The following is a 55887-nucleotide window of genomic DNA, read 5'->3' as shown; positions in this document are numbered from 1 at the left end:
GCAATGCCGGCCAGGTCTGTGTCGCCCCCACCCGCTTCCTCGTGCAGGATGGCGTGGCCGACCGTTTCCTTGAAGGTTTCGTGGAAGCGACGAAGGCCATCAAGGTCGGCAACGGGCTGGAAGACGGCGTCGTCATGGGGCCGCTCGCCAATGAGCGCCGCATTCCGGCGCTGGAAGGCCTCATCAACGACGCCGTTTCCCATGGCGCAGAATTGAAGACCGGCGGCCGCCGCATCGGCAACAAGGGCAATTTCTTCGAGCCGACGGTTCTCGCCAATGTGCCGACCACCGCCAAAATCATGAATGACGAACCCTTCGGCCCGGTCGCCATCATCAATCGCTTCTCGAGCTTCGATGACGCCATCACCGAGGCGAACCGCCTGCCCTTCGGCCTTGCATCCTATGCCTTCACCGGCTCGGTCAAGACCGCGCATGCACTCGGCCAGCAGGTCGAGGCCGGCATGCTGACCATCAACCACAACGGCCTTGCGCTTCCGGAAGTCCCCTTCGGCGGCATCAAGGATTCCGGTTATGGCACGGAAGGCGGCTCGGAAGCGGTTCAGGCCTATCTGGAGACCAAATTCGTCAGCCAGATGAGCTGACGCTTTTTTTAGCGAACCCGGAGCATCCGCACCTTCGTCACCCCGGCCTCGAGCCGGGGTCCAGCCAGCCCAAGTCCTTGGGCTCAAAAGACTCTATTCGCCGCGCAGACGCGCGTCGGCTGGATGCCGGATCTAGTCCGGCATGACGGAAGAGAGGCCTTATTGATCTAAGAACAGGCAAAATCGGCCACAGCGTTTTTTCGCTGCTCCGGTCCTGCTTGCTTTCGTCTGCATCGTCCCCTAAAAGAACAAAAAGTGAACTTTGAGGGGCAATATGAGCGACGCGGCGGCACCGGCACTGAAGGAAATCTTCAACCGCGAGAAACTGCGGCATATCGCCGATGAGACCAAGGCCGTTCATCCGCCATTTGACGTTTCCGCCTTCATGGCGCTCGCCACCGAAAACCTTGAAGCGCTGGGCATCATGCAGCGCATGCGACAGGTGGCCACGAGCCTGCATGCGACGCTTCCCGGCGACTATGCCCGCAATATCGAAATCCTGACCGCCGCCGCGCCGGGCATCGGCAATGGTTTCGCCTCCATTTCGCTGCCGGAATATGTGGCGCTCTACGGCCTCGATGATTTCGATCTTTCCATGGAAGCGCTGCATTATTTCACCCGCTTCGGCTCCTCGGAATTCGCCATCCGGCATTTCCTGCAAAAGGATATGGCTCGCACCCTCGCCGTAATGGAAACATGGTCGCGGCACGAGAACGAACATGTGCGGCGGCTGGCGAGCGAAGGCTGCCGGCCCCGCCTGCCATGGTCGTTCCAGCTAAAACCCCTGATCGACGATCCCTCGCCGGTCACCGCAATCCTCGACGCCATGAAAGCCGACGAGGCGCTTTATGTGCGCAAATCCGTCGCCAATCATCTGAACGACATCACCAAGGACAATCCAGCTTTCGTGCTGGCGCTGATCGATACATGGCCAAAGGACAATCCGCATACACGCTGGATCACGCGGCAGGCCCTGCGCACATTGATCAAGAAGGGCGATGCCGCAGCGCTTGCCCATCTCGGCGCACATGAGGAAGCGGAAATTTCCCTTGCGGCATTTCAGGTTACGCCGGACAAAGTCGTTCTCGGCAATCCGGTGCGGATTGCAGCCTCTTTCACCTCGACGGCGAAACGGCCTCAGAAACTGGTGATCGACTACGCCGTACACTACGTGAAGAAGAGCGGCGACGCCTCCGCAAAAGTCTTCAAGTGGAAAGAGATCGAACTTCAGCCGGGCGAGACATGTGCGCTGTCGATCAGCCGCGCCATACGTGATTTCACGACCCGCAAACACTATCCCGGCATCCACAGGGTCGACCTGACGATCAACGGCAAGCTTGTGGCAGAAAGCGCCTTCGAGCTTCTGGGCTGATAGCGCCTCACGCCGCCGGGAAAATCTTCGCCCGGCGGATGATGACGGAACCGCGGTCTCCGGCAGCGACATCATTTTCCGGCGGCACGTCGAATTCCAGAAGGTCGCCGCCATCGGTGCTGGCAATCACCCGGCGGTCGCCCGCGCGGTCGAGAACCCGCGCCACAGAAGCCGGAATGCCCTCATGCAGATCTTCCCACTCCAGATCGCCGGGGCGGGCATAGATGTCCACCGCGCCATCGCCTTGAGCATAGGAGAAAGGCAGCTCGTTATCGCCGACATAGACCTTGCCGCCGCGCGCCACGCCGGACACCCGGTTGGCATCGCCCAGAAAGCGCATGACGAAGGCGCTGTTCGGCTGGCGGCAGACCTCCTTCGGCGTGCCCTCCTGTACGATCTCGCCCTGATTGAGAATGACCACACGGTCGGCAAGATCGAGCGCCTCTTCCTGGTCATGCGTCACGAAAATCGTGGTGATGCCGAGCGAATCGTGAATCTCGCGCAGCCAGCGGCGCAGGTCGCGGCGCACATTGGCGTCCAGCGCCCCGAAGGGCTCATCGAGCAGAAGCACCTTCGGATCGACCGAAAGCGCACGCGCCAGCGCCACGCGCTGCCGCTGGCCGCCGGAAATCTGCGCCGGGAAACGGTCGCCCAGGCCATCGAGCTTCACCAACCGCAGAAGCTCTTCGACGCGGGCATCGATTGCCGCCTTGTCCCGCTTCACCTTCGAAACCTTCATGCCGAAAGCGATGTTTTGATGCAGGGTCATATGCGGAAAGAGCGCGTAGTGCTGGAATACGAAACCGACGCCACGGTCCCGCACCGGAATATTGGTGGCGTCCTCGTCGCCGAAAAAAATACGGCCGCCATCGCTATATTCGAGGCCGGCGACCATGCGCAAAATCGTGGTCTTGCCGGAACCTGAGGGACCGAGCAGCGCCAGAAGTTCGCCGCTTTCGATATCCAGCGAAACATCGCGCACGGCGCGGAAGGTATCGAAGGTCTTCACCACATTTTCGAGGCGGATTTTCATGGGAATCAGGTCTCCGTGGCGATGGCGGCATCGCCGTTGGTCTTCTTGGCCCCGCGCCCGGCGCCGCGTCGTTCCAGCGCCACCTTGGCGATGATGGTGACGACGGCGAGGGTGGCGAGGATCGATGCCGAGGCAAAAGCGCCGGCCGTCTGGTAGTCGTGGTAAAGCAGCTCGATATGCAGCGGCAGCGTATTGGTCTGGCCGCGAATATTGCCCGACACGACCGATACCGCGCCGAATTCACCCATCACGCGGGCATTGCACAGCACGACGCCATAAAGCAGCGCCCATTTGATATTCGGCAACGTGACCGAAAAGAAGGTGCGCCAGCCGGAGGCGCCAAGCGAGGTCGCCGCCTCTTCCAGATCGCGGCCCTGCGCCTGCATCAGCGGGATAAGTTCCCGCGCCACGAAAGGTGCCGTGACGAACATCGAGGCGATGACGATGCCGGGCAGCGCAAAAAGTATCTTGATGTCATGCGCATCGAGGAACGGGCCGAAAAGCCCCTGGAGGCCGTAAACGAAAAGATAGGCGACACCCGCGACGATGGGCGAGATCGAAAAGGGTATCTCGATCAGCACCAGCAGGAAGCGCCGGCCGGGGAAATCGAACTTGGTGATCGCCCATGCGGCCGCAACACCGAAGGCGGTATTAACCGGCACGGCGATCAGCGCCGTCAGCACCGTCAGCATGATGGCGTGGCGGGTATCGGGATGGGTGATGGTGGCCGTATAGGCCTTCCAGCCCTGCGAAAACGCCTCGACGCCGATGATGATAAGCGGCGCCAGGACCAACAGGGCGCCGATGACCAGCACAAAAGAAATCAGGCTGCGGCGAACGAAAGGCGCGTCGCCGACGCGTGGCGGTTTGCGATGTGAAGACACGGCGCTCATCTCTCAGCCCCTCACCGTATAACGAAGCGCGCGCGCCTGCAGATAATTGGTCACCGCCAGCATCACGAAGGCGGTGATGAGCAGCACGGAGGCGATGGCGGCCGCCGCCTGATAATCATATTCCTCCAGCCGGATGAAGATCAGCAGCGCCGTGATTTCCGTCGAAAACGGCTGATTGCCGGCGATGAAGATGATCGCCCCGAATTCGCCGAGGCTGCGGGCGAAGGACAGCGACAGACCGGCGAGCAACGCCGGCGTCAACAGCGGCAGGATGATCTTGCGGAAAATTTCGAGATCGGAACCGCCGAGCGATTGCGCCGCTTCCTCCAGCGCCGGATCGAGGTCTTCCAGCACCGGCTGCACGGTGCGCACAATGAAGGGCAGGCTGGTAAAGGCCATCGCCACCATGATGCCGAGCGGCGTGTAGGCCACCTTGATGCCGAATTGTGAAAGCACCGAGCCGAACCAGCCATTACCTGCGAACAGTGTCGTCAGCGCAATGCCGGCAACGGCGGTCGGAAGCGCAAAAGGCAGATCGACGATGGCGTCGACGATGCGCCAGCCGGGAAAGCGGTAACGCGTCAGCACCCAGGCGAGCGCCAGCCCGAAGATGACGTTGAACAGCGTGGCGGCGAGCGCGCAGAGCACGGTAACACGATAACTGGCCACGGCGCGCGGCGACGAGATGATCGACCAATATTCGGCAGGGCCAAGGCTTGCCGCCTTGAACACCAGCGCCGAGAGCGGCAGGAGCACGATGATGGCAACGTAAGTCAGGGTAACGCCAAGGGACAATTTCAGCCCCGGCAGAACATTCCGCTTCAAACCCCGCCCCCCATTCATCAAAAAGCGACCCGGCGGTTTCCCGCCGGGTCTTTTACCTGTTGCGTATCGCTGTGATTAACGGCTGCCGTAAAGCGTATCAAGCGTCGCGCCGGATGCAAAATGCTCTTTCTGGATTTTATCCCAGCCGCCGAAGACCTCCTCGACGTTGACGAGGCGAATGGCCGGGAACTTGTCCTTGAATTCGCCGACGACCTTTTCATTGTGGACGCGGTGGCCGAATTCGGCGGCGATGCGCTGGCCTTCCTCGGTATAGAGGAAGTCGAGATAGCTCTTCGCCAGATCGCGCGAGCCACGCTTGTCGACGACCTTGTCCACCACGGCCACCGGGAATTCGGCCAGAAGGCTGACGGAGGGCACGACGCCTTCCACCTTGTCTGCGCCATATTGCTTGGCGATGCCGCGCGTCTCGGCTTCGAAGGTGATCAGCACGTCGCCGATTTCACGCTCAACGAAGGTGGTGGTGGCGGCGCGGCCTCCCGTGTCGAACACCGGCGTATTGTCGAAGATTTTCTTGACGAATGCCTGAACCTTCGCGTCGTCGCCGTTGAATTTCTCCTTGGCGTAAGCGGTGGCGGCGAGATAGGTGTAACGGGCGTTACCCGAGGTCTTCGGATTGGGGAAAACGATCTTCACATCGTCACGGGCAAGATCGTCCCAGTCCTTGATACCCTTGGGATTACCGGCGCGCACGAGGAACGACGGGAAGGAATAGAAGGGCGATGCGTCGTTCGCAAAATCCTTCTTCCAGTCGGCGGAAACGAAGCCCTGCTTCACCAGAAAATCGACATCGGTGACCTGATTGAAGGTGACGACATCGGCCTCCAGACCCTCGACGATGGCGCGCGCCTGCTTGGAGGTGCCGGCATGCGACTGGTCGACCGTGACGCCCGGATGCAGCTTGATGAACGCCTCGTTCTCGGCCGCGAAAACTTCGCGGGCGACATCGTAGGATGCGTTGAGAATGGTTGTCGGAGACTGCGCCTGCGCCGCACCTGCAAAAAGAGCGGCAATGGCAGTACCGATAATGAGAAGACGTTTCATGAATACCCCCGGCAATTCGAATGGTGCTCAACATAGCGGGCGGCGGCAACGCCCGCGAGAAACAGCCATGCTTTCCGGGTGCGCAGATTGGAAATTTCGCCCAAAGAATGTCCGCTCCGCAGGCGATGATTTCATATACGGCAAGAAGCCGGATTTCTTTTGCGCCGACCTAAAGACGATGATCGGGAAACAGATTGCCGGAATGCGCGGCAAAATAAGGCGCAATGTCCTCCTCCCTCACCTCCTCCAGCCGTGCCGGTTGCCAGCGGGGATTGCGATCCTTGTCGACCAGCGCCGCACGCACGCCTTCGTAAAAATCATGCTGGCGCAATATTTCCGTGCCGGCGGCAAATTCCCGCTCCAGGCATTCGATGAGGCTCGCGCTTTCCCGACCGAGACGCAGCAGCTTCAGGGTCAGTTTCAGACTGGTGGGGGAGCGTTTTTGCAGGACCTCAAGGGTCTCGCGCGAAAACGCATCCTGGCGCGCCGAAAGTGCCTCGAAAATCTCCTCGACAGTGTCGAAACGGAATGTCGCGTCGATGATCTCCCGATTTATGGATAAAACGCCTTCACCGGCCTCGACGGCGTGCGCCGCAATTGCCGTCTCGATGCTTTCTGTATCCGCCGCTTGCGACAGGTCTTGGATCAACCCGTCGAGACGGTCCGAAGGAACAAGATAATCGGCGAAACCGGCATAGATGGCATCGGCAGCGGTAACGGCATTGCCCGTCAACCCCAACCAGGTGCCGCATTCACCCGGCGCCCGTGGCAAAAGCCAGGAGCCGCCGACATCCGGGAAGTAACCGATGCCGGTTTCCGGCATGGCGAGTTTTGTGCGTTCCGTGACGATGCGGTGGCTGCCATGGGCTGAAATGCCGACACCGCCGCCCATGACGATGCCGTCCATCAGGGCGATGTAGGGTTTGCCGAAGCGGGCGATGCGATAATTGAGCGGAAATTCTTCCCGCCAGAAATCAAGCACCTGCGGATCGCCCGCCTTGCCGAGATCGTGAATGATGCGGACATCACCCCCGGCGCAAAGCCCCCTGTCGCCTTCTCCTGTAAGGACCACACAGGAAACACCGGCATCCTCTTCGAAACGCTGAAGCGCCTGAAAAAGGTCGCGCACCATGGGCAAGGTCAGGCTGTTGATGGCCTTCGGGCGGTTGAGGCGAATGATGCCTGCCCCTCCCCGTTTTTCGACGATGACCTGCGCATCCGCTTCCGTTCTCTGTTCCAAGACCGCCTCCTCCGCTGCCCATTCATCCGGCCATCTTGGCGGCCCGGGCGCGATCACGCAACGTTGATCTTGTTCTGCGGGAACGTCTTTCGCTCAAACTGCTTTAACTGGCAGAAAATGCCGGAAATCCGTTTTCGCAATGCAGCATGTTTGCTTGACGCCCGGAAAATCATGGCATGTAATGGGTTCTGGAAATGCCGGCATTGATTCCTGTCGAGCGTGTGCCGGACCAAAGCGGAATGTCGCCTTCTCATAGGCGCTGTAAACAGCAACGGGAGACGAGCATGCAGGTTTCGGAACACGAATGGATCAGTAAACGGGCATATACACTCTGGGAAAAGGAAGGCCACCCCCATGGGCGCGACGCGCACCATTGGGAACAGGCCAAGCATGAATTTTCGCTGCTGAAGACATCGGAAGCGACGAAACCCGCAACGCGCAAAAAGGCCGCTCCCAAGGCCGCTGCTGCAAAAGCCGCACCGGATGCGCAAGCCCCGGCAAAACCCAAGGCCCGTGCCCGCAAGGCTGCCACCGCGAAGTAGCGGCTCGTAAAGCCAAGCTGAAGCCATAAATGAAAAAAGCCCGACAATCATGCCGGGCTTTGTCTGTTTAGCGCGGGTCACAACCCGGATCGCCGATCCGGCAGCCATCGCGGAAATTTTCCGAAGCAGGCGCACGGCGCGTGTCATCCCACTGGCGACGCTCTGGGCGACGCTGGCCTTCATCCTGGTTCTGCTGGCCATCGCGGTTGCGGTCGCGGCTTTCATCTTCGAAGCGGCGGCGGTCGTCGTCGCGACGCGGCCTGTCCTGATTTCTGTCACCCTGGTTCCAGTCGCCGTAGCGACGTTCCCAGCGTCCGTCATTCGGGCCGCCCTGACGGGGATCACGCCAGTCGTCCCGGCGTCCGTCACGCCACTCGTCACGCGGACGCGGACGATCCCATCCGGCGCTCGGAGGCGGGGCGTTCCAGTAACCGCCGGACGGCGGCGGACGGCGCCAGCGGTCGCGCTCGCGGTAGAAGTCGCGGTCACGATAATAGCGGTCCCAATAACGGCCGACTTCGAAGGTGATCACCGGCACGCCGAGATCTCGGTAATAACGCGGTTCGACATAGACCCGGTTCTGCCGGTAGGTCGTGGCGATATAACGCCCGGCCACCCAGCCGCGACCGCCCACGAAGGAAACATCGCACCACGGCGTATCAGAAAGGCAGCCGTGCACGGTGAGCGGCGCACCATTCGGAATAACCACGACGGCCGGATAAGCCGTGCTCGGGCCGGAGCGCATATTCACATTCGCGGTGGCGAAACCCCGCGTCGCAGCTTCGGCAAGTGCCTGCGCAGCGAGCATGGCCACCAGCGCAAATGCGCCAAATAGTTTTTTCTTCACTTCTTTCTCCTCAAGCAAAGGCCCGCTTTGCCCTTGTCGGCATCCACCCTGTTCGATGGACGAGTATGTGTTCCGCATACTGCCACGACCGGAAAATACGCGGTTCTGCATGAACGCAGCATGAAACAAATGAGGCATCCAATCAGTTCCACCTGCGGCAATCAGCGCCCGATAAATCGCCGCCGGAATGGACCGCCGGTCTTGACTTCGGGGGGCAATCATCCGACTTCAATGCAACAGCAATATGGAGCAGAACCATGAGCGAAATCGCACAGACGACCGTCGACCAGAGCGAAGTGGATCGCTTCTCCGCGATGGCTGCGGAGTGGTGGAGCCCGACCGGCAAGTTCCGCCCGCTGCACAAGTTCAATCCGGTGCGGCTCGAATATATCCGCAACCGCATCTGCGAGAATTTCGGCCGCGACCCGAAGGCGCACCGCCCGCTGGAAGGGCTGCGCATATTGGATATCGGCTGCGGCGGCGGCCTTCTCTCCGAACCCGTTGCACGCATGGGCGCGGATGTGGTCGGCGCCGATCCATCGGAAAAGAATATCGGCATCGCCTCCACCCATGCCCGCGAAAGCGGGGTCAGCGTCGATTACCGCGCCGTCACTGCCGAACAGTTGCAGGAAGCCGGCGAAACCTTCGACGTCATCCTCAACATGGAGGTGGTTGAGCATGTGGCCAATGTCGATCTCTTCGTCACCACCTGCGCGAAAATGGTACGCCCCGGCGGCCTGATGTTCGCCGCCACCATCAACCGCACGCTCAAAGCCCGAGCACTGGCGATCTTTGCCGCCGAAAACGTGCTGCGCTGGCTGCCGCGGGGCACGCACCAGTATGAAAAGCTCGTTCGCCCGGAGGAGCTCGAGCGGCCGCTGGTGGCGAGCGGCATGGATATCATCCACCGCACCGGCGTCTTCTACAACGTGCTCCAGGATCGCTGGAATCTTTCGCCCGACATGGATGTCAACTACATGATGCTGGCGAAGCGGCCGGCGCAGGGGTAATGCCGGGCGCTATTTGCGTGAGGTCGTCCTAAAGAAGTTCAGTTGACGTCGTCGGGCAGCACCGGCAACGGCGCGATCTCGATACCTTCGTCCAGCAGGGCCTTGGCGTCCTTCGCCGAGGCATTGCCGATGATGCCGCGCTCATCCGCTTCGCCATAGTGGATCTTGCGGGCTTCTTCCGGAAATTTATCGCCGACATCTTCCGCATTGGCGCGGATATTGGCAACGGCCTCGCGGATTTTCGCAAGCGCCTCTTTTCGGGCGGTATCCATGGCCAGCGTCTGGCGTTCGTCTTTCTTGCGGGCGGTGGAAACCGAAGGCGCCATCAAAAGCTTGGAGACCTGCACGGAATTGCAGACCGGACAGGACAGGAAACCGCGCTGCAACTGATCGTCGAAATCGTCGCTGCCGGCAAACCAGCCTTCGAACTCATGACCCTTTTCACAGGCCAGCGCATAACGGATCACGCCGCTTCACCTCCGGCAGGCTTCAGGGGAATAACCGTATCCAGACCGAACTCGCGGGCATTGCGGAGATTGGGAATTTTTCCGCGCGCGGCAGCCACCAGCGAGGTATCGATCTCGGCGAAGATGACCTCTTCGCCAGCGCCGCCGGCAACGGCCAGAACCTTGCCCCATGGGTCGATGATGATGGAATGGCCGAAGGTCTCCCGCCCGTCCTCATGCACGCCGGCCTGCGCGGCGGCGATGACGAAAGCGCCGTTTTCGATGGCGCGGGCACGCAGCAGGATTTCCCAATGCGCCTCCCCCGTCTGCCGGGTGAAAGCCGCCGGAACGGTCAGAACCTCCGCGCCTGCCAGCGCTTCCGCGCGGAAAAGCTGCGGGAAACGGACGTCATAGCAGATTGCGAAGCCGAATTTCCCCAGCGGAAGTTCGGCGATACGCGCCACTTCGCCGGGTTGATAAGCAGCGCTTTCACGCCAGCTTTCACCATTGTCGAGATCGACATCGAACATATGGATCTTGTCATAGCTGCAGATGCGCGAACCATCCGGCGCGAAGAGAAAACCGCGATTGGCGATCTTGCCATCCGGGCGGGCAATGGCCGTGGAGCCGACATGGACATGAATGCCGAGTTCGCGGGCAAGACGGGCGGCCGTCGCAACGATGATATCGCCATCGTCATCACGCAGTTGCGCACGCAGCGCCTGCCGGTCCTTCTGAATCGCACCCGTCATTTCCGGGGTCTGCACATAAACGGCGCCCTCGGCCGCAGCCGCACGCACCAGCCGTTCCATATCGGTGGCGTTTCTTGCCGGATCGACGCCGGAGCGCATCTGAATGGCGGCAGCCTTGAAACCCATCACATCCTCCATACCCGCAAGGTCGCGGCCGATCAGGCGGCCAGCAGCGCGTCCAGTTTACCGGCGCGCTCCAGCGCGTGCAGATCGTCGCAGCCGCCGACATGCTGGCCGTTGATGAAGATTTGCGGGAACGTCGTTCCGCCGGATTTCTCGATCATTTCCTGCCGGTATTCCGGTGTCGTCGTGGCGTTATATTCGGCATAATCCACGCCCTTGCTGTCCAGCAGCGCCTTGGCGCGCGCGCAATAACCACAAAAATCCCGCGTATAGATCGTCACCGGTGCCATGTTTTCAAAGCCCTCGCAAACGTGCGGTAAAACGCACGATAAAGTCATGTCATTCAGGTTTCATATAGGCCCGGAAATGGCCATTGCAAAGGTCAAAACCGTCACATCCGCGGCACCGGCCCTGCGCAGGGCGCGGCTTGCCGCACCCACCGTCGCGCCAGTGGTATAGACGTCATCCACCAGTACCACGCGCCTGCCATGGACATCTGTTTCCCGGCCGGGCGCGAGCGCGAAAGCGCCGCGCACATTATCCCGCCGGGCGAGCGCGGAAAGCCCCACCTGCCGCTCTGTCGGCTTCACGCGCAGCAGCGTGCCGGCAAGCAAGGGCTTGCCGGAGGCCCTGGCCAGATGCCGCGCCAGCTCGGCGGATTGATTGAAGCGGCGGCGCAGGAAGCGGTTGCGATGCAATGGAACGGGCACGATGCAATCGCAGGCATCCACCGTTCCGTCGCTTGCCCTCAGCATCCACAGCGCCATCAGGCGGGCGAGATCGGTCCGGTCCTGATATTTCAGCCGGTGCACCAGCTTGCGGGCGGTTCCCTCATGGCTTGCGACGGCGCGCAGCCGGTCAAAAGGCGGCGGTTCGGCAATCGCCTGCGCGCTCACGAAACCATCTCCGTGATCCCGCGCGAAGGGAATACCCAGAACCTCGCAAAAAGGGCGATCGATAAAGGCCACATCCCGCCAGCAATCCGCACATAAGGCGCCCTCGCCGCCGGTCATGCGGGTGCAGCCCGCGCAGGTTGGCGGGTAGACCATACGGAAGACCGCACGCCACATGTCTCCCGCCGCCGCCGGCACGGCCGCAGACTTCGACAGCAAACCCGAAAACAGACTTTCACCAGCACCCATGAGGTTGACTTTACCGCCGAACGGGTGCCTTTGCGAGAGCGATAGTTCCCTCCCGACACCGGGAAAACGATGCCGCAGGCGGCATGAGACCAACGATACGGCCCGCCGATCCCGAAGGCGTTTGAGGCCGAGCAGGCAAGACGATGGATATTCTCTTTGACCAAGCCCTGATCGAACAAAACCGTCGCCGGGCGTGGAACCGGCGCGACGACAAGGCCCTGTTTCTTCTCGATATGGCGGCCGAAGAGCTGGCCGACAGGCTTGCCATCGTCGAGCGCCAGTTCGAGACCGCAATCGAACTTCACGGCGGCACCGGCGTCACCGCCCGGCGGCTGGCGGAAACCGGCAAGGTGGATACCATTCGCCGTATCGAAACCGAGAGCTGTTTTGCGACGGATGCGAATATTCCCGACGTCGCTTCCATGGAGCATCTGCCGCTCGAGGAGGCCTCCGCCAACCTCATCGTTTCACCGCTTGCCCTGCATCTGACCAACGATACGCCCGGCACGCTGATCCAGATCCGGCGGGCATTGAAACCGGACGGCCTGTTTCTCGGCGCCATTCCCGGCAGCGGCACCCTGCAGGAACTGCGCGACGTGCTGCTGACCGCCGAGGCGGAACTGACCGGAGGCGCCAGCCCGCGCGTCATTCCCTTCGCCGATGTGCGCGATGTCGGCGCGCTTTTGCAGCGCGCCGGCTTTGCGCTCCCCGTGACCGATGCGGAAAGCTACACCGTGCGTTACGATTCAATCTTCCCGCTGATGCGCGACCTGCGCGCCATGGGCATGGCCAATCCGCTGGCAAGCCGCAGCAGAAAGCCGCTCAACCGGGCCTTTTTCCTGCGCGCCGCGGAGCTTTACGCCGAGCGATATTCCGATCCTGACGGGCGGATAAGGGCGACATTTTCCATCATCTATGTATCGGGCTGGGCGCCGCACGAAAGCCAGCAGAAACCGCTGAAACCCGGCTCCGCCAAGGTGCGGCTCGCCGATGCCTTAAAGACAACCGAGGTGAAGCTGTCCTGAGCGATCAGCCGAAAGGCTTCAACTCGCCAAAGTGTCTACGATGAACTGAAACACGGCATTGATATTGCTGCTTATGCTGCCTGCGCCAGCGATGAGGGCGGCGGAAATCAGCCCGGCGATCAAGCCGTATTCAACCGCTGTCGCACCGTCTTCGCTTTTGCAAAAATTGATAAAAAAATGCAGCACAGGATATTCCCCATCCGCCATCCGGTGCGTTGCGACAACCGGCATTGCCCTGTTGAAATCAACTCTATCCTAGGTCGGCGATGTGAGGAATCCGTTACCTTTGATGGTAAACGATCAGCAACCGCTCTCGTTGCTATAACCCGTGACCACGCAGGGCATTTCCGGCATTGGCTGGGTGATGCTGCGACGGATGGAATAGGTCTTGCCCACATCGGTCTTCTTGATGGAGCCCGTGCTGATCATGTCGTAACTGTCGGGAAACTGCGCCACCCGCGTGGAGGATTTTCCGGCAAGCATGGGAGTGACGATGAGTGAGAGCGCGATAACTGCCGTGCCGAAAAGCAGCGTCACATTGAGTACGCCGGTACGACGGGATTTGTCGGAATACAAGTGACGACCTTCCACCGTCTTCCAGAAATCCTCGTTCATGACCAACCTCGTCTCGCGCAGTTTACCGCTTCTTTAGCTTAACAATCTGCCAGAGGGTGCTGAACGATCTCTTAACACAGCCCCGTTTTGGCACGGCAAAGCGCTGCAAACGGGGCATTTTCACGAAGCTGTGACGGGATAATACGCGAGGACGTCGGGGGGCTTCCCGATTTTATAGCAGATCCTGCAGGAAGGGGATGAGCGGCTCATCGGCCGGCGGCATGGGGTAATCGCGCAGTGCCTGCGGCTTCACCCATTTAATCGCCTGCCTTTCCCGGCCGTGTGCAATGCCCTCATAACGGCGGCACACGTAAAGCGGCATCAGGAGGTGAAAGGTCTCATAGGTGTGGCTGGCAAATGTCAGCGGTGCGAGGCAAGCGACCTTGGTTTTGATGCCCAACTCCTCGTCCAGTTCACGAACAAGGGTTTCCTCCGGCGTCTCGCCATGCTCCACCTTGCCGCCGGGAAATTCCCACAGGCCTGCAAGTGACTTGCCTTCCGGACGCTGCGCCAGAAGAATGCGGCCATCCTGGTCGAGAAGGGCGCAGGCCGCGACCAGCAGGATTTTTTTGCCTGCCTCGCTCATGCGCCGGCCCCCTTGCGCCAGTAACGATAACGATAAGCCTCGGAGAAGCCGAATTTCTCATAAAGGGCGATGGCAGGCGCATTGGTGGAAACCACCTGCAGCCAGGCGGTTTTTGCGCCGCTGATTCTTGCCCAACGCAGTGCCGACGACAAAACCTGCGTGCCGAGGCCCTTTTTACGCTGCGACTTTTCGACATCGAGGGAGATGATGCCGGCAAGATCATTGTCCTGCACGCAGATCACGGTCGCGAGCGGATTGCCTTCCACTTCCTCATTGATGAAGAGGCCGAGCGCCGGCTTGATGGAGCTGACGATTTCCGCAATCGCCGGACGGAGCGCCGGATCGCTATCGCTGACCTTGATGCTCGCCTCGACAAAACGGCCGATATCGTGGCTCGGCAGGCTGACAAGCGTTTCGGGCAGCTCCATGCCGGAGAGATCGGCCGTCATGACCATCACCTCTTCGAACACGGACCAGCCGTCATTCGAGAGAAATTCTCTCAGCTGCGGCGGCATCAGCGTCGTTTCGCGCACCACCAGCGGTCGGCCGAAATCTTCAAAACGCTTGCGCGCCTTTTCCAGCCGCACCGCGCTGTTTCCGTAATCGGACGGGTCGAGCGGTACCACGCAGTTGATGCGCTTGGAGGGGTGCGAACCCGTCAGACGGATTTGCCAGCTACCGTCATAAATCACCGACGAGGCAGGCCATGCCCGGAAGCTGACGGCTTCCAGACGGCGAACCAGCGGCAGATTGACGGCTTTATTGTCCTGCATTCTCTTCGGCTCCAACGGTCAGCTCCGATAGTCGCCGTTGATCGCAACATATTCTTTCGTCAGGTCACAGGTCCAGACGGTGGCAGTGCCCTGACCGAGGCCGATATCCACCTTTACCTGAATGTCTTCGAGACGCATCACCGCGCTGGTTTCCGCCTCCGAATAATCCGGGTCGCGCTCGCCGTTGACAGCTACGCGCACGCCGCCGAACCAGATGGCGAGGCGGTCACGGTCCGCCATTTCGCCGGATTTGCCGACGGCCATGACGACGCGGCCCCAATTGGCGTCTTCGCCGGCAACCGCGGTCTTCACCAGCGGTGAATTGGCGATGGAAAGGGCAATCTTCTTGGCGGCGGCATCGTTTTCCGCGCCCGTTACGGTGACTTCCACCATCTTGCGCGCGCCTTCGCCATCACGAACCACCTGCAAGGCAAGGTCCTTCAGAAGATCGTTCAGCGCGGCGCGGAAGCCGGCAAGGCGCTCGTCATCGGCGCTCGTTACCTTCACTTGGCCGTCTTCAGCGGCAGCACCTGTCGCAAACAGCATCAACGTATCGGAGGTGGAAGTGTCGCTATCGACCGTCACGGAATTGAAGGTTGGGCCGACACCGGCGGAAAGCAGGGATTGCAGGGCGGCAGGCTCAATATCGGCATCCGTCACCACGAAAGAGAGCATCGTCGCCATGTCGGGCGCAATCATGCCAGCACCTTTGGAAATGCCGTTGATCGTCACGATCACGCCGCCGATTTCGGCGGTGCGGGTCGAAACCTTGGGATAGGTGTCGGTCGTCATGATCGCCTTGGCGGCTTCCTGCCAGAAATCGGCTTCCGCCCTGACATTCATGTCGCCGAGAACGCCGGCAAATTTCGAAGCATCCAGCGGCTCACCGATCACGCCCGTCGATGCCAGAAAGACCTCGCCCTCGGAGCAGCCAACGGCAGCGGCGGCGGATTTCGCCGTCAATTCGGTCGCGGCCTTGCCCTTGACGCCGGTAAAGGCATTGGCATTGCCGGAATTGACCACCACGGCACGCGCCACGCCGCCGCCGAGATTGGCGCGGCAGAAATCGACCGGGGCGGAAGGGCATTTCGATTTGGTGAAGACGCCGGCAACACTTGCCGGCTTGTCGAACACCATCAGCAGAACGTCGGTGCGGTTCTTGTACTTGATGCCGGCGGCGGCCGTCGCCATGCGAACGCCGCGCAGCGCAGGCATGTCAGGATAGGATTTCGGAGCGAGCGGAGAAACGGCAACGGACATGGGAAGCGCCTGAAATTCTGGAAAAGGGGTCTGGAATGCCTGAGATGAAACGGGGCGGCCCATAGCCGCCCCGTAACATTTGTTTTTACTGCTGCGGCTGAGCCTGCTGTTCCTTCGTGGCTTCGTCGTAGCCCTTCTTCAGCGTCTCATCCATGATTTCGATCTTCTGGTCGGCCTTTGCCTTCTCGATGAGGGCAACGTACTTGTCGCGCATGACAAGCTGACGAACCTGCGGCTCGACCTGCTCGAAAGCCGGCGGCGGTGCGATGCGCTTGTCTTCCAGCTTGATGACGTGGAAGCCGAACTGGGTCTTCACCGGAGCCTTGGTGTAGGCGCCCTTTTCGAGACCGAAAGCGGCTTCTTCGAATTCCGGCACCATGCGGCCCTTGCCGAACCAGCCGAGATCGCCGCCGTCATCCTTGTTGGAATCGGTCGACTTTTCCTTGGCGAGTGCGGCGAAATCCTTGCCCGAATCAAGCTGCTTGATGATGTCCTTGGCTTCGTCCTCGCTGGCGACGAGAATGTGCGCGGCCTTGATTTCCTCTTCCTGCGGCAGGGCTGCGACTTCCTTGTCGTAGCGAGCCTTTACTTCGTCAGCGGTAACGGCATCGACGACATGCTTGCGGAAATAGGCGTTGTGCAGCTCACGGTCCTGGATGAATTCCATGCGCTTCTTGAAATCTTCAGTCTTTTCCAGACCTTCGGCGCTGGCGTTTTTCACCAGAAGCTTGACGTCGATCGCGCCGGAAAGGGCTGCAACCTTCTTCTGCTCATCGGGAAGCTGCGCGAGCTGCGGGTCGAGGTTGCTCATGGCGAGGTCGAGTTCGGACTGGTGGATTTCCAGATCGCCGACCTTGGCGACAACCTTGTCTTCCTGTGCGAAAGCCGGAAGCTGGAGGCCGAGCGTGGCCACAATCACCGCAGCCGCAATTTTATTATAGCGCAACATTTTGAACCTTTCGGGGACAATGCCGGCTCCAGACATGGTTTCCGGCTCTGAAAAAACTTCCAAACACCGGATTGTGGCCATTCTGTAACGGGCAGAACCGTTGACATCATTTGCCCCCCCTCTTATCTGTCACGCAACCTCGCGTCCAGATACGTTGAAGGGCGAAGTCCGTCATTTATGCTGAAATCGGCGTGACGGAGAAAAGCGCCCGGCAAAACGGAATTTCAGAAAGGGCCAGTAAGATGGTCAGTCTCGGCGGAATAGCCCGCAAGTTGTTCGGTTCGGCAAATGACCGCCGCGTCCGCTCCTATAAAAGCAAGATCGCAGCCATCAATGCGCTGGAAGAAGCCACCAAGGCGCTCTCCGACGAAGCGCTGGCGGCCAAGACCGCTGAGTTCCGCCAGCAGCTTGCCGACGGCAAGACGCTGGACGACCTGCTGATCCCGGCTTTCGCCGTCGCCCGTGAAGCGTCGCGCCGCGTTCTGCACATGCGCCCCTTCGACGTGCAGCTGACCGGCGGCATGATTCTGCATGGCGGCGCCATCGCCGAAATGAAGACCGGTGAAGGCAAGACGCTGGTGGCAACCCTTGCGGTCTACCTTAACGCCCTTGCCGGCAAGGGCGTGCATGTCGTCACCGTCAACGACTATCTCGCCAAGCGCGACGCGGCCACGATGAGCAGGCTCTACGGCTTCCTCGGCCTGACGACTGGCGTGATCGTCCACGGGCTGGACGACGACCAGCGCCGCGAGGCCTATGCCTGCGACATCACCTACGCGACGAACAACGAACTCGGCTTCGATTATCTGCGCGACAACATGAAATATGACCGCGCCCAGATGGTTCAGCGCGGCCACAACTACGCGATCGTCGACGAAGTCGACTCGATCCTCGTCGACGAGGCGCGCACGCCGCTCATCATTTCCGGCCCGCTGGACGACCGTTCCGACCTTTACAACACCATCGACGCCTTCATTCCGCTGCTGACGCCGGAAGATTACGAAATCGATGAAAAGCAGCGCTCGGCCAACTTTTCCGAAGACGGCACCGAGAAGCTCGAGAACCTGCTGCGGCAGGCGGGCCTCCTGAAGGGCGAATCGCTTTACGACGTCGAAAACGTCGCCATCGTTCACCACATCAACAATGCGCTGAAGGCCCACAAGCTCTTCACCCGCGACAAGGACTATATCGTCCGCAACGACGAAATCGTCATCATCGACGAGTTCACCGGCCGCATGATGCCGGGCCGCCGTTATTCCGAAGGTCAGCATCAGGCTCTCGAAGCCAAGGAAAAGGTGCAGATCCAGCCGGAAAACCAGACGCTTTCCTCCGTTACCTTCCAGAATTATTTCCGCATGTACGAAAAGCTGGCCGGCATGACCGGTACGGCGGCAACGGAAGCGGAAGAATTCGGCAACATTTACGGCCTCGACGTCATCGAAGTGCCGACCAACCTGCCGATCCAGCGTATCGATGAGGACGACGAGGTTTACCGCACCGGCGAGGAGAAGTTCCAGGCGATCATCACCGAGATCAAGGCGGCGCATGAACGCGGCCAGCCGGTTCTGGTGGGTACGACTTCCATCGAAAAATCCGAGCTTCTGGCGCATCTCCTCCGTCAATCCGGCTTCTCCGATTTCCAGGTCCTGAACGCCCGTTACCACGAGCAGGAAGCCTATATCGTTTCGCAGGCCGGCGTTCCGGGTGCGGTCACCATCGCCACCAACATGGCCGGCCGCGGTACTGACATCCAGCTCGGCGGCAACGTCGACATGCGGCTTGAGCGCGAGCTCGAAGGCATCGAACCCGGTCCGGAACACGACGCCAAGGAACAGGCGATCCGCGCCGAGATCAAAGTTCTGAAGGAAAAGGCGCTCGCCGCCGGCGGTCTTTATGTCATCGCCACCGAACGCCACGAAAGCCGACGCATCGACAACCAGCTGCGCGGCCGTTCCGGCCGTCAGGGCGACCCGGGCCGTTCAAAATTCTACCTGTCGCTTCAGGATGACCTGATGCGCATCTTCGGTTCCGAGCGCATGGACTCGATGCTGCAGAAGCTCGGCCTGAAGGAAGGCGAGGCAATCGTCCATCCGTGGATCAACAAGGCGCTGGAACGCGCCCAGAAAAAGGTCGAAGCCCGCAACTTCGAGACCCGCAAGAACCTTCTGAAATATGACGACGTGCTGAACGACCAGCGCAAGGTCATCTTCGAACAGCGCCTCGAGCTGATGGAAGCCGACAATATCGGCGAAACCGCAGCCGATATGCGCCATGAAGTGATCGAAACGCTCGTCACCAAGCATATTCCGGAAAATGCCTATGCGGAACAGTGGGATATTGCAGGCCTGAAGGCCGGCATCGCCCAGTTCCTCAACCTCGACCTGCCGGTGGAGGAATGGGCCAAGGAAGAAGGCATCGCTGAGGACGATATTCTTCAGCGTGTTACCGAGGCCGCCGACAAATACGCCGCCGAGCGCGCGGAACGTTTCGGCCCCGAGATCATGACCTATGTGGAACGCTCGGTCATTCTCCAGACGATCGACCATCTGTGGCGCGAACATATCGTCAACCTCGACCATCTCCGTTCCGTCGTCGGTTTCCGCGGTTATGCCCAGCGCGACCCGCTGCAGGAATACAAGGCGGAAGCCTTCGAACTCTTCCAGGCGCTGCTCGCCAATCTGCGCGAGGCCGTTACCGCCCAGCTGATGCGGGTGGAACTGGTGCAGCAGGAACCGCAGCAGCCGGAACTGCCGGAAATGACGGCGCATCATCTCGACCCCAATACGGGCGAAGACGAAATGGCGCTGGGCCAACAGGCCGCGCCCGCCGCCTTCGTGCCGGCCGAGGATCGCGATCCGGAAAACCCCGCCACCTGGGGTCGCATCGGCCGCAACGAAATGTGCCCCTGCGGCTCCGGCAAGAAATACAAGCACTGCCACGGCGTTTACGAACAGGCCTGAGGCAGTTCCTGACAGACAAACGGAATCGCCCGCACCTTCGGTTGCGGGCGATTTTCGTTGCACCCCTCGATCGCTGTTGACGGATATCGGCAATTTCCAATATGGGAGCCGGATCGTCTTCCGGAAAAAGCTTTCATGGCCCCTCGCGACTTTGCCGCTTATGTTTTTCTCGCACTCGCGTGGGGAATGTCCTTCCTGCTGCTTTTGCATGTCGTCGAGGCCTTCGGCTGGATCGGCGCGGTCACGCTCCGTTCGCTGGTCACCGCCGTCACCCTGTTTCTGATCGCGATTGCGGCGCGCCGAAAGCTTGCATTTTCCGCGAGCTGGCGTGCCTTTGCCGTGGTTGGCGCCACAACGGTTGCGGGACAGTTGATAGGCCTTTCCTATGCGACGCCGCTGGTCGGCACCGCCATGGCAGCCATTCTGGTGGCCACCATCCCGCTTTTTTCCATGCTCATCTCGCAGGTCTGGGGACTTGAACGCCTGACGAAACAGGGCTTTGCCGGCCTCATCATCGGCTTTAGCGGCATCTTGCTGCTTGTCGGCTTCCCCGCTGTGCCCGTCACGACCGGCTTCATCATCGGCTGTGCCGCCGCCCTCGCCGCCTGCATTTGCGCCGCCTATGGCAGCAACTATGCCAGCCGCTATCTCAAGGGCGTGGGTTCGTGGGAAATCACCATCGGCTCCTTTCTCACGGGCGGGCTGATGACATTGCCGCTTCTTCTGGCCGTGCCCCTGCCCGGAGCACCGCGCCTCATCGATTACGGTTATCTTCTCGTACAGGCGGTGGTCATGAGCGGCCTCACCTACATCACCTATTTCAAGCTTGTCTCCTCAATCGGCGCAACCAGGGCGATCAGCGTGGAATTCGCCGTGACCGTCGTTGCGGTCCTCGTCGGCGCGCTGGTGCTGGATGAGCCGCTTTCGCTTCCCCAGCTTTTCGGCGCCGGCATCATCATTCTGGGCTGTGCGCTGGTCCTCGATCTCATGCCAAGGAAAAAGGCTCCGCCCACACCCTCCGGGGCGTGAAGGGTTTATTAGCGTTTTCCACCAATAGTCGTGCTGGTCATTGCTGATCACACGGGATCGCGCCTGCGGCGCGAGGGAAAAATGCAACCGGGCAAATCAGACTACGAGCACTACTGGGACCCGCTAAGGGCGCTCCTCATGCTGCTCGGCATTCCCTATCACGCCTCCCTCCTTTACAGCTATGCCCTGACATGGGACATCAAGGATTTCGACACCAGCCCGCTTCTGAGCGCGCTGGGTACCGCACTCGTCACCTTCCGCATGCCGGCATTCTTTCTGGTGGCCGGCTATTTTTCCACCATGGTCATCGGCAAGAAGGGCAAGATGCGCTGGCTGAGACAGCGTTTCCTGCGCCTCGGCGTGCCCTTTATCGTCGCGGTCCTTCTGCTCGGGCCATCACAGCTTTTCCTGCTGCAACTGGCCAGCGTCGCCAAAGGCAATATCCCGGCCGACCGGCTGCTTGAGAGCCTGCCCGGCCTGCTGCGCCCGAGCGAACAGTGGATCATGCATCTATGGTTCCTGCCGGCCCTTATCTTCTATTCGATCCTGCTTGCCGGCCTGCTGTTTCTCTTGGAACGTCCGCCAGTAACCTATGTGAGAGATTGGTTCGGCAGCCTGCGGCAGGGGCATACCTCCCTGTTTTTCGCAATGCTCTGCCTCGTACCTGTTGTGTGGGAATTGATGATCTACGGATCCGGCCAGCTTGCAGCAAAGAGCGGAAGCGGCCTCTTTTTTCTCTATGAACGCGCTTCCGATCCCTATGCGCGTTACCTGCCATTCTTCCTCATTGGCGCGCTGCTGCACCGTGACCGCGCCCTCTTTCACCGCTTTCGCCAGACGGGCCTTCTCACCGGCGTCATCGCGGCGGGCGCCATCGCGACGGCGGTGACCCTGCGCCTGCAATATCCCTTTTCGAATTCGGCCCTGCTGGTGCTGGTGTCGGCAATTGCGGCGGTGGCGGCAAGCCGTCTGTTGATAGACCTCGCCTGCCGTTATTTCGACAGGCCGAACCGGCTTGTCAGACGCATGACGGATGCGTCCTTCACCATCTACCTGTTCCACCATCCGCTGATCTACGCCTTCGGGACGCTGTTCATCCTCATTGCGCTGCCGCCGATCGTGGAATTTACCATCATCGTCGCGGCCACCACGACGGCGACCTATATGCTGCATCAGGCGATACGCCTCAGCCCGCTCGCCCTTTTCCTGTTCAACGGCGTTCGCAAGCCACGCGTGGCGGACGATATTGGCACACAGGCCGGCGCGTCCCAAACCCTTCGTTAAGGATGAAGCGCGTATGATCGGCCTGCCTATTCAACTGGAAATGATGGCGTGTGGATCATGGCTATCCTCAACACGGCGGAAAAAGCCTTACCCGCAGGCCTGCGCGCGAAACTTTCGCCGCTGGTAGCGAAAGTCGCCGTTGTTCTTTCCGGCGGTGATGAGGTCTCCCGCGCGCAGCGCATGGCGCTGGTTGCGTTTGCGGTGCGTATCGTCAGCGCCGGTATAGCCTTCATTTCCCAGATCATTCTTGCCCGCCTGATGGGCGAATTCGAATATGGCCTGTTCGCCTTCGTCTGGGTTCTGGTGATCCTGTTCGGCAATCTTTCCTGTCTCGGTTTTCACACCACCGTCATCCGCTTTTTACCCGGCTATCGTCTGGAGGATGCCCATGACAAGATCATGGGGCTGACCTCGACGGCGCGGATCTTCGCCATGCTTTCGGCCAGCGCGCTTGCGATTTTCGGTTTCGTTTTCCTGTATTTCTTCGGCGAGCGCATCGCCTCCTATTATCTCATTCCCGTGTCGCTCGCGCTTTTCACCCTGCCGATGGTGGCGCTGGGCGATGTGCTGAACGGCACCGCGCGCGCCAATGGCTGGGCGGTCTCCGCCCTCAGCCCCACCTATATCGTTCGCCCGCTGCTGATCCTGCTGTTTATGCTGGTGGCAATCGGTCTCGGCGCGGAAAAAACCGCAACGACGGCCATGCTGACGGCCCTTCTTGCCACCTATGTCACCACGCTTTTCCATTTCGCCTTCATGAACCGCAGGCTCAACCGGCATTTCCGCAGCACGGTCCGCAGGGTGCATTTCCGCCACTGGATAAGGTTCGCCTTCCCGATGTTCCTGATCGACGGCATCGGTTTTTTGATGACCAATTCCGATGTGGTAATCGTCGGGCTTTATCTGCCGCCGGATCAGGTTGGCATCTATTTTGCCGCGGCAAAGACCATCGTGCTGATGCAATTCGTGTTTTTCTCGGTGCAGGCGGCCGCCGCCCCGCGCCTGGCCGCCCTCATGTCGGCCAATGACCGGCAGGGGCTCGCCGGTTTCGCCAGCCAGGCAGCGCGCTGGGCCTTCTGGCCATCGCTCGGCGTCGGCAGCGCGGTGCTTCTGGCCGGCCCGTTCCTGCTGTCGCTGTTCGGTCCCGGCTTCGTTCAGGGCTACGAGCTGATGTTCTTCCTTTTCGCCGGTTTCCTCGCCAAGGCGCTGATCGGCCCGGGGGAAACATTGCTGAACATGGCCGGCAAACAAAAATTGTGCGTCGTGCTTTATATTATCATCTTCGGTTGCAACATTGCACTCAACATGGCGCTCATTCCGGTCTATGGTCTGGCAGGGGCAGCGGCAGCGGTGGCGATAGCCATGTGCATAGAAGCTGTGCTATTGCATATTGCCATTCGCCGCACACTCGGGATCGTCCTTTTTGCCTTCAACGATCCCCAGGCGGGTCAAAACACTGGGAAGGCGGTGTAACGATAAGCATGTCCAGCGATCCAAAGAATCCGGATTTTCAGGACCCGCGCATCGCGGCACTGATGGCGTCCGCGGAGCGTGACCGCCCCGTGGCCGACAGCAGCCGACGCGTGGGCCGCGATGGCCGGGAATTCTGCATCTATCCGGGTCAGCTCGGTTATGACATGCAGGAAGAACTCGACTTTCTGTCCAACCGCGTCATGGAGGCGAATGTCTTCTTCACCGGAAGGCTTCTCGCGCCCGCCATGCCGCGCATCGAGGACAAGTCCGTGCGCTTCGCCCTCATTCGCGATGAGAATGGCGCCAGAAGCCGCATGCGCTTCCTGATGCCCTTTACCGTGGAAAAGCCGGGCTTTTCCATCGGTCCCTCCATCATTCGCGTCTGGGCCAATCCATTCGGGCCGCTCGGCACGCCGCTGGTCGACACCGAAGGCGCTGCCGAAACCCTCGACAATCTTTTCGATGCGCTTTCCGACAGCAACATGCGTCTGCCGAATGTTCTGGTTCTGCCGGATGTTCGGCTGGAAGGGCCGTTTGCCCGCATGTTCAAAGCCATCGCGCTCAGCCGCAACCTGCCGGTGACGACGACGGGCAATTATTACCGGCCGATGCTGGAAAGCCTTCTCGATGGCAAGGCCTATCTGCGAAACGCCCTTGCGCCGCACCATTTGCGCGAAATGAACAGGCAGTGGCGTCAACTCGAAAAACTTGGGGCCCTCTCCTATACCGTTACCCGGCAGCCAGCAGACGTGCGTTACCGCATGGAGGAGTTTCTGGCGCTGGAGGCGAGCGGCTGGAAAGGCCGTAAACGCACCGCGCTGGTCAACGACCGTTATCGTGCCGCCTTCGCCCGCGAAGCGATCACCAATCTGGCCGAAGCGGATGCGGTGCGTATCCACACTATCGATCTCAATGGCAGCGCCATCGCCTCCATGGTCGTCTTCATCACGGCGGGCGAGGCCTATACGTGGAAGACCGCTTTCGACGAGAGCTATGCGCAATTTTCCCCCGGCAAGCTGCTGGTGCAGAAACTGACCGACTGGCATCTGGACGACGCCAATATTCTGCGCAGCGACAGCTGCGCCGTGCCCGATCATCCGATCATGAGCCGCTTCTGGCAGGAGCGTCAGGAAATGGGCACGCTGGTCGTCGGGCTTGCCCAGAACAGCGACCGGGATGTGCGGCAGGTTTCCACGCAGGTGGACATGTACCGCAACACCCGCAACCTCGCCCGCAGCCTGCGGCAGAAGATCCTGTCCTTCGGACGCAAGGGCAATTGATCCGAAGGGCGCCGTTGGCGCCCTTCGGATTTCATGACGCGGATGGAACCCGTCTTAGCGCGAGGCCGTCCTGATCATCTTGCACAATTGCGTCAAAGCCGCATCGTATCCGCCACCCAGAATATCGACGCACCGGCGGGCAAGCTTTATCTGCTCCGTGCGCGACATGTCGTTATAGGACTGAATGACCTGACGCATGGCGCGAGGCGTCATCGGCCGGTCGGGATTGTTCGGATTTCCGATGTTACCAGGATTTCCCGGGTTACCCGGATTGCCAGGGTTACCGGGCGAACCCGAGCCGCCAATGCCCAGTCCGACATCAACACCGAGCCCGCTTGATCCGCCGACATTGGCTCCGACATTCGCGTTGATGCCGTTGGAACCGCCAACGGAGGCATTCACGCCGGCATTGACCCCGCTGGAACCGCCGACGGATGCGTTGACATCCGCATTGACCCCATTGCTGCCACCGACCGAAGCGTTGACATCCGCACCCAGCCCGCCGCCGCTGCGGCCGCCGATATCGGCACCGGCATTAATCCCTCCACTGCCGCCAACGGAAGCACCGACACCGAGACCGCCGCTATCATTGCTACCCACGCTAGCATTAACCCCGTTCTCTCCGCCGATCCCGATATCCAGCGCATGGGCGTTGACCGGTAGGATCAGGCAGGCAGACAGTAACAAATTGCGAGAAAGAGCCCTCATAATTTCCTCCCTATGAGTTGGCTACTCCCGCCCCGCGTGGAAACTCCACATCGGCATCATAGTTTCAATTAGTAATTGCGTATATACTAATTTATTAGAGATATCTAAAATTATCCGAATAATTCAATCCCAGGTGTATTGTTTTGAAACAGGCGCGACTGATTGAAATGCCTGCGCCGCAGCAATTTCGCCGACTTTTTAAATGTCGGCTCGTGATTTTCGCCCTACGCCACCGCGCGCTGGGATAGCCTTTCGTAAAGGCAAATTTCCTGCTTTTGGGCTTGCACGCGAGGTCTCGCCCGTGATAGACGCCGTGGCATTGCCTCAGTGACCTGAAACACAATCGGCAGCGAAATGCGGGTGTGGTGGAATTGGTAGACGCGCCGGACTCAAAATCCGGTTCCGCAAGGAGTGTCGGTTCGACCCCGACCACCCGCACCACCTCTTATGATTTGAACGACATTATCGGCATGAACGAGTGGTGCGGCCCCTAACGAATTTCCCCAGAAACCCTCTTAGGGGGCGGATGCCCCTTAAGAACTTTCCCTGGCCGCTTTATGGCTTGACGCACACATTCCCCTAAATCCGAAAGCCAACTGGCTCAGCGCCCCAATCGGGTTCCGAAAGGTCCGGAACCAGTCCGACGTTTCGGCCGAAAAACTGCACCGCAGGAAAGCCGTTTTCTAAAAGGTACTGTTCGGCGTTTTCATCGCCCTTGAAGGCCTGCTGCACCTGGTCGTCCGGAGCCCCTTCGAAGAAGCCGAGTTCTAAGTCTTGCCCTTCAACGCCGAGGTAGATCATCGATCTAACGAGAAGATCATACGCTCCGCGATAGACGTTCAACGGGGCAGTTAAAATCTGGCTCTCTTCTACCAACCCGTTTTGGGCCATGCTGGCAAAGCTTTGTTGGATGCTGTTGGTATGTTTGATCTCGAACCGAACGAAGTCCGAGTTCCTTTTAAGCGTCTGACCGACTGGACGGTCGAAAGCCAGTGCTCCGAATTCCGGATCGCTGAATACGAGCGCTATCTGGAATGTGCTGACTTCGTCGTCACCTATCTCATCGTCAACTTGCGTAACATAAGCGCCCTCAAAATAGAGGTCCTGGGCCCGGTCAACGAAAAGCGCGTCTTGGCGACCAAAGTGGATGTAGATGGTTTCATCACCAGGCAGCGCCAGATTGCGCAGGCTAAAGTCCGAGATGTCGTTCTTCGGCAACTTCGGGATCAACGCGGATACGTCGAAGATCGAACACTGCTCACCGTGCAATACCGGCTCGGCGATCATCCTTAGAACCCTCACACGAGCTTCCATGTCTACAATCTGGTCGTCGGTTGCTCCCGACTGCTCAAAAGAATCGACCCACTGACCTATAGCTTCGCGTTGGCGGTCCAACCCGGGATCGGTAATGGCGATGTTCTTCTCGATGGCTACTTTCGCTTGAGCTGAGCGTTCGTATGCGGCTGCCGTGATAAACATGGTGCGTGCGGGGTGAGGTAAGTAATCCATGGGCGTCCTTTCAATCGTCCCCAGGATTGGGCGTGGCGTTGCAAGTTGCAAAGCTCAACTGGCAAAACCGCAGTCAGCAAGATCATTGACAAGTACACAATATCCATTATTCTGGATATATGGAAAACACATCAGCCATCAGTGCGCTCTCGGCGCTTGCCCAAACCACCCGCCTCGAAACGTTTCGCCTTCTGGTTCGTCACGAACCCGATGGTGTCCCTGCGGGCGAACTGGCCAAGCTGCTCGACGTGCCACAGAATACGATGTCTGCGCATCTCGCAACGCTTTCCCGGGCAGGCCTGGTGAGGAGTGAGCGTCAAAGCCGGTCAATCATCTACCGTGCCGATCTCGATGGGCTCCGAGACCTTACTCTTTTCCTCCTCAAGGATTGCTGTGGCGGTTCTACGGAGCTTTGCGCACCGCTGATCGCAGAACTGACACCATGCTGCACACCAACGGGGGCACCATCATGACCTATGTCCGCTTGGAAAACATCTCAGGGGACCTCAGCGACCTGACACAGGCGCTGTCTCTTTCTGGCTTGCCGACAGAGGATATCGCTGAATCCGGACGAACGTTCTTTCGAGCGGTCGGGCGAGACGACAACACGGTCGGCTACTCTGGTGTCGAACAATGCGGTCAGGACGTTCTTCTTAGATCAGTTGTCGTGCTGCCGGATCACCGGGGAAAGTCCCTGGGCAAGATGATCGTTGTCGAGACGCTCCGAGCGGCTCCAGTAGCTAGTACCGTCTACCTCGCTACGACCACGGCAGCGCCATTTTTCTCTGGCCTTGGATTCCAGGTGGTTGATCGCGCAGTCGTGCCTGCAGCCATCCTCGCCACCCGTCAACTTTCAAGCATTTGCCCGGCAACGGCAACGATCATGAGACTAAACAGACCTTCGACCTAACCATGGACAACGACCATGACTGAAAAGACTTACAACGTGCTCTTCCTGTGCACGGGCAATTCCGCTCGCTCCATAATTGCCGAGGCTATCCTCAACAGGGTTGGCCAAGGCAGGTTCAAAGCCTACTCAGCGGGTTCGCAGCCCAAAGGAGAGGTTCATCCGTATACTCTGCAACTGCTCAAAACGATGAACCATGATGTCAGCTTCGCCCGTTCCAAGAACTGGGAGGAATTTGCGGTCTCTGGCGCTCCGCAAATGGATTTCGTGTTCACCGTCTGTGACAGCGCCGCCAACGAAGCTTGTCCCGTTTGGCCTGGCCAACCGATGACGGCCCATTGGGGTTTGCCCGACCCCGCTGCCGCTGAAGGTACCGAAGCTGAAAAGCACCTAGCTTTTGACGATACCTACAGAATGCTCAACAACCGCCTCTCGATCTTTACGAGCTTACCAATGGCAAGTCTCGACAGGCTTGCCCTCCAAAAGCGGCTCGACGACATCGGTAGTCACACGCAGAAAGCTGACTAAGGTGACATACGATCTTGGACGTCGCCTCACAGCAGAGGCGCTTGGAACAGCCGTCCTCGTCGCTACGGTTGTTGGATCGGGCATTATGGCTGATCGCCTGACCGATGACGTGGCATTGTCCCTGCTCGGCAACACCATCCCGACAGGCGCGATCCTGTTTGTTCTGATTACGATCCTTGGCCCCATATCTGGCGCGCACTTCAACCCTGTTGTGACCATGGTGTTCGCGATCAGGCGTGAAATCGCCAATGCAGCCATCGGACCCTATATTCTGGCCCAGATCGCAGGCGGCATCGTTGGAACGTTTGTTGCTCACGGCATGTTCGAGCTGCCGATCTTCCAGATATCAGGGACCTTACGCACAGGATCGTCACAGTGGATGGCCGAGGCAATAGCAAGCTTCGGTTTGCTACTCACAATTCTCGGCGGTTTACGTTTCAAAGCAGAAGCCATTCCTGCCCTGGTTGGCTTCTACATCACGGCGGCGTATTGGTTTACCGCCTCGACATCGTTTGCCAATCCAGCCGTCGCAATTGCCCGAAGTCTCACGGACACATTCTCAGGCATTCGACCCATCGACCTGCCAGGTTTCATCATTGCGCAATGCGTCGGAGCCCTCATTGCCGTCATTCTTGCAGGATGGCTGTTTTCACGTTCCCGTACCACAACGCTTCCAGCTACCGGCCAAGGAGTAGAATGATCATGGACGTCACTATCTATCACAACCCCGCCTGCGGCACTTCCCGCAACACCCTTGAACTGATCCAGCACGCGGGCATCGAGCCGACTGTTATTGAATACCTGAAGACGCCACCGACAAGAAGCCAACTCGCCAAGATGATTGCCGATGCCGGTCTGACGGTCCGCCAGGCAATACGGGAAAAGGGCACGCCCTATGCTGAACTTGGGCTCGATAATCCAGCGCTGACCGACGATCAGTTGCTCGATGCCATGCTGAAGGACCCGATCCTGATCAATCGTCCGTTCGTGGTGACGCCGATGGGTACGCGTCTTTCCCGGCCATCGGAGGTCGCGCTCGAAATATTGCCTTCTGACGCATTCAAAGGACCGTTCACAAAAGAAGACGGTGAGCAGGTTCTCGATGAGAAGGGACAGCGCATTGTCTGATACATTACCTGCAGCCTCTCCGGAGCATTTTCACCAGCCCGATCTCGATGCGTTGCGCCCGAAGTTTTCGACGCATAAGCCCAGAATTTTGATCCTGTACGGCTCACTTCGCGAGGTATCCTATAGTCGGCTCCTGGCCCACGAAGCCCGTCGTCTCCTGGAGCATTTCGGGTGCGAGGTCAGGGTCTTCGATCCCAAGGGCCTGCCCTTGCCGGATGAGGCTCCTGTCAGCCATTCGAAAGTTCAAGAATTGCGCGATCTTTCTGCCTGGTCCGAAGGCCAGGTCTGGGTGAGCCCAGAGCGCCACGGTGCCATGACCGGTATCATGAAAACCCAGATCGATTGGATACCGCTGTCGGTCGGCTCCGTACGGCCGACCCAGGGAAAGACGCTCGCTGTCATGGAGGTTTCCGGCGGCAGCCAATCATTCAACGCGGTGAACCAGATGCGCATCCTCGGTCGCTGGATGCGGATGATCACCATTCCGAATCAGAGCAGTGTGGCAAAGGCTTTCCAGGAGTTCGATGCAGATGGCCGGATGAAGCCGTCTTCCTACTACGACCGAGTCGTCGACGTCTGCGAGGAACTGGTGAAGTTCACCATGCTGACACGCGATGCTTCCGCATATTTGACGGACCGTTATAGCGAGCGGAAGGAAGAGTCGTCAAAGCTCGAACAACGCGTCCAGCTGAAGTCCGTTTGATCGATTTTCCGGCATATCGTTCGGTTGCAATCTTTCGGGAGGTATTCTTCTAACTGAGACGTGCAAAAGGCGTTTTTTTGTGTCTAAAGTTTTGTTTTGAAGACGTCGAAAGCAGGCGAAGCCTCCGATCAGGCCGTCTGCTCCGCCCGTCCATGAATAACCTTATCGTATTCTTCTCGGCTATGATAAACGGCATATACCTGAATGTCCGTACCCGTTGCGACAAACCAGAGAAAGTATCCGTTGCGCGCCCGGTGGAACGTTAATCCCTGAAAACGGCCGATGGGTGGGATGCCAACATCATCAGCGTCTTCGTAAATCTGATCTACGATAGCTGTTGCTTCTGCTTCGTCGAGCCCTCGCTTGGTGCGGAGAAACTTATAGATGCGATCAATGTCATCATCGACATTCGAATGAATGGTCACCATCAGAATCTAGGCCCTGCGTTATTCTGATGGGTATTTTCGAACAGGCGGCGACGTTCCTCAAATCGAGCGCGATGTGCGTTAACAGGCTCACCAGGTATTTCACGAGCTTCCTCGGAAAGTCGCTGCAAGATAGCAAACACTTCTTCATTTGGCATATCGCCACGATCCTCTTCTGATGTCACTTTGACCATCCTCTTTTGAACTCTACAAAAACGAAAAAACAGCTTAATCAACACCAGGGTATTCATATTGCCTCCTCAAAAGCAAAGTCCGACGAGAGAATGTTCGCCGAAGCCAATGCAAGGAAGGCTAGGAGAGTTTGTATAAACTGAACGACAGCTCATGACCATTGTGAAATGTTCGAGCAGATTTAACATTACCACTTTAAGATTTGACGCCACGTCTACCGCTAGAATGAGCTGAGTGTCGCAGCAACTCCTCTTGAAAGTTTATGCGGCTACCTGACGGCTTCGCCGCACCCTTTTAGCGACACTCAAGAACGCAATAACTCCTATCGCACCGAGTGCCGCAGACAGGAATAGTGATGTGCTGATACCGAAGCGTTCCATCATCGCAGCAAAGGCAAACGGCGCTGCTGCTCCGGCTGCCAGTCTCGCTGCTGCCATCTTGCCAGTGACGGCCCCGTATCCTTCACTGCCGAAAAGATAGAGCGGCAGGCTCCCCTGGGCGATGGAGTTGATGCCAGACCCCAGGCCGAGGCAAATAGCAAACGCCACAGCCCCGGGCAGCGAGTTCCCCGTGATCCCTAAGACGACAATGCCGCCAACCATCAAGGCTGCAGATATCACCGCCAACATTGGTGGCGACAGGCGCGATCCGAAGACCATGTTGATCAGTCGGCTCATCACCTGTGCCGGGCCGAACAATGCGCCTATGACAACAGCCGTAGTACCAAGACCGAGTGTGTCGAGCATCGGAACCATGTGAGCGAGGATAGAGGCGAGTGTGAAACCGAGGATCGCGAAAGCCACCGATACGATCAGCATCGCCTTACGTCGTTTCTCCACTGGAATGGCACCGACAACATGTTCACGAGCCTGCTGAACACCGTTGGTCTTTATCGCCTTGCCCTGCCTCATGATCCAGAAATGCAGCGGCATGCACAACGCGAGGTTCAGTGCGGCAAACAAGAGATAGATTTCGCGCCAGGTAATGACGTCGAGTAGAGCCACTGAGATCGGCCAGAAAATCGTTGAGGCAAACCCGCCGATTAAAGTGAGGTAGGTGATATTGCGCGATGCCGACTTGGGATCATTTTCTACCAAAGCTGCAAAGGCAGCCTGATACTGTACCATGCCTGACGACACCTCCAGCAAGACGATCCCGACCGCGAATATCGCAACCGACGGTGACCAGGCGCAAATTATCAAGGTCAGAGCTGATAGAGCCGAGCCTATCGTGAGCACTGTTGCTGCACCGATTTTGTCCATTTGCCTGCCGATGACCGGCGCGCACAGTCCGCCGACAAATAGGGAAAGGGAAAAAACAGCAAAGACCTGCTCAAGGCTGATCGACAGGTCCGCCGCTATTTGCGGTGCCAGGATCGAGAACGAATAATAAAGCGTCCCGTAGCCGATGATCTGGGTTATGCCGAGTGCGGAAACGATACCGACATGACGACTACGCACCTAGACCATCCTGACGGTTCGTTTCCGGCAATTGGCAGCATGTCTCGCGTTGCTCGACGGAGCTTCGAATCGTCGGATGGCCTGCACAGCAATCCTTCATGAGGAATGTCACAAGCTCGGCCAGAGTATCATAGCCAGCGGTGTAGACGATGGACCGGGATTCTCGCCGTTGAAAGATCAATCCAGCTCGGTCCAGTTCCTTGAGATGGAACGAGACATTAGAAGGTGAAAGGTTCATTCGCTCGGCGATGGTGCCTGCCGCCATCCCATCAGGTCCTGCGACGACCAGAGCGCGGACAATCGCCAAACGCGTTTCGTGAGATAATGCAGCAAACGATGCGAGGGCTTGACGTTCATTCATATTTCAATATTCCTTGAATAATTGAAAATAGGAGTAGCGCAGATGAGTGTGGTACACAAGACAGCAGATATCACCTTGGGCGACATGCTCGACCAAGTCGCCGCCAATCCAGAACTACCGTTGGTGTTTTCGTACAACGGTACCGTTATTCGGCCTGGATATCACGTGACGGAGGTTAAAGCTGGCCAGTTTTTTGCGCTGGATTGCGGAGCGAACCCGGAAGCCTGGTCAGAGATTTTCGTTCAGCTATGGGATATTGAGGAAGACGACCGAACCCATATGTCGGCGGGCAAATTCGCGACCATCGTTCGCAAGGTCTCCGAACACGTTCGTCTAGATGGATCGGCCAAGCTGACCTTCGAAGTCAGCGATGGTGTTGTGCCGATGCAGTTGTTCTGCGCGGGGATGCCAAGCATTGAGAATGGGGCTTTCCGCGTTTCCCTGGAGCCACGCGCCGCAAGCTGTAAACCACGTGACCGGTGGTTGGCGGAGCGGTCAAATCCAGTGACATCCTGTTGTACGCCGTCTTCGTCGAGCAATACCTGCTGCGCCTGATGCCTTGTGCGTTGTGTCCAATGTGCACCCCGCAGAAATCCTGCTTTGTGGGTAGCAATCACTCCGTCAGGCCGTTGCCAGAGAATCGCGCCTATGAACCCAAACTAGCGAGACGCGCGTGATGCCCCTGCTTCTGGTAATAAAACCTGACAAACTCAACCGGATTATCGACACCCATTGGCTTCCGAGCGCGGCGACGAGCCAGGATCGGGCGAAAAGCCACCACGTTAGTCGCCGGGAATTGGCCCTCCGCGAGTTAAAAATGCTCGCGCTTTATCGGAAATCTGTAAAGGAGACATCTGCACAGAAAAACGATCTACTCCATCCCTAACAGTGATTTTTCCCTCGTTGCGGAGGGTGTCAAAGAACCGCCGCAACTCACCCTCTGCTGGAATGGTAATCTCCTCTCCAGCTATGTTGCCGCTGGTGCCTTCGGATGGCGAGAGATGCTCGTCTTCAGTCATTGTGTCATTCCTAGATAAAACGAATATCGCCGGGCGATTTCCGATAAAGCGAGATTAACTCCGCTTTAACTATAAATGTGGAGCGTGCCCTTATTTTCACGTGAGCATACTTCCATGGTGGCAGGATATATTCTCGACACATGCGTCCTAAGCGAAACAAGCAGGGTGAGGCCTCATCCGGACGTCATTCGCTTCATAGAAACGGCCTCAAACCTGTTTATTCCAGCTGCCGCAATCATGGAGTTCCAACAGGGCATTACGCAGCTTTGTTCCCGCGATCCGGTGAAAGCGGTACAATTGACGCGGTGGTACCAGAATCTAATGACGTTGGGCATGCCTATCCTGGAAACAGGGAAAGAGGTAGCCGAAGCTTGGGGAACATTAGCTGCCGATCCGAAGCTACGCAATCTCATCGTTTCTCATCCCGGTGCAAAACGTCTCAGGCATGGGCAGGACCTTCATGTTGCCGCAGCAGCTCTGGTACATAGAACACCTATTGCAACTTTCAATACGCGAGACTTCCTTCTTATCCACAGCTGCTACCCACTCCCGGGAATCTATAATCCCCAGACCGACACGTGGCATACCACCAACCCACATGAAGCTTCCCCCGAAAAAATTGGGACCAACTAGCGGTACCGCTGGATTCAAACTATTTGAGATTCCGAAGGAATTGAAACGGCGATGTTTTTCTCCAGTTCGATAACGCGTTCAGGGGAGAGAAAGCCGTTCGCGTCTAGTTCCGTCGCCAGCATCTCAAGCAGGACTCGCTTTCTTTTCAGGATGTCCTTCGCTCTCTCAAATTGGTCTGCCAGGGTCTTTTCCACCCGGGCTCGCAGACCGGCATCGTGCAGCCTGATTCTTTCGAGTTCCTCATCGCTCTCAGCCTTGCTGTGAAGGAACGTTGCCCCCATCCCAAGCTTGGCTTCAGCATAGGTTGCAATGCGCGTGGCGACGGCGAGGTCGCAGTTTTCTCCTCCGCCCGCCCCGTCGCTTAGGTCTCCCAGGCATAGTTGTTCTGCCGCCAGGCCCGCCAGCATCACTGCAACACAATTTAGATAGAATTGTTGGTTGCGACGAGCCACGGGGGGAATATCGAAATGAGCAGCGCCGCCCATCTGATGCTTTAAGTCGGGGCGCACGAAATCTGAAATATTGGTACCCAGGTACGTGCCGTATTTGAGTTGAGTACCAACAATTGTGTGCCCGGCTTCATGAACTGCAATAGCCCAACGGTGGTCACCGGAAATTTTGACCGCTTCCGGAAGTCCTGCCTTCAGGTCTTCCAGAGTGAGCTGCCGCTTATCCCGCCTTGCCAGCCTCCGTCCATCGCGAACAGCTTTTGCCAAATCGGCACCTGTCATACCTTTGGTGAGCGGTCCTAGAGATGCTAGTTCAGAAATCGGGATGCAGTGGTCCGTCAATTGGGAAAGGATCGCAATCCTGTCTGGAACTGATGGCAGTGGAATCTGAACATGTCGGTCAAGTCGACCTGAGCGAATGATTGCCGGGTCAATGCGATCAATATTGTTCGTCGCACCCACCACGACAACACCCTCTCTTCCATCCAATCCATCCAGGCATTCAAGCAGCGCGTTCACGACTTGAATGCTATAATTGGCATTGTCGTGGTCGAAACTGTCTCGTGACCCGAAGGAATCGATTTCGTCGATGAACATAATAGACGGCGCATTGCTACGGGCACGGTCGAAGTCCGCTCGCATCGCCTTAAGTAGGTCGCCCAGATGCCCCCTGCTTTGCCACCGTCCAAGTGATGATGCGACCAAGAGAACATCGCATTGCTTTGCAAGCGCGTTGGCGAAAATGCTTTTGCCAACGCCAGGAGGACCGCTAAGCACGATGCCTTTATCCACATCGCCCCAGTCGATCTTTCCAGCCTGCCAATCGGCTAAATCAGTCGCAAGCTGCATGCCCCATTCTTTTGCCGAACCATAGCCGTACATGTCCGCAAGCATCGGCGTTTCAGAGGCTGGCCGCATCTTATTTTGGTTCGCCTCATTGCTTGGCGCGGCAACCGGAGTTTCCCTCAAGCGTCGCATTGATTCGCTGATCGAACGTCTCGGACGAAAAGCTGCCCAGAGGTGCTCACGTGGATAGCTGAGTGCAATGATGGCTTGCTCGTCCGTCATAGGGAGACGCAACACAGCCCTCGATGCAGCTTTTAGATCGTCGGACGTGATGGGGGGAATGTCGATTACCAAGTCTGCGGCGAGCCGGATTACCGAAGGCAACTCAACACCTTTCTCGATCACAGCGATGACGCGTTCCCTTTTATAGCACTGGTAATAGTCGTCTTCGAACTTCGATGATTTATCTTTCAGATTGATGAGAATGCAGCCTACATCATCGCTTCTGTAGAACCTGTCCTCTTGGGTAAGGTGTTCGAAAACAGACGCTCTATATTCAGACGGGGGATATCCTTCAGGTGTTACAAGGACCAAAAAGCCAGGCCCCCCTGCCGCAAACAAAGAATGCTCTCTGATAGCGCGGATGATGATGCTGTCGAGTACGTATTGGCGCATGGATTGAGGCGCACGGCTATGCTTTTTGCTGCGTGACATGGTGATCCCTTGGCGATCTAATATTAGAATACGTGATTTATCGGGAGAACTTGCGGACGCTGGTGTCAGGCCCTAGAAGCGCGGTATCGAGATCTATCTCGATAAACCGGGCTAAAATCATATTCGCCAGCGCGCATATCGGCTGGCTCTCCCTCATCATCTGCAAGCACTCTGAAAACGTGAGGGAACCCTCATCTTCAAGCGCCGAAAGCAACCGGATGCGGTCACCGAGACGGACCTCGGTCCCGGCGTAACGAAGCAGGTCTTTGCAATTTTTCAAACGGATCGGATCAATGTCGCCACGTGACCAGGTTTGATAAGTATAGTTCTCTGCGCGGACGGCTTCAGAAATCCAAGGTGGGGGACGATGTTGTCCAACGACATCGATTACCAAGATATCCTGAGATCGTTCGGCAACGAAATCAGGGCGATACGTGTCCAAGCCCTGTCGAAACTCCAGGGACCGGCAGTTCCAGCTCGAAACTGCGTCTTCGAATTCCAAAAGGCACGCGACATCACGCGCCAGTTGATCTTTGGCGATGAAGCGTCCTACGCATCGGCTAAATTTGGGCTGGGAGAAGATGGCTGACGACGTACGTGACGTCCTGCCAGAAGGCAACGGCTGGATACTCATCTACACACTCGAATACTCGCGATTAATCGAAGCCTCAGACGAGGCAGCGGATTAACGGGATATTCGTATAAGGTGCAGAGGTGCGTTTTTCATGACTGGAACGAATAGAGAACAAAAACCGCCGCGTCAATGTTTTTTTGAGGTGGCATGCGAACCGTAAACCTTATCCCCGGCCGCCTTCGCTAGAGCGTCCTTCAGTTCTGACGTGGTTAGGCTTTTAACATGCTCTTTGCTGTAATGGAGCACATCACCGTCCACCTTCAACGCGGTCCCGATGTTCATGTTTGGCTGCAGCTTCAGCCGTCCCAACCTGGCACCGGTCGCTGGGTCGGAGAGACAGATATTGACAATCGCCCCCTGAATTGCCTTGACGATTGGATCGATCATGTATGTTTGTTCCATACTCCGGGAATCGTCCCGAATATCTAAGTGTGGATGAAGCTAGGAATCCGGCAGCCTGTCGGGATGACTGTGAGTCCGACAGAGACCATAGACCGGCCGGACATTGCAATCACCCAGTTTGCGGTACCCGCTCTAGCGCCTCCGTTCAGTCGAGGCGAACTGACGTTTCCTTGAGAATTACGAAGGGCTCGCTAGGAGCTTACCACGCAGACAGAATGAGCACGAAACATGATGCTGGAAGAACTCGGCAAGAAAATTTGTAATATTGCTCCGCGAGCGTTCGCGCCGTGTGCGCCCGACCCCTGGCCATTTGGTTGGTCCCTCAGTGACGGCGAGCAACTATTTATTTCTACACTTCTCGGCGCGGTGGTCGGTGCAGTTGTAGCGGGTACAATTCAGTACCTGATTTCTAGAGAAGAATTCAAACGGAATATACGGCAGAGCGCGACAGAGCATCGACGCGTTCGAAGAGTGGAACGTGCTGAACAGCTAAGGCGAAATGAAACGATTGCACTCCATATTGGTGTTAAAGCTATTACCATTATTAATCAGATGTACTCAACGATAGGATTGATCCTCAACTCAGTGGAGGATGCGAATGCCGCTGGATTGGCGAGTGAAGGAATTGCCGAGAAGATGGTACCTATGTCCGGCATCAACCACGATCCTGTTCAATTCTCCAGCGAAGAGCTAGCCTTCTTGTTCTGGAGTGGCGAAGCTGAACTGGCGAACAAGCTGATGCTTATAAACGAGAAATACAGCAGCCTGACCGATACTATCCACACCTACAACGAGAGCCGTTTAGCGTTTCCCGAGATTAACACCGGCAATGTCCCGCTCATAAAAATTCGTCAACGAGAGCTTCATGACCTCGCTGTTGGCATTTGCCTGGCATTCAAAGAAGATTTTCAAGAGATGCTAGGCGTGATGGAAGAAATTCCAGCGGCCTTTGATCGCACATTCAAAAAGACCGGGTTCTTCACTGCGAAAATCCCGGGCGGAGGACAGGAGAGGCTCAATAAACTAGTAGAAGTCTTAAAGGCACACGGAATCTAAAAATTGCTTCAGTCAGATCAGTATGGAACTCGGACAATTTTGTGATTACTTAAATGTTGGTGCAGCGCGCAAATACAGGTTATCACTTCCTATTTCTGTTCTTTTCCTAACGCATTCGCAGTAAATTTTGGGGGGCTGTGTTATATGGGCGAAATTAATCTTACAGAACGAGAAATAGACGCGATCAAGGCGGTCGATGAACATGAATTAGGAAGGCTTATCGACCAGTCTGTAATGGAGGCGCGGACTGGAAACCTCTCCCGATTACGACTGTCGGACTGCGGACCCTATGTCGTAAATAAGCTATATCATTTCGAGCGAGCCTTGGGGAGGTATCGCGATGCCAAGTCCGCCAAGAAAATTGAAGAGACGCATTCTTACGCGGTGCGAACCGGCAGCGAACTCCGGAGAGCTGTTGGGCAAATGAAGGGCCGAATGGAAACCGAGGAGCGGCAGCGGCTATATTGGCACGTTGATGACAACGTGTACTGGCCAAGTCATTTTACGAACGACCTGTCTGTTACGATTTCCTACCGCTGGCGGAAAGCATTCGAAGACGACTGGAGCTTTGGAAACATCACATTTCGCCACAAAGCCGTTCTTCGGCCGTCCTATTCGCAGCCACAGCCAAAGCGGAAACCGAGCAAAGCGAAGCAGGAGGAAATTCGTCAGAACGAGCTGTCATTTACTTGGCAGCATCTGATGAGAACCGCCCTTTACACGCTGAGGGATTATTTCGAGAGCTGTGGCGACGGAAACCGAATTCCAGAAACATTCACAGCTGCACCGGATCAAAGCGGATACCTGAACAACTTCAGTGCGAGATTCTGGCGCGATGCTGCGAAGGCATGGTAGATAATGTCAGGGGCGGCCTCGTGGGTACTGATTTCCTTTTTGTTTCCTTCTGCATCAAAGCGCCAACAACGCTTTGCGAGTCATCGTCGACGGCAGAGGGGATACGACCCGTCTGTCAGAGACTGGACCTACGACTATACGATCCCCAATGCGTCTCCAAATGTGGCTGTTTAAGCCCCGCTCTGCTGACGCCTGCCGAAAATCGCCGGGGGACCCGACCTCCGGCTGCGCCAAACTGGCCTGAAATGAGGACCTTAATACACAAAGGTGGGCAGAGTACGACCCAAGCCACTAAAGAGGGCTGACTGTATGGAGGTATGTTTCACGGCTGGTGAATTCCCATTCGATGTTTTTTGAAAGCGGTAAAGTCTAGCGCCCGGACACGAGAAGAAACCTGCCGTTTACGCTTTTATGATTTCCGTAAACACACGATCCAGGGAGATAACGTAGTGCATTTTTATATTGAGATTAAAGATGGGGAACTTTGGTCAACCAGCCACGTAGGCGGTGTAGTTCAAAGCCATGGACCGGGACTGGAGGGGGTAAAGCGCGCCTACGCTGCAATCATGGCGGAACAGCTAAACGCCAGAATGACTGCTGTCGCTAGACAGCGCGCAGCGGACTTAGCAGGCAGAATATTCAAAGCGCAAATTTCTAAATCTGAGTCACAGCTCAAATTCCGGCTCTCGGGCAAGCTGAAAGTTGGGATGCCAGGAGACCAAAAGGCTTTTTTTACAATTCTGTCTTCCGAAGGGGCGGAATTGTATGCGGGGCACGATCTCACAGACGCGGTCAAAAGCCTGTCGTTACCAACGTTGAACCCGCCCTCTCCGGTTTGACCCAGAGGGAAAAACTAAGTGCCTCCTCCCGGTACTCTTCCCCGTGTTCGGCAACAAGGCGACGCGCATGGATTATAGTTTCGCCGCCGATGAGCCACGCCGGTGAACATTTGAGCCATTTCTCGATATTCACCAGGCAGCCTGTGCCGTGGCCCGCTTCAAATTCTTCCCAAAGGCGAAGCGCTAGCTCAGCCTCGCGAATAACAGCACGCCATTTAGGACGACCACCGACAGCCTTTTTGCTGCTTTCTAATGCTGACCGTAAATGAGCGACGTACCCGTCATCAAGGGCACCCAACACCATCTGGATTTCAAACGGTTCTTTAGTCACGCCAAACGGCGCTTCCAATCGCCGATGTCTGTAATCGGCCACTCTGCTACGCAGTTTGAGAAGTCGTATTTTGTCTATATTCTTCAGCATTGACACCTCCATACATTAGCATGTGGCGGCAATTTCATCGGCGCAATGCGATTACCAACGATCCCTGGCCGCTGGCTCTTTGGACCATGGAACGAAACGCGTCATTTTTACTGACATGCGGGCACAGGGCCTTCCACGCAGCAGACCAAAGCATGTCCAAACCGGCATAAGACGGACGAAGGTCTATCCAATATCGAGCCGTTGCGACACTTCCGAATTCCCTCGGAGCTTGGCGCAGCGAAGCTGAAACGGTTATCACTTCGTCGCACCGTTAGCGGTAAGTACCTCGATAAACGATCTATCACCCGTTTCCTTTGCGAAGGAAAGAGCGGTTTCGCCATCATGCCCTTCTGCATTCGGATCAGCGCCGTGCGCAAGAAGAGCGGCGACGACATCCGGACCATTCTGCTGGTTGTTTGCCTGCATGATCAAAGGGGTCCATCCTCTTTTGTCGCGAGCCTCGACATTTGCGCCTCGTCCCACAAGGAGCAGGACGGCATCCGGATCGGTGACGATGTGGAGAATGGTGACGCCCTCGTCGTTCACGGTATTAATGTCTGCTCCATTTGCAAGCAAGAGATCGAGCACCTCCTCATCGGCATACATGTCGAGTAGGTGTACGGGCTGGAAACCATATTGGTCCCTGGAAACGGCAAGTCCGGGATCGGCCGTGAGCATCGTCCGAACCGTTTCCACTTTGCCCATATGAACGGCATCGTGGAAAACTCGCACCGCGTCGCCATCCGCCGCAATAGCTGAACCGATGGCAACTCCCAGAAGCATAAGAAGTCGATGAGCCCAGCGAAACACAGTTACCTCCTTGGATATCCTCGGCATCAATCGACCTATAGAGGATTTAATTGCACGCGGGAATTTGACTTCCAGGGTCGGAATCCGAACAACAGCCCTCGGATGGAACGCCCGAGACCAGAGTTGTCACCGGTTAATCTGCACCGACAATTCAAAAGATCGGCCTCTGCGCCCCGGGATGTGCCGCAACGGAATGGTCTCAGTTAATTGCCGACATCGAGTGCATTCTCGTCAAACTGCCGAGTCTGAGCAGGATGCACCAGGCGGATACACTAAAAATGACCAACAACAGCAGCGTCACGGATGGGCCTGATATCGTCAGGATTCCCGATAAGACTGGCGCAGCCAGTGCACTAGTCATGTTCAAGGGCAGAGCTATCACTGACATTGCAGCCGCGTATTCGGCCTTCTTGAAAAACACCAGAGGCATAGTTGCACGTGCTACAGCGAATGCCCCGCTGCCCACTCCGAAAAGAAGCAGGGAAGCAACCACTGCGACCGGGCTTGCGCCAAAGGCGACAAGCACCAAAAGGCCAGAAGGGATCATTACACCGGCCACGATCCCAGTGGAAACGGCACTCCATCTGCTGCCACCGGCAAGGTCGATAAGACGGCCGCAAACCTTGAGAACTCCCAGGAATGACGCCATTCCGACAGCCCAGACGGCATCCGCCCCCAACGCCCGAAACAATTCAATGCCGATAGACTCCATGCCGTAGGTCACAAAACCGTTCAACGCAATTGCTGCGACGAGGAGCCAGAAAGTGCCGTTCTTCCGGGTTGCAGGTTGTTGTGTATCGCGATGCTCGTCCCGTGTTCTCGCTTCAGGAATACCAAACATCACCATCGGCAAAATAATGACGATCATCCCTGCAGCATAGATTTGAACGATGCCGCGCCAGTCGAAGTGCTGTTGCAGGTAAGCCGTCAACGGCCAAAATACACTTCCGGCGAGACCTGTGACGAGCATCAAGGAACTGATTAGTCCGCGCGCCCTCTCGTGGGCGAACTCTGAGAGATAGACATAGGCGGCGGTCGTAAGGAACATTGCCCCTCCGACCCCAATGACTGCCCACAAAGAGAGAAACGAAAATGTCGCGCCGGAGACGCTCAACAAGGCAAGACCCACTCCAATCAACATCGCCCCGGCAACCATTACGATCCTCGCACCGAGCCGAGTGAATGCCGAGCCAATGATCGGCGCGGTGAGTCCCATGGTTGCATAGAAGATCGTTGTACCAAGGAATACAGTTGGAAGCGGGGTTCGCAGATCATCAGCGATGGAGGACGCCAGAACGGGAAGAAATCCGACGACGCCCCATCCGGCCACTTGGGTTACAGCAAGAATAGTAAATACAAAAATGTTTCGGGTCATCTTTCGACGCTATTCGAAACAGATGTCAGGAGCGTAACACTCGCCCCTCAAGCAACAGCTCGACGCGTACATTCCGTGCAGGGTTACCCTGGACAACTCTCGCGTCACCGTCCCCCTTGACCTCAACTCAAGTTGAGGTTGTACGAATTTCAGGGTGGCCGCACCCATGTCGAAGGCGACCACTTCAAAGGAGGACGCCTTGGTCACATATTTTCGCTATTCGAAACCCAAATATTCCGTCAGAACACGCCTGGCTGGAGCCGTCGGGTTACAGCTAGTCGGCACCGGAGGATTGGCGCTCATCTTTTGCCTGCTGGATTCGCTTACGGCGAAGGCAACGATAAGTCTTGGTCAGTTTGTGCCGTGCTTGGTTGGGAGCGTCGCTGGCTTTCATTTTGTGGCTTTTCGTCGGCCAGCCGCAGATGGCCAGCTTAGCCTTGTCGCAACGTCGTTCTTGGCATTTGGGGTCTTTTATTGGCTGGTGTCCAATTCGCTGCCTGATCTTTTGCTAGCAAGATTGATAGCCGGATTTGGATTGGGCGTGGTTGTCGCAGGAACTTTCCGGCGACGCTATCTTGAAAGTCCGGTCAGTCCTCGCGTCCGATAGATTCACGGCCACAATTAGTGCTTTGCATCAAGGTATTTTTGGTACCTCCACACTCATCGGACCAAAGGGGATGTGTCCGCAAAACGGATCATTGCCCTGCTGCGGAAGAAATCGTCTTGTCGGAGATGGGTGATGCTTCCGCTGGGTGCGGCGTAGGAGATAAAACCACAGGCATCCACAGGTACCTTCATCCAGGCTGCGATCACCAAACTTAATGTGAAGCCGTGGGGGACGATAACCTGCGTTTCGCAATCTCGACCAACCATTGCGTTGACGCAGGGATAAACCCGGGCCGCCACATCACGACGTGGACTCCGCTCCCTCAAGATTACCTCAATGATCGAGTCTGTCGGTATCTGGTGCTGGTACATAACGCGCATCAAGCCATTCCTGCGACTTACCTTCAGCTATACCATAGCTGATCTCCCGCAGCGCCTTTGTCTGCTTCACAGGCCGTCCGAAGTGGCTTCCGATGCAATTTGCTGTCTACGAGGCCCGCTTTAGGTCGGACGAGAAAATCTCGATCTCATTTTCGCCGATAAACGTAAATAGCCTCTCGACCACGGCAAGAGCATCCTCCTGCCCTGTCCTGTAAGCCCGGTGTCGTACCAGCCTCCGACCTTTCCCTCTATGTGGTGGATGGACTCGGTATGCGTTATGACGAACAAATCTCTCATCTTAAGCCGTTAGAAATCACTTGCCGTTGCGTGTAGCCGAAATTTTTAGGAGGAGACAACACGTCTCCCGTTGGCGCTTTTGCAGCATGACGTATTCGACAATTTGCTGAGGTAAGGCTAATTACTGCCTCTGTTCTTCGCCGCGAGCAGAGCACGGCAGCGGATATCCGTGAATTTGAAGATGAAATTGCGAAACTGATGATTTTTTCAAAAGGCCTGATCTATGGACGTTAAATCATCGCAAGTGACTGGTAACGCGGCACTACACTACGCGGCGTGGCAACTCTCCCGTCGGGGGTGGAACGTTATGCTGACAGCTCGTAACTCGAAGGGCAGCGATCTGTATTGCGCGAACGATGCTGAGACGATTTTTTTTGGGGTTCAAAGCAAGGGACTGACCAAACGAGACCCCGTGGGCCTCGGCGGAAACCTGGATAACCTGCGGTCTGATTGGTGGATCATCACCATAAAGGCTAAAACGGACGCTCCGGTCTGTTACATCATGACCCTGGCAGAGGTGAAGGCGCTTTGCCATCAGAGTGATCCGGCGAAAAGCAGCAATGGAAAGATATCGATGTGGTTACAGCCAACAGCGTATGATCGTGCAGAATTTCGCGAGGCGTGGCATCGCTTTGGAGCGGTCGTTCAAAATGGTGCCGGTCCAGCCGCGATGATTGCATGAGAACCTCGTGAAATGGTGGCTTCGTGCTCTGGAGTTGAGGGTCAGCAAAATGAGTGGCTCCCCGGCGCAAAGGAAATATCTGTCATCGTAGATTGCGGAGACTGGCGACCGGTCTGTTGGGATCATAGCAGCCGGGGGTACGTCCCCAACCTCCGCAAGGGATCGTTATGCAGTATAAGTGACATGATCAAGACAAGGGTGCCACCGCTTAAAGAGCGTCCAACGAGATTCAGACCCTTCCGATCTTATATTAGCAGAATCTTACAACCTGCTCGCAACCCAAAGCGCCACAAGGTGCTGGAGATTTTTCGCCCCCACCCTGCCTTTAAGTCGGTCGATCCTATGTTCAATCGTCCGAGGCGACAGGCCCAACCTGAGCCCGATTTCTTTTTGCGTTGCCCCCTCTGTCAGTAGCTGGAGAATGCTGAGATCAACCCCGTCCGTTTCAAACCGGGAGACTTCCGGCAACAGGAGATCGATCCTGGAGAAGACGATGCACCATTCGCTTCGACGGGCTCCAGATTTTTGGGGAAGCAGCAAACATTCATAGACAATCTTGCAGCCTCCGAAATTGGTGCTCCCTTGGGAAAGGGATGGTCGCTGCTGCGTCAGGACCTCGGTCAACGCAGGGACGGCGGTATGTTTCAGGTATTCCTGATCTGGAAAGCTGCGGAAATCACAGGGCTCTTGCGTGAGAAAATCCAGCACCTTCGTTGCCACACTGTATCGACGGACAAATTCGACTGAGAACGCTTCCGCACCGGGAGAATTCCAATCTACTACCGCCAGGATCACGTTTGGCTGCAACGGTAGTATAGCCGCCTGATAGATGTCGGCGGCCTCAGCCCCGTCTTTGCTTTTTATCCAGGCATCCATCAAATCGTGCACGCAGGCGGAGAAGGATTTCACGCCGCGCACAGACAAAACTCCTTGGCGCGACGCGATGCTTCTCGTCTACCCGCACAGGAAAAAATTGACCGATTTTGTCATCGACCCAGGATTGATGTCGTAGATTGCTTAATTCCTTGAGAGCCTTGAACAAACACATTCGTCGGACGACGGCAAATCCTGCCAGACAAAATCGGTTGGTTTTGTCAATCGCGCCGATGACAAGGAAATCTCGGAACGATCATGAGAATAGGCTATGCGAGGGTATCCACCGTCGACCAGCATCTGGACTTGCAGTTGAACGCTCTGCATGCGGCCGGTTGCGATGTTATTTTTGAGGATCAAGGAGTTTCGGGGGCGAGCACTAACCGTCCCGGACTATCGAAGGCCTTACGGCGACTTAGAACCGGTGATACGCTGGTAGTATGGCGTCTGGATCGCCTCGGCAGATCGCTTGCGCACCTCATAAAAACCGTCTCTTCTTTGCGCAACCGAGGAGTGGAACTTCGGTCGCTGACTGAAGCTATCGACACCGGAACCCCGACAGGCAACCTGGTGTTTCACATATTCGGCGCTATTTCGGAATTTGAGCGTTGCTTGATCTCGGAGCGCACTGCGGCTGGCGTTGCGGCTGCCCGAGCGAAAGGACGGCACCTGGGTCGTCGACCAGCACTCACCCCGAACCAGATCGAGGCAGTTCGCCACGCATATTTCAACGGCCGCCTCTCGATGGCTGCCATCGCAGACCAATACCGCATCCATCCACGGACGGTACGCCGATATCTCCTGAAAAATGAGGTTGGCCGTGAAACGCTTCCCGAACAGCTTATCTAAAGAGCTGTATTAGCATTGATGGATTTTCGTTGGCTATGCTGAGTGCCTGGATGGAGAGCTGCTGCTGGGTCTGAAGTGCCTTCAACCTGACGGACGTCTCATTCATATCCGCGTCGACCAGTCGTCCAATGCCCTTATCGATGGAATCGATAACAGCCTGGTTGTAACTTTCCTGCAGCTCCAAGCGGCTTTTCACTGCCCCGAGAACCGCTGCACCGTCTATCACGCGAGAAAGCATAGATTGGACACCGCTAATATAGGCGTCGAGGCTGTAATTCGACGTCACATCGACATCGAGCAAACCAAACGTCGGGGCGTTCCCAATATTGTCGGTCGCGCCCGTGACGCCCAACGTCGATTTCCGTCCCGCTTCTGGATTTATGGTTTCGATCAGATCATATCGGATAAGCCCGGACCCGAGATCAGTTGCTTCGATACCCATACCCTGATCGACAAAGGCGTAGTTGAGGACCTGGATGTAATCGCCAATCGAGTTCACCGCGCCGGTCGTCGTGCCAAGAGCTGCGATCACCGTGTCTTGTGTCAACATGAGTGTCTTGTCGACGCCGTTCTCTACGATTGCAATGTAGGCTTCCACCCCGGGTTTCAGCTCGAATGCCGCGTCCCAAATGCTATAGGTGTAAGCGCGGGTTCCGTAGATAATGGCCGCGCTATCTTGCAGACCACCGGTCTTTCCGCCTGGCAACGTCGAACTGAAGCCGCTCATGTAATAGGAAGAACCGCGCCCTGAAACCTCCATTGTTTCTATCGAAAATTTCGCGGGGTTCGATGAATCCTGGAGAATTCTTACGGCCCCGCCGATAACGGATCGCAGAACCTCCCGCCACTGCGCACGACTGGATACGATACCGTTCCAGCTGGCATTGACGGCATCAATAGCGTCCCGGTCTACGGTGTACGTCTGGGTCATCCCGGTTTGCGCGCCGGTGGTTGTCGTCGGATCGTCGGCATCCAGGTTTAGAGTGAACGTGATGGCGGTACTGTTATCGTTGAATGTTAACGGGCCATCGAAAACGTAGTCTTCCCATGCGGACGTTCCAACCGGATCGAAGGAGTATATCGTGTTGCGAATGCCGCCTACGGTGCCAGGGCTACGATTATCGGGTTGAAGCAGCCCGCCGCCGGTAGAGTTGAACAGCGATACTTTCGACAGATCGATATCGGTGGTTTGCACCGAAACGCCGCCGCTACTGGATCGGACGAAGGATGTGGTCAGTTCGGCTTTCGCCTCGGGCGAGTCGTAGATGTTAGTGAAAGATGTATTCAGCCAGTTCACGCCATTGAAACTCGCTGATCGAGCTATGTCGACGGTCTGATGTTTCAATTGTTCAAGTTCGGCCTGAATCTTTGCTTTGTCGACACCTGCTTCTTTAGCCGCGACCAATTTCGCCTGAAACTGGGCTAACACATCGATTGTTGAATGCATCGCAGCATATGCGGTGTCTACTTTTGCTGATCCGAGACCGATGGCGTCTTTAACAGCATAAATTGCCGATTGGTCGGAATGCATCGTCGTGGCGATAGACCAATATGCTGCGTTATCAGAGGCCGTGGCAACCCGAAGTCCAGAGGAAACCTGGTTCTGTGTCTTCGCGAGATTGCTGGAAACGGCTCGTAAAATTTGGAGAGCGCCTACTGCGCTTGTGTTCGTTAGTATGCTCGTCATGAAAATCGCCAGTAGTCGGGTTGCGCGGCGTCTTCATGAGCCTAAATCCAGCGTTGTGCTGCCTCTCGACTTTGCATCGGCAAGGGTTAATCAACAGCCGAAAATCGCAGGGGGAAACTACCCTGTGCTGTATGGCGAGTAGCGCCAATAGCGGGCATTCCTCGAAGCCTCCATGGAAGTGCGCCCCCAACCCCATTCCGGCCGTTCAGACGTTGTCCTACTGTGCTCAAAAGCCACCATGGAAATTCAGCAGCCCGTCTACGTGATCATGGTTTTAGACGGCTCTTGAAATAGTCGACCGTCGCGTCCGTCAGTGTGTTTAAGGTCTCCACACCAGATGCGGTGTTGAACGCGTGATCCATGGCAGCCTCCCAAACAGAATGCTCCCCTCTGTGGGCTGCGGCAAACTTTTTCGCGGTTCCCTCCGGTATGGCGTCGTCGAGCGTGCCTTCCGCAATAAATGCAGCCCCGGTATAATGGGACAGCTCCGCTATCGGATCAAACCGCGATACCTCGGCAAAGAATGAGTGTCCCAGCATCACAGAGGCTCCCCAAGGCAAAATCAGTGTCGTTGGTTCTTCGCTGTTTAGGCCTTTGAGATATGCATCTTGGCCGACCAAACGGGGGAACGACACTTTAGGCTCTCCCACAGCAGCCCAAAGTGCCACGCCTGATGGCCGATTAGTTCGACCAGCAGCAGCCGCTGCGACCAGCCCGCCTTGGCTCCAGCCCAGCAGGATGACTTCGCCACTATCAAGATCGGGTTGGGTCTCGATGAAATCCATCGCAGCCAAACAGTCATCAATCTGCGTGGAATAGCTCGTTTCTTGGATGGAGCCGTCACTGTCTCCCCAGCCCCGGAAGTCTATTCGAAGCGAAGAGTGGCCGAGATCAGCCAACCTGGCCGCGACGTGTTCGAATATCCCTATTTCGAGAGAGGGGATCACAAGCTCATTTCGGGTCCCTGTGAAACCATGAAGGAGCAAAAAGGTCGAGCGGCTGGGCAATTTAGCATAACAGGCCGTTCCAGCGATCCTATGCGCGCCCGAATTGAATGAAACTGTTTTTTCTAATGCCATGAGCAAAATCCTATCGGTGCGAGGAACAGGCCAGAGAACCCCGCAAATTGGCGGGGGTGTTGGTGAGCGCCTAGCTATTGCTCATCACAACTGCACCGCCGAAAGGCGGTGCAAATAATGCTCTGAACACGTGTTTTCTCATCTATACGAGATGCATCCGATTTGAAGGCTCAAAAGTCAATAAACCCCACTTTGAGATGTCTCCTTTTATCGCCCTTCAGACAAAAGCCGCCAGCCTGGAAGCCCCCCAGTCATTCGGTGGTGAAAGGTGAGATGGGCGTCAATTAGGGCAAACATACTGCGGGTAGATCGCTACTTCACAACAGGAAGCGGTCAGCCGTCGATCAGCCGCCGGTGAGTGGCGGCTCATTTGATTGCATTCAGAGCGCAATAATTACATAAAGTAGCAATTATTCAATTGCCGGAGGCCTGATTGAAAAGCGTAATCCAATTCGTTGTCATCACTTTAGTGTCCCTGCTGGTGGGCCAGATTAATGTTGCCACCGCTGCGGTCTTCGAAATGAAGATGTTCGGACACCAGATCGCCGTCGTGCAACGAGATTTTGAACAGGTCCTTACAATTGACAAGCGTGAATTCTTGAGAAACACGACTATCAATATCAGAGACATTCAGCTGGTTTCAGGCACGCCGGTGGTTGTTGGATCATCATCAGCAGGTGGAAACACCTGTGACTCCTCTCCCTTCGTCATATCATTCCCTACGGGCGCAAAGCCGAAGGTCGATGGTCCGATTGAGAGCTGCCGCCCGGTGACCATAGACGTTCTGGCCGATCAGCTTACCTTCAAGACGACAGCGCTGCCGAACTCCCCGGGTGAAACGTGGACGTGGACGCCCGCAAGCGGTTTTGCGAAATCCGTGGACCAAGGTTTCATTGCCGATACATCAAAAGGCTGGTCCGAGCTTCGGGAGAAGACCGTTTCCCACCCTAGCGAGCTTTTGTCATTCGGTGAGGTCGCGGCACAGATCAACGACCTCTTGGGCTCTGACAAAGATGACTATTCCAACATCATCCTCGGTGTCGGGTCCGGTTCATTTGATGGCGACTACTTCGTCGGCTCGGCTTGTACCCGTCACCTGTGCCAGGAAGAGGAGGCACTGCTGGTCGCGTCGATCCAAGAAAAGCAGGTGTTCCTGGCCTGGAAGCCATCGGGTGAAAAGATTGTGGTTCGTCCAGCCGTGAAGCAGTGGCCAGATAGGGCGAAGGCTGCGCTGCGGGAATGGGCTGCGAAATGGAAATAGGTGCTCGCAGACCAGCGAGCCTTTGCAATGCCTCTACGCTTTATTGACACGACCGGTGGCAACATATTCGCCTTCGATATTTCTCCCGGCGAATTTCACCACGAAACGATTGGAACTGCAAATGTCTGTGTTGACCGATGTTCAGCAAATGGAAGAGGACCTGCGACATCGCAGCGAAAAGCTGAATGTTGAGTTCAAAGCCTGGATGGGCATCTCAAAGGCGAACAAGGAAGGCCAGGCAAAGATTGCCCGGCACATCGCGGCAATTGCTAATCACGGCGGCGGTCGGCTTTATTTTGGGGTTGATGACGATGGGAACCCTCAGTCGCGCTCAGAAGCCTTTCCTCTGGAACACTTCCGTTCTGACGCGATCCATAACCTCCTGAAAACCCGACTGGAGCCACCCTTGCAGTGCGAGGTTCGCTTCACCGAATTCACCAACGGGGTCACTTATCCAGTCGTGCATATTCCCTCCCACGGCGCGATACCAATTGGTGCCAAAGACGAAAACAGCTTCATGCATGTCTACGTACGGAGCGTCGGTCCAGAATCAGTGAAAATATCGAGCTATCAGCAGTGGGACATTATCCTGAAGCGGTGCATGCGGTTCCGGGATGTTGAGGCCGTTCAAACGCGTGAGGAGGACGAACTCACCCGCACCCAGGCAATGACGAAGGCCATCACGGAATCCGTGACCGCCTCCGTTCTCAAAATCCTCGCCGAAAACATGAACCCAGCACCTTCCGCTGGACCGGGCGTTGATTGGGCAACAATCGATGCGCTCACGGAAAGCGCGCGTAGGGAATTTATCGCACAGATTAATGCCTTCGACTTCGGGACCACTGAAACCGATCAGCAGGTCCGAGAGATTGCTGACAAACACGTCGTCTCGGGCTATGCACTTTTGGATGCAGCAAACAACTTCCTCACGCTTGAGCGTCCGCATAAGCTGCTCAAAACCGCCAGTGAAGAAATGAACCACGTTGCGTCTTTTGGCTGGCACGACTTCATTGTGTTGACCAATTCTGATGTCTCACCTCGTACTCGACTGTGGAACATCGACGGTAAGGACGTTACCGGGGTTGAGGGTATGCGGATCAACAGCAGGACCGTCTATTTTGGTGAGTACGACTATTGGCGCGCTCATGGGAATTCCGTCTTCGTCACGGCCAAGAGTTACCGAGAGGATTATCATCGCCTTAAGGGTCGAGTTGATCATCCATTTCTCACGTCGGTTAACATTTTCATCAGGATGCACTGCCTGCTGGCTCATGCCGCGATTACGACGGCCAATGTTCCAGATGCCGCAAAGATTGCGCTGTTCACCGATCATCGAGGACTGAAGGACCGCATCCTTGGCAGGGGCATGGACTACGGCCTGCGTGTGCATACACATCTCAAGGCGGTAGAAGACAGGTATTTTAGTAAGCTGGTAGTCAATCGAGCGGAGTTGTTGGAGGACTATTTTGGCACGCTGAAGCGCCTTTGCGTGCCGATCTTGGACGTTTGGGCTGGGGCCAGCTTTGATCCTGAAGAATGGTTCACAAGGGAGAATGTCGAGCGGATCATCGCAGAGCTAAAGAAAGAAGGAAGCACCGTCCAGCTATTGGACCAGGAGGCGCAGACGCAGCATCCCGCCAACGCCGGATGATTCCCTTCTTGCAGCAATATTTATCGCGCCTATGTTTTCGATGCCCGGGAAAAAATCGTTGGCACAGTTCCTCTGCGCGTTTTCCAATTCAGCACCCCACTTCGCCGGAGACACGTTTGCTAAAAGCCTCAGCACATTATCCGATGTTGTTCTTCGAAGCGTCGTTGACAGAGCAAGAGCTGCAAGCGTCCCCGATGTGCATCAACACCATGAAGCTCTTGCTTTATGCAGAGCAGCATGGCGGCATTCAAATCACGAAACTCGGCAATTTTTATCGGAAGTGCGTAGAGTGGGCTGCCGAAGAGTTTCAGTGGCCCGGGTATGAACCGAAAGAGCTTTACGCGGTCAACAAGGTGTTGAATGAGCCGGATTTTCCACCGCTCTTCCTGATCCACGAAATCTTGCTGAACACTCGGCTGATCCGGCATTATAAAGGGCAAGCAAAGCTGACTAGGGCGGGAACCGCCATGATCGGGCGCTATGGCGACCTTCAGGTGATCCTGACAGAATACATGCTGCGCTCCCCAATAGGCGACGACCCTCAGGCCAACGCGCTGTTTTGGCACCTGGAACATTTCATGCGCGTGATTGGCAATCGGCTGGGCGACTGGATCACTGTTGCTGACTTTTCGGAACTGATCATTCCGATAGACCTGTTTCCTACACGTGGAAGCATCAGTGGTCGTTTCGAAGCCTGCCTGTTTGTCGCGCATGAGATTGTGCGGCCACTGAGTTGGCTTGGGCTTATTGATGATGGCCATCTCAAGCAGAAGCCCCAGGTCCGGCTCGAAGAGCGCCTGATCCGAAAGACCGCTTTGTTTGACCGGTTTGTTAGGTTGATTGTTCCCACGGCCGATGGCGGACAGCACGTACATTAGGTCCGCGTACACAACCTTCGCAACATCACTCACGTCTGCTTCGCCATCACCCGAGTAGGGCTTGCGAGTTCAATTTTTGAGAACCTAGCGGCTAGAGAGCATTCTCAAGAGCAGACTGCACCTGCCATAGTGCTGCCATAGAACTCAGCCCAATCATGCGCGTAAAAACAAGCGGATGCGAAGAATGAGATTACTGGTTCTCCTTGCTGCGGCACTATTTCTGACGGCGGTGCATGGCCAAGCCCAAATCTATGAGCCCTATGATGGATACGACGACTATGGTGGCTCCTACTATGACAATCCATATAGCCCGTATCCACCACCTGCTTATTACGACCCCGTCCCTCGCTATCAAGAACCTCAATATGAAAGCAGGCGGCCGTCAGCGCGAAGCGCACGAGGAACAATCGTGATCGCCACGCGTGAGCACGAACTTATTTACACGACAGCAAATGGTGAGCAGTTCGTGTACCCCATCGCAGTCGGTCGCGAGGGCAAACAATGGTATGGAACAACGCGGGTGGTGTCGAAACGAGCACATCCTGAATGGCGACCCACCGCAAGTATGCGTCAGAAAAACCCGAGGCTTCCAGCAGTTGTGAAACCCGGTCCCGCCAATCCGCTTGGAACCCGCGCGATCTACCTCGCCGACGGATTACTCCGCATCCACGGGACCAACGACCCCGCCTCTATCGGCACCAATGCATCGAGCGGATGCTTCCGGATGTTTCGCGAAGATGTCGAGGAGCTTTATGAGATGGTGCAGCCAGGAACGCGAGTAATCGTCCAGAGGTAACCGGATCGAATACAGTTGCAGCCCTACAAGTTCTTGCCGGACGAGTTAGAGCGAATCTTCCATAACCATAGCAATGATATCGTGGTGCCCAGGACAACGATGCAAATCTTTGAAGCCACTGCAAGATATGGCAATGCGTCGACGCGGTTCCCCTCGCAAGAAACATCGATTAACCGCAATGATCACCTTTTGGGACTGTGGTTGGGAGTTCCCATAATTCCCATCTTCGAACCCGGAGATCATGCTCCTCGGTGACGGCAACCTCAAGCCGAATCCCAACGTTCTGCTCGAAGAGCGCCTATCCGAAAAACACTATTGTTTGGCCGGTTGGCCTGGTTAAGTTTACCTCTAGCCGATGACGAACAATTCCGTTTGCTACGCGGTCTCGTTGATTTCAAAGAGAGCAAAAATAGTCTCGTTCAATTGTTTCAAAAACCGCGCGTACTCGTCCATTAAATGCCCTGGCAAAATGGGGCTTTTCGCTCTCGACATCGACTGTGCTCGTCAGTGCAAACTGCCAGAGACCTCTTAGGAAAGAAGCGTCTCTGTCGTAGGCCTCGGAATTTTCATCCAGCGTTGACTGCGTCATGCCGAAAAAAGTTTGGATATCGCCGATCTTTAAAGAGCGTCTGAATGCCCGACGGAAAAGGTCTGGCTTCAAAACCTGGAACAGAGTCAGCGACACGATGAGAGCTTGGTATCCGACGTAGGTACGCTCGAAATCCTTCCTCCTTGGCAGCAGCGCAAACCGGATAAGCACCTTCTCGATATCTCGCAGGGATACCGGCGTAGCAGTCACGGCCATTTTTAGTTGGTCAGTCGCTACATCGATCAATCGTGGCTCAATACCCATTTCCCTGGCGGTCACTTGGAAGTAATGGACGGAGGCATTGGCAGACAGATCGCCGCCGAGATTATTTGGAAGCGACAGAGAAAGCGAGATAAAGCGCTTCAGGTAGTCCCCTGCATTAATGTTGGCTCCGTACCTAATCCGGACCATATCTTCCAGCGCGTCTAGGTTTACACCCAACACAAAGTGAACTCGTTCAGCTGCAAAAAAGTGCTTAATCACTTCCAACACAGCGAGCGCATAGTCCGGCCTGCACCGATCAAGCTCATCAACAACGATTACGAGAGGTTTTCCGTCTTCGGTAATCTCGCATAGCGCGGATCGAAATTGTTGAATAGCAGCCCTGCGACCGTCTTCTCGTTTCCAAAACGCTTCGGCCGCGTTTTGGGCTTCTTTTCCGCCAGCCTCGATTACTGCATCAAGAATGGGACCCGCAAGTTCGGTTGCACCCGCCGTCGCGACGGCTGCGCCAATTCTCGCGACAGGACCAGCCACCTTATAAACGACCTTCTTCACTTTCTTTAGACTTCTCTGAGGTTTTCCTTTCGGTAGTCGCTCACCGATGGCTCCGGTCAGCCCAACCAAGGGCTCCTCAAAAAAATCATTCGCAAACGCGTCGAAATAGACAGTGGTAGCTGTACCGCCGTTCTCAAGGGTGTGCGCCCCTACCCACCTTTTCAGAAAAAAAGACTTCCCGCTTCCCCAAGGTCCATCAACCGCGAGTACCATCGGGTCTTCAATCCGTTCAACGAGTTCAGAAATTCTTTGTCCAACAGATGTACGATTCAGTAGATCGGAATCGCCGAATCCTTCCTTATACAAAACTACTTCTTTGGAAGCTGGATGGAGTCTCACAATCTGCCGCCTTGAACCGCACCGGATTTACCGGAGACCCCAACTCGTGAGAAGTAGGGTCTATGACAAGCAAGACGACGAACAAATTCTCCCCTGAAGTCCGCG

60 protein-coding genes and 1 tRNA gene (1 of these 61 only partly in view) are annotated in these 55887 nt (G+C 56.6%); 27 read left to right on the top strand and 34 right to left on the bottom strand.

What is annotated here, in order from left to right:
• Together F3H58_RS07170 and F3H58_RS07165 are read left to right on the top strand one after the other, a co-directional pair.
• On the top strand, window positions 1–602 hold the 3' portion of the coding sequence (locus F3H58_RS07170) for an NAD-dependent succinate-semialdehyde dehydrogenase (protein WP_149741702.1). 835 nt of this gene lie to the left of the window's left edge; only the last 602 of its 1437 coding nucleotides appear in the window; its start codon lies off the left edge, out of view; the stop codon is at window positions 600–602.
• A gap of 274 nt (window positions 603–876) precedes the next feature.
• Complete coding sequence (locus F3H58_RS07165) at window positions 877–1974, top strand: DNA alkylation repair protein (protein ID WP_149741701.1); 1098 nt, start codon at window positions 877–879, stop codon at window positions 1972–1974.
• Between the two features lie 7 nt (window positions 1975–1981).
• Here F3H58_RS07165 and F3H58_RS07160 read toward each other — a convergent pair whose 3' ends face one another.
• The 5 genes from F3H58_RS07160 to F3H58_RS07140 all read right to left on the bottom strand — a co-directional run bounded on the left by F3H58_RS07160 (window position 1982) and on the right by F3H58_RS07140 (window position 7027).
• Window positions 1982–3007, bottom strand: a complete 1026-nt coding sequence (locus F3H58_RS07160) for a sulfate/molybdate ABC transporter ATP-binding protein (protein WP_149741700.1) — start codon at window positions 3005–3007, stop codon at window positions 1982–1984.
• Between the two features lie 5 nt (window positions 3008–3012).
• Complete coding sequence (cysW, locus tag F3H58_RS07155; protein WP_020809614.1) at window positions 3013–3900, bottom strand: sulfate ABC transporter permease subunit CysW; 888 nt, start codon at window positions 3898–3900, stop codon at window positions 3013–3015.
• 3 nt (window positions 3901–3903) lie between these two features.
• Window positions 3904–4743 carry a sulfate ABC transporter permease subunit CysT gene (cysT, locus tag F3H58_RS07150; protein ID WP_078053429.1) on the bottom strand — a complete coding sequence of 280 codons (840 nt, stop codon included), beginning with the start codon at window positions 4741–4743 and terminating at the stop codon, window positions 3904–3906.
• Window positions 4744–4800: 57 nt separating this feature from the next.
• Window positions 4801–5787 (bottom strand): thiosulfate ABC transporter substrate-binding protein CysP, encoded by a 987-nt coding sequence (gene cysP / locus F3H58_RS07145; protein WP_149741699.1) that lies wholly within the window; start codon window positions 5785–5787, stop codon window positions 4801–4803.
• A gap of 169 nt (window positions 5788–5956) precedes the next feature.
• The gene (locus tag F3H58_RS07140; RefSeq protein ID WP_149741698.1) at window positions 5957–7027 is read right to left on the bottom strand and encodes an enoyl-CoA hydratase/isomerase family protein; all 1071 of its coding nucleotides are present in this window, start codon (window positions 7025–7027) and stop codon (window positions 5957–5959) included.
• Window positions 7028–7311: 284 nt separating this feature from the next.
• Between F3H58_RS07140 and F3H58_RS07135 the strand changes: the two genes are divergently transcribed.
• Window positions 7312–7569, top strand: coding sequence for a DUF2934 domain-containing protein (locus F3H58_RS07135; protein ID WP_149741697.1), 258 nt, complete (start codon window positions 7312–7314; stop codon window positions 7567–7569).
• Between the two features lie 67 nt (window positions 7570–7636).
• Here F3H58_RS07135 and F3H58_RS07130 read toward each other — a convergent pair whose 3' ends face one another.
• The gene (locus F3H58_RS07130) at window positions 7637–8416 is read right to left on the bottom strand and encodes an SH3 domain-containing protein (protein ID WP_149741696.1); all 780 of its coding nucleotides are present in this window, start codon (window positions 8414–8416) and stop codon (window positions 7637–7639) included.
• A 257-nt stretch (window positions 8417–8673) separates the two neighbouring features.
• Here F3H58_RS07130 and ubiG point away from each other — a divergent pair, with 257 nt between their 5' ends.
• Window positions 8674–9426: a bifunctional 2-polyprenyl-6-hydroxyphenol methylase/3-demethylubiquinol 3-O-methyltransferase UbiG gene (gene ubiG, locus F3H58_RS07125; RefSeq protein WP_149741695.1), complete on the top strand. Its 753-nt coding sequence runs from the start codon at window positions 8674–8676 to the stop codon at window positions 9424–9426.
• 38 nt (window positions 9427–9464) lie between these two features.
• Here the strand turns inward: ubiG and F3H58_RS07120 are convergent, their stop codons facing one another.
• Genes F3H58_RS07120 through F3H58_RS07105 form a run of 4 tightly spaced genes read right to left on the bottom strand, consistent with a single transcriptional unit; the run spans window position 9465 to window position 11889 of the window.
• A complete protein-coding gene (locus F3H58_RS07120; RefSeq protein WP_149741694.1) occupies window positions 9465–9893 on the bottom strand; it encodes a DUF1178 family protein in 429 nt (142 codons plus the stop codon).
• Window positions 9890–10750 (bottom strand): carbon-nitrogen hydrolase family protein, encoded by an 861-nt coding sequence (locus F3H58_RS07115; RefSeq protein WP_149741693.1) that lies wholly within the window; start codon window positions 10748–10750, stop codon window positions 9890–9892. The genes F3H58_RS07120 and F3H58_RS07115 overlap by 4 nt, the downstream gene beginning before the upstream one ends.
• 32 nt (window positions 10751–10782) lie before the next feature.
• Complete coding sequence (gene grxC / locus F3H58_RS07110; protein ID WP_003522552.1) at window positions 10783–11037, bottom strand: glutaredoxin 3; 255 nt, start codon at window positions 11035–11037, stop codon at window positions 10783–10785.
• A 60-nt stretch (window positions 11038–11097) separates the two neighbouring features.
• Window positions 11098–11889, bottom strand: a complete 792-nt coding sequence (locus F3H58_RS07105) for a ComF family protein (protein ID WP_020809607.1) — start codon at window positions 11887–11889, stop codon at window positions 11098–11100.
• A 143-nt stretch (window positions 11890–12032) separates the two neighbouring features.
• Here F3H58_RS07105 and F3H58_RS07100 point away from each other — a divergent pair, with 143 nt between their 5' ends.
• Complete coding sequence (locus tag F3H58_RS07100) at window positions 12033–12914, top strand: methyltransferase domain-containing protein (protein ID WP_149741692.1); 882 nt, start codon at window positions 12033–12035, stop codon at window positions 12912–12914.
• 18 nt (window positions 12915–12932) lie between these two features.
• Here the strand turns inward: F3H58_RS07100 and F3H58_RS07095 are convergent, their stop codons facing one another.
• From F3H58_RS07095 to F3H58_RS07070, 6 genes are all read right to left on the bottom strand, one after another.
• The gene (locus F3H58_RS07095) at window positions 12933–13145 is read right to left on the bottom strand and encodes a Flp family type IVb pilin (RefSeq protein ID WP_078053424.1); all 213 of its coding nucleotides are present in this window, start codon (window positions 13143–13145) and stop codon (window positions 12933–12935) included.
• Window positions 13146–13214: 69 nt separating this feature from the next.
• A complete protein-coding gene (locus F3H58_RS07090) occupies window positions 13215–13529 on the bottom strand; it encodes a hypothetical protein (RefSeq protein ID WP_149741691.1) in 315 nt (104 codons plus the stop codon).
• Window positions 13530–13701: 172 nt separating this feature from the next.
• The gene (gene mutT / locus F3H58_RS07085) at window positions 13702–14115 is read right to left on the bottom strand and encodes an 8-oxo-dGTP diphosphatase MutT (protein WP_149741690.1); all 414 of its coding nucleotides are present in this window, start codon (window positions 14113–14115) and stop codon (window positions 13702–13704) included.
• Window positions 14112–14888, bottom strand: a complete 777-nt coding sequence (locus tag F3H58_RS07080; RefSeq protein ID WP_149741689.1) for a GNAT family N-acetyltransferase — start codon at window positions 14886–14888, stop codon at window positions 14112–14114. Before F3H58_RS07080 ends, mutT begins: the two co-directional genes overlap by 4 nt.
• Before the next feature lie 18 nt (window positions 14889–14906).
• Window positions 14907–16148, bottom strand: coding sequence for a bifunctional glutamate N-acetyltransferase/amino-acid acetyltransferase ArgJ (argJ, locus tag F3H58_RS07075; protein ID WP_149741688.1), 1242 nt, complete (start codon window positions 16146–16148; stop codon window positions 14907–14909).
• Window positions 16149–16233: 85 nt separating this feature from the next.
• Window positions 16234–17097: a peptidylprolyl isomerase gene (locus F3H58_RS07070; protein WP_035237262.1), complete on the bottom strand. Its 864-nt coding sequence runs from the start codon at window positions 17095–17097 to the stop codon at window positions 16234–16236.
• Between the two features lie 242 nt (window positions 17098–17339).
• Between F3H58_RS07070 and secA the strand changes: the two genes are divergently transcribed.
• The 5 genes from secA to F3H58_RS07045 all read left to right on the top strand — a co-directional run bounded on the left by secA (window position 17340) and on the right by F3H58_RS07045 (window position 25123).
• The gene (secA, locus tag F3H58_RS07065) at window positions 17340–20057 is read left to right on the top strand and encodes a preprotein translocase subunit SecA (protein ID WP_080819300.1); all 2718 of its coding nucleotides are present in this window, start codon (window positions 17340–17342) and stop codon (window positions 20055–20057) included.
• A 135-nt stretch (window positions 20058–20192) separates the two neighbouring features.
• The gene (locus tag F3H58_RS07060; protein ID WP_078053421.1) at window positions 20193–21086 is read left to right on the top strand and encodes a DMT family transporter; all 894 of its coding nucleotides are present in this window, start codon (window positions 20193–20195) and stop codon (window positions 21084–21086) included.
• Window positions 21087–21167: 81 nt separating this feature from the next.
• Window positions 21168–22370: a glucans biosynthesis protein MdoC gene (gene mdoC / locus F3H58_RS07055; protein WP_149741687.1), complete on the top strand. Its 1203-nt coding sequence runs from the start codon at window positions 21168–21170 to the stop codon at window positions 22368–22370.
• A gap of 57 nt (window positions 22371–22427) precedes the next feature.
• On the top strand, window positions 22428–23843 hold the full coding sequence (gene uppV, locus F3H58_RS07050) for a Wzx-type polysaccharide biosynthesis protein UppV (RefSeq protein WP_149741686.1): 1416 nt from the start codon (window positions 22428–22430) through the stop codon (window positions 23841–23843).
• A gap of 8 nt (window positions 23844–23851) precedes the next feature.
• Window positions 23852–25123: a GNAT family N-acetyltransferase gene (locus tag F3H58_RS07045; RefSeq protein WP_149741685.1), complete on the top strand. Its 1272-nt coding sequence runs from the start codon at window positions 23852–23854 to the stop codon at window positions 25121–25123.
• 54 nt (window positions 25124–25177) lie between these two features.
• Here the strand turns inward: F3H58_RS07045 and uppQ are convergent, their stop codons facing one another.
• Window positions 25178–25831, bottom strand: a complete 654-nt coding sequence (gene uppQ / locus F3H58_RS07040) for a polysaccharide biosynthesis GNAT family N-acetyltransferase UppQ (RefSeq protein ID WP_149741684.1) — start codon at window positions 25829–25831, stop codon at window positions 25178–25180.
• A 356-nt stretch (window positions 25832–26187) separates the two neighbouring features.
• Here uppQ and F3H58_RS07035 point away from each other — a divergent pair.
• Window positions 26188–26272, top strand: a tRNA-Leu gene (locus F3H58_RS07035).
• A 138-nt stretch (window positions 26273–26410) separates the two neighbouring features.
• Here the strand turns inward: F3H58_RS07035 and F3H58_RS07030 are convergent.
• A complete protein-coding gene (locus F3H58_RS07030; protein ID WP_149741683.1) occupies window positions 26411–27340 on the bottom strand; it encodes a hypothetical protein in 930 nt (309 codons plus the stop codon).
• A 119-nt stretch (window positions 27341–27459) separates the two neighbouring features.
• On the opposite strand from F3H58_RS07030, the gene F3H58_RS07025 reads away from it, so the two are divergent.
• Genes F3H58_RS07025 through arsH form a run of 6 tightly spaced genes read left to right on the top strand, consistent with a single transcriptional unit; the run spans window position 27460 to window position 30606 of the window.
• The gene (locus F3H58_RS07025; RefSeq protein WP_149741682.1) at window positions 27460–27813 is read left to right on the top strand and encodes an ArsR/SmtB family transcription factor; all 354 of its coding nucleotides are present in this window, start codon (window positions 27460–27462) and stop codon (window positions 27811–27813) included.
• Window positions 27783–28250 (top strand): arsenic resistance N-acetyltransferase ArsN2, encoded by a 468-nt coding sequence (gene arsN2 / locus F3H58_RS07020; protein ID WP_286169185.1) that lies wholly within the window; start codon window positions 27783–27785, stop codon window positions 28248–28250. Before F3H58_RS07025 ends, arsN2 begins: the two co-directional genes overlap by 31 nt.
• Window positions 28251–28265: 15 nt before the next feature.
• The gene (locus F3H58_RS07015; RefSeq protein WP_149741680.1) at window positions 28266–28775 is read left to right on the top strand and encodes an arsenate reductase ArsC; all 510 of its coding nucleotides are present in this window, start codon (window positions 28266–28268) and stop codon (window positions 28773–28775) included.
• Between the two features lies 1 nt (window position 28776).
• Window positions 28777–29475 carry an aquaporin gene (locus F3H58_RS07010; RefSeq protein ID WP_149741679.1) on the top strand — a complete coding sequence of 233 codons (699 nt, stop codon included), beginning with the start codon at window positions 28777–28779 and terminating at the stop codon, window positions 29473–29475.
• Window positions 29472–29903 carry an arsenate reductase (glutaredoxin) gene (arsC, locus tag F3H58_RS07005; protein WP_149741678.1) on the top strand — a complete coding sequence of 144 codons (432 nt, stop codon included), beginning with the start codon at window positions 29472–29474 and terminating at the stop codon, window positions 29901–29903. Before F3H58_RS07010 ends, arsC begins: the two co-directional genes overlap by 4 nt.
• Window positions 29878–30606 carry an arsenical resistance protein ArsH gene (gene arsH, locus F3H58_RS07000; protein ID WP_149741677.1) on the top strand — a complete coding sequence of 243 codons (729 nt, stop codon included), beginning with the start codon at window positions 29878–29880 and terminating at the stop codon, window positions 30604–30606. The genes arsC and arsH overlap by 26 nt, the downstream gene beginning before the upstream one ends.
• A 128-nt stretch (window positions 30607–30734) precedes the next feature.
• Here the strand turns inward: arsH and F3H58_RS06995 are convergent, their stop codons facing one another.
• The 4 genes from F3H58_RS06995 to F3H58_RS06980 form a co-directional block, all read right to left on the bottom strand.
• Window positions 30735–31034, bottom strand: coding sequence for a hypothetical protein (locus F3H58_RS06995; protein ID WP_149741676.1), 300 nt, complete (start codon window positions 31032–31034; stop codon window positions 30735–30737).
• Window positions 31034–31282: a hypothetical protein gene (locus tag F3H58_RS06990; RefSeq protein WP_149741675.1), complete on the bottom strand. Its 249-nt coding sequence runs from the start codon at window positions 31280–31282 to the stop codon at window positions 31034–31036. The genes F3H58_RS06995 and F3H58_RS06990 overlap by 1 nt, the downstream gene beginning before the upstream one ends.
• A 201-nt stretch (window positions 31283–31483) precedes the next feature.
• Complete coding sequence (arsK, locus tag F3H58_RS06985; RefSeq protein WP_149741674.1) at window positions 31484–32683, bottom strand: arsenite efflux MFS transporter ArsK; 1200 nt, start codon at window positions 32681–32683, stop codon at window positions 31484–31486.
• Window positions 32676–33044 (bottom strand): ArsR/SmtB family transcription factor, encoded by a 369-nt coding sequence (locus F3H58_RS06980; protein ID WP_149741673.1) that lies wholly within the window; start codon window positions 33042–33044, stop codon window positions 32676–32678. Before F3H58_RS06980 ends, arsK begins: the two co-directional genes overlap by 8 nt.
• 42 nt (window positions 33045–33086) lie before the next feature.
• Here F3H58_RS06980 and F3H58_RS06975 point away from each other — a divergent pair, with 42 nt between their 5' ends.
• Complete coding sequence (locus tag F3H58_RS06975) at window positions 33087–33599, top strand: DUF6428 family protein (RefSeq protein WP_149741672.1); 513 nt, start codon at window positions 33087–33089, stop codon at window positions 33597–33599.
• Between the two features lie 227 nt (window positions 33600–33826).
• Here F3H58_RS06975 and F3H58_RS06970 read toward each other — a convergent pair whose 3' ends face one another.
• The gene (locus F3H58_RS06970) at window positions 33827–34063 is read right to left on the bottom strand and encodes a hypothetical protein (protein WP_149741671.1); all 237 of its coding nucleotides are present in this window, start codon (window positions 34061–34063) and stop codon (window positions 33827–33829) included.
• Window positions 34064–34138: 75 nt separating this feature from the next.
• Between F3H58_RS06970 and F3H58_RS27720 the strand changes: the two genes are divergently transcribed.
• Window positions 34139–34696, top strand: a complete 558-nt coding sequence (locus tag F3H58_RS27720) for a PIN domain-containing protein (protein ID WP_149741670.1) — start codon at window positions 34139–34141, stop codon at window positions 34694–34696.
• Between the two features lie 14 nt (window positions 34697–34710).
• On the opposite strand, the gene F3H58_RS06960 is transcribed toward F3H58_RS27720, so the two are convergent.
• The 3 genes from F3H58_RS06960 to F3H58_RS06950 form a co-directional block, all read right to left on the bottom strand.
• A complete protein-coding gene (locus F3H58_RS06960; protein ID WP_149741669.1) occupies window positions 34711–36645 on the bottom strand; it encodes an AAA family ATPase in 1935 nt (644 codons plus the stop codon).
• Window positions 36646–36682: 37 nt separating this feature from the next.
• Window positions 36683–37279 (bottom strand): hypothetical protein, encoded by a 597-nt coding sequence (locus F3H58_RS06955; RefSeq protein ID WP_149741668.1) that lies wholly within the window; start codon window positions 37277–37279, stop codon window positions 36683–36685.
• A gap of 126 nt (window positions 37280–37405) precedes the next feature.
• On the bottom strand, window positions 37406–37666 hold the full coding sequence (locus F3H58_RS06950) for a hypothetical protein (RefSeq protein WP_149741667.1): 261 nt from the start codon (window positions 37664–37666) through the stop codon (window positions 37406–37408).
• 243 nt (window positions 37667–37909) lie between these two features.
• Between F3H58_RS06950 and F3H58_RS06945 the strand changes: the two genes are divergently transcribed.
• Together F3H58_RS06945 and F3H58_RS06940 are read left to right on the top strand one after the other, a co-directional pair.
• Window positions 37910–38737 carry a hypothetical protein gene (locus tag F3H58_RS06945; protein ID WP_149741666.1) on the top strand — a complete coding sequence of 276 codons (828 nt, stop codon included), beginning with the start codon at window positions 37910–37912 and terminating at the stop codon, window positions 38735–38737.
• Between the two features lie 144 nt (window positions 38738–38881).
• The gene (locus F3H58_RS06940; RefSeq protein ID WP_149741665.1) at window positions 38882–39592 is read left to right on the top strand and encodes a hypothetical protein; all 711 of its coding nucleotides are present in this window, start codon (window positions 38882–38884) and stop codon (window positions 39590–39592) included.
• 792 nt (window positions 39593–40384) lie between these two features.
• Here the strand turns inward: F3H58_RS06940 and F3H58_RS06935 are convergent.
• From F3H58_RS06935 to F3H58_RS27505, 4 genes are all read right to left on the bottom strand, one after another.
• On the bottom strand, window positions 40385–40852 hold the full coding sequence (locus F3H58_RS06935; RefSeq protein WP_149741664.1) for a hypothetical protein: 468 nt from the start codon (window positions 40850–40852) through the stop codon (window positions 40385–40387).
• A gap of 255 nt (window positions 40853–41107) precedes the next feature.
• On the bottom strand, window positions 41108–41662 hold the full coding sequence (locus F3H58_RS06930) for an ankyrin repeat domain-containing protein (RefSeq protein ID WP_286169183.1): 555 nt from the start codon (window positions 41660–41662) through the stop codon (window positions 41108–41110).
• Window positions 41663–41861: 199 nt separating this feature from the next.
• On the bottom strand, window positions 41862–43037 hold the full coding sequence (locus F3H58_RS06925) for an MFS transporter (RefSeq protein WP_149741662.1): 1176 nt from the start codon (window positions 43035–43037) through the stop codon (window positions 41862–41864).
• A gap of 940 nt (window positions 43038–43977) precedes the next feature.
• Window positions 43978–44094, bottom strand: coding sequence for a hypothetical protein (locus F3H58_RS27505; RefSeq protein ID WP_286169182.1), 117 nt, complete (start codon window positions 44092–44094; stop codon window positions 43978–43980).
• 534 nt (window positions 44095–44628) lie between these two features.
• Here F3H58_RS27505 and F3H58_RS06910 point away from each other — a divergent pair.
• Window positions 44629–45003 (top strand): hypothetical protein, encoded by a 375-nt coding sequence (locus tag F3H58_RS06910; protein ID WP_286169181.1) that lies wholly within the window; start codon window positions 44629–44631, stop codon window positions 45001–45003.
• Window positions 45004–45264: 261 nt separating this feature from the next.
• On the opposite strand, the gene F3H58_RS06905 is transcribed toward F3H58_RS06910, so the two are convergent.
• A complete protein-coding gene (locus F3H58_RS06905) occupies window positions 45265–45921 on the bottom strand; it encodes a helix-turn-helix domain-containing protein (RefSeq protein WP_149741660.1) in 657 nt (218 codons plus the stop codon).
• Between the two features lie 213 nt (window positions 45922–46134).
• Between F3H58_RS06905 and F3H58_RS06900 the strand changes: the two genes are divergently transcribed.
• Window positions 46135–46725, top strand: coding sequence for a recombinase family protein (locus F3H58_RS06900; RefSeq protein ID WP_149741659.1), 591 nt, complete (start codon window positions 46135–46137; stop codon window positions 46723–46725).
• Here the strand turns inward: F3H58_RS06900 and F3H58_RS27155 are convergent.
• Complete coding sequence (locus F3H58_RS27155) at window positions 46718–48412, bottom strand: flagellin N-terminal helical domain-containing protein (RefSeq protein WP_188128811.1); 1695 nt, start codon at window positions 48410–48412, stop codon at window positions 46718–46720. The two genes, F3H58_RS06900 and F3H58_RS27155, sit on opposite strands and share 8 nt — an antisense overlap.
• Window positions 48413–48678: 266 nt before the next feature.
• Entirely contained in the window at window positions 48679–49491 is an 813-nt protein-coding gene (locus tag F3H58_RS06885; protein ID WP_149741658.1) for an alpha/beta hydrolase family protein, read from the bottom strand.
• Between the two features lie 433 nt (window positions 49492–49924).
• Between F3H58_RS06885 and F3H58_RS06880 the strand changes: the two genes are divergently transcribed.
• From F3H58_RS06880 to F3H58_RS06865, 4 genes are all read left to right on the top strand, one after another.
• Window positions 49925–50752, top strand: a complete 828-nt coding sequence (locus F3H58_RS06880) for an Ivy family c-type lysozyme inhibitor (RefSeq protein ID WP_149741657.1) — start codon at window positions 49925–49927, stop codon at window positions 50750–50752.
• 121 nt (window positions 50753–50873) lie between these two features.
• Window positions 50874–52403, top strand: coding sequence for an AlbA family DNA-binding domain-containing protein (locus F3H58_RS06875; RefSeq protein ID WP_149741656.1), 1530 nt, complete (start codon window positions 50874–50876; stop codon window positions 52401–52403).
• 116 nt (window positions 52404–52519) lie between these two features.
• Window positions 52520–53281 (top strand): hypothetical protein, encoded by a 762-nt coding sequence (locus tag F3H58_RS06870; protein ID WP_149741655.1) that lies wholly within the window; start codon window positions 52520–52522, stop codon window positions 53279–53281.
• Between the two features lie 184 nt (window positions 53282–53465).
• Window positions 53466–54077 (top strand): L,D-transpeptidase, encoded by a 612-nt coding sequence (locus tag F3H58_RS06865; protein WP_149741654.1) that lies wholly within the window; start codon window positions 53466–53468, stop codon window positions 54075–54077.
• Window positions 54078–54471: 394 nt separating this feature from the next.
• On the opposite strand, the gene F3H58_RS06860 is transcribed toward F3H58_RS06865, so the two are convergent.
• Window positions 54472–55749 carry a KAP family P-loop NTPase fold protein gene (locus F3H58_RS06860; protein ID WP_188128810.1) on the bottom strand — a complete coding sequence of 426 codons (1278 nt, stop codon included), beginning with the start codon at window positions 55747–55749 and terminating at the stop codon, window positions 54472–54474.
• Between the last annotated feature and the right edge of the window lie 138 nt (window positions 55750–55887).

This window comes from Rhizobium sp. NFACC06-2, assembly GCF_900101425.1.
Classification (GTDB): Bacteria; Pseudomonadota; Alphaproteobacteria; order Rhizobiales; family Rhizobiaceae; genus Agrobacterium; species Agrobacterium leguminum.
This window is presented reverse-complemented; position numbering and strand designations above follow the sequence as displayed.

Excerpts from the sequence above, each read along its gene's own strand:
- F3H58_RS07115 (WP_149741693.1), bottom strand. The coding sequence starts at position 10,750 with ATGGGTTTCAAGGCTGCCGCCATTCAGATGCGCTCCGGCGTCGATCCG.
- F3H58_RS07015 (WP_149741680.1), top strand. The coding sequence starts at position 28,266 with ATGACTGAAAAGACTTACAACGTGCTCTTCCTGTGCACGGGCAATTCC.
- argJ (WP_149741688.1), bottom strand. The coding sequence starts at position 16,148 with ATGTCCGTTGCCGTTTCTCCGCTCGCTCCGAAATCCTATCCTGACATG.
- arsN2 (WP_286169185.1), top strand. The coding sequence starts at position 27,783 with ATGCTGCACACCAACGGGGGCACCATCATGACCTATGTCCGCTTGGAA.
- cysW (WP_020809614.1), bottom strand. The coding sequence starts at position 3,900 with ATGAGCGCCGTGTCTTCACATCGCAAACCGCCACGCGTCGGCGACGCG.
- F3H58_RS07070 (WP_035237262.1), bottom strand. The coding sequence starts at position 17,097 with ATGTTGCGCTATAATAAAATTGCGGCTGCGGTGATTGTGGCCACGCTC.
- F3H58_RS07090 (WP_149741691.1), bottom strand. The coding sequence starts at position 13,529 with ATGAACGAGGATTTCTGGAAGACGGTGGAAGGTCGTCACTTGTATTCC.
- F3H58_RS06945 (WP_149741666.1), top strand. The coding sequence starts at position 37,910 with ATGATGCTGGAAGAACTCGGCAAGAAAATTTGTAATATTGCTCCGCGA.
- ubiG (WP_149741695.1), top strand. The coding sequence starts at position 8,674 with ATGAGCGAAATCGCACAGACGACCGTCGACCAGAGCGAAGTGGATCGC.
- uppV (WP_149741686.1), top strand. The coding sequence starts at position 22,428 with ATGGCTATCCTCAACACGGCGGAAAAAGCCTTACCCGCAGGCCTGCGC.
- F3H58_RS07135 (WP_149741697.1), top strand. The coding sequence starts at position 7,312 with ATGCAGGTTTCGGAACACGAATGGATCAGTAAACGGGCATATACACTC.
- F3H58_RS06900 (WP_149741659.1), top strand. The coding sequence starts at position 46,135 with ATGAGAATAGGCTATGCGAGGGTATCCACCGTCGACCAGCATCTGGAC.
- F3H58_RS06925 (WP_149741662.1), bottom strand. The coding sequence starts at position 43,037 with ATGACCCGAAACATTTTTGTATTTACTATTCTTGCTGTAACCCAAGTG.
- mdoC (WP_149741687.1), top strand. The coding sequence starts at position 21,168 with ATGCAACCGGGCAAATCAGACTACGAGCACTACTGGGACCCGCTAAGG.
- F3H58_RS06980 (WP_149741673.1), bottom strand. The coding sequence starts at position 33,044 with ATGAATGAACGTCAAGCCCTCGCATCGTTTGCTGCATTATCTCACGAA.
- F3H58_RS07095 (WP_078053424.1), bottom strand. The coding sequence starts at position 13,145 with ATGCCGGTTGTCGCAACGCACCGGATGGCGGATGGGGAATATCCTGTG.
- F3H58_RS06970 (WP_149741671.1), bottom strand. The coding sequence starts at position 34,063 with ATGACTGAAGACGAGCATCTCTCGCCATCCGAAGGCACCAGCGGCAAC.
- F3H58_RS27720 (WP_149741670.1), top strand. The coding sequence starts at position 34,139 with ATGTGGAGCGTGCCCTTATTTTCACGTGAGCATACTTCCATGGTGGCA.
- F3H58_RS06875 (WP_149741656.1), top strand. The coding sequence starts at position 50,874 with ATGTCTGTGTTGACCGATGTTCAGCAAATGGAAGAGGACCTGCGACAT.
- secA (WP_080819300.1), top strand. The coding sequence starts at position 17,340 with ATGGTCAGTCTCGGCGGAATAGCCCGCAAGTTGTTCGGTTCGGCAAAT.
- F3H58_RS06975 (WP_149741672.1), top strand. The coding sequence starts at position 33,087 with ATGAGTGTGGTACACAAGACAGCAGATATCACCTTGGGCGACATGCTC.
- F3H58_RS07105 (WP_020809607.1), bottom strand. The coding sequence starts at position 11,889 with ATGGGTGCTGGTGAAAGTCTGTTTTCGGGTTTGCTGTCGAAGTCTGCG.
- F3H58_RS06950 (WP_149741667.1), bottom strand. The coding sequence starts at position 37,666 with ATGATCGATCCAATCGTCAAGGCAATTCAGGGGGCGATTGTCAATATC.
- arsC (WP_149741678.1), top strand. The coding sequence starts at position 29,472 with ATGATCATGGACGTCACTATCTATCACAACCCCGCCTGCGGCACTTCC.
- F3H58_RS07160 (WP_149741700.1), bottom strand. The coding sequence starts at position 3,007 with ATGAAAATCCGCCTCGAAAATGTGGTGAAGACCTTCGATACCTTCCGC.
- F3H58_RS06955 (WP_149741668.1), bottom strand. The coding sequence starts at position 37,279 with ATGAGTATCCAGCCGTTGCCTTCTGGCAGGACGTCACGTACGTCGTCA.
- grxC (WP_003522552.1), bottom strand. The coding sequence starts at position 11,037 with ATGGCACCGGTGACGATCTATACGCGGGATTTTTGTGGTTATTGCGCG.
- F3H58_RS07080 (WP_149741689.1), bottom strand. The coding sequence starts at position 14,888 with ATGCAGGACAATAAAGCCGTCAATCTGCCGCTGGTTCGCCGTCTGGAA.
- F3H58_RS06940 (WP_149741665.1), top strand. The coding sequence starts at position 38,882 with ATGGGCGAAATTAATCTTACAGAACGAGAAATAGACGCGATCAAGGCG.
- F3H58_RS06960 (WP_149741669.1), bottom strand. The coding sequence starts at position 36,645 with ATGTCACGCAGCAAAAAGCATAGCCGTGCGCCTCAATCCATGCGCCAA.
- F3H58_RS07100 (WP_149741692.1), top strand. The coding sequence starts at position 12,033 with ATGGATATTCTCTTTGACCAAGCCCTGATCGAACAAAACCGTCGCCGG.
- F3H58_RS07165 (WP_149741701.1), top strand. The coding sequence starts at position 877 with ATGAGCGACGCGGCGGCACCGGCACTGAAGGAAATCTTCAACCGCGAG.
- cysT (WP_078053429.1), bottom strand. The coding sequence starts at position 4,743 with ATGAATGGGGGGCGGGGTTTGAAGCGGAATGTTCTGCCGGGGCTGAAA.
- F3H58_RS06885 (WP_149741658.1), bottom strand. The coding sequence starts at position 49,491 with ATGGCATTAGAAAAAACAGTTTCATTCAATTCGGGCGCGCATAGGATC.
- mutT (WP_149741690.1), bottom strand. The coding sequence starts at position 14,115 with ATGAGCGAGGCAGGCAAAAAAATCCTGCTGGTCGCGGCCTGCGCCCTT.
- arsH (WP_149741677.1), top strand. The coding sequence starts at position 29,878 with ATGAGAAGGGACAGCGCATTGTCTGATACATTACCTGCAGCCTCTCCG.
- F3H58_RS06865 (WP_149741654.1), top strand. The coding sequence starts at position 53,466 with ATGAGATTACTGGTTCTCCTTGCTGCGGCACTATTTCTGACGGCGGTG.
- F3H58_RS07060 (WP_078053421.1), top strand. The coding sequence starts at position 20,193 with ATGGCCCCTCGCGACTTTGCCGCTTATGTTTTTCTCGCACTCGCGTGG.
- F3H58_RS06935 (WP_149741664.1), bottom strand. The coding sequence starts at position 40,852 with ATGCTGAAGAATATAGACAAAATACGACTTCTCAAACTGCGTAGCAGA.
- F3H58_RS07030 (WP_149741683.1), bottom strand. The coding sequence starts at position 27,340 with ATGGATTACTTACCTCACCCCGCACGCACCATGTTTATCACGGCAGCC.
- F3H58_RS07045 (WP_149741685.1), top strand. The coding sequence starts at position 23,852 with ATGTCCAGCGATCCAAAGAATCCGGATTTTCAGGACCCGCGCATCGCG.
- uppQ (WP_149741684.1), bottom strand. The coding sequence starts at position 25,831 with ATGAGGGCTCTTTCTCGCAATTTGTTACTGTCTGCCTGCCTGATCCTA.
- F3H58_RS06995 (WP_149741676.1), bottom strand. The coding sequence starts at position 31,034 with ATGGTGACCATTCATTCGAATGTCGATGATGACATTGATCGCATCTAT.
- F3H58_RS27155 (WP_188128811.1), bottom strand. The coding sequence starts at position 48,412 with ATGACGAGCATACTAACGAACACAAGCGCAGTAGGCGCTCTCCAAATT.
- F3H58_RS06990 (WP_149741675.1), bottom strand. The coding sequence starts at position 31,282 with ATGAATACCCTGGTGTTGATTAAGCTGTTTTTTCGTTTTTGTAGAGTT.
- cysP (WP_149741699.1), bottom strand. The coding sequence starts at position 5,787 with ATGAAACGTCTTCTCATTATCGGTACTGCCATTGCCGCTCTTTTTGCA.
- F3H58_RS07025 (WP_149741682.1), top strand. The coding sequence starts at position 27,460 with ATGGAAAACACATCAGCCATCAGTGCGCTCTCGGCGCTTGCCCAAACC.
- F3H58_RS06910 (WP_286169181.1), top strand. The coding sequence starts at position 44,629 with ATGCTGACAGCTCGTAACTCGAAGGGCAGCGATCTGTATTGCGCGAAC.